The sequence below is a fragment of the Burkholderia sp. Ax-1724 genome (assembly GCF_011752995.1).
Classification (GTDB): Bacteria; Pseudomonadota; Gammaproteobacteria; order Burkholderiales; family Burkholderiaceae; genus Paraburkholderia.
In genome coordinates this window covers 115344-173014 of sequence record NZ_VWWL01000014.1, presented here as the reverse complement: position 1 = coordinate 173014, position 57671 = coordinate 115344, and the positions used below count along the sequence as shown (strand labels likewise).

Below are 57671 nucleotides of genomic sequence, written 5' to 3'. Positions count from 1 at the left end.
GCGCGCTCAGCGCGGCGAGCGCGCCGCCGCGTGCCCGCTTGCGCGCAGGTTCCCACGCCCGCTCCCGGCATGAGGCCGCGAACATCACGACGCCTCCTTGCCGTTTTTCCCGGTCGGCTCGATCTGCACGTGATCGCCGTCGGCAATCGAATCGCTCGGGTTGATGATGATGTGATCGGTCAGCGCGACGCCGCTGTCGATTTCGAGCGTCTGCCCGAGGTCCTGCGCGATCACGACTTTGCGCAGGCTCACGTTGCCCTTCGCATCGACGACCGCGACGCGCGGACCTTCGGCGCGAAACAGCAGCGCATTGCTCGGCACCGTGAGCCGCGCCTGGGTGGCCGCGGGCACCGCGACCTGCACGTAGGCGCCGGGCCGCAGCTTGTCGTCGGGATTCGGCAGCGTCACTTCGATTTGCAGCGAGCGCGTCGGCACGTCGATCGCGCCCGACATGTGCGTGATCTTGCCGTCGAACTGCTGCCCCGGCAATTCGGCCTGCGTGACCACCACCTTCTGCCCGACCGCGACGTTCTGCGCGTAGGCCTGCGGCAACTGCACGTAGACGCGCAGCGGGTCCGACTGCGCGAGCGCGAACAGTGCGCGGCTCGTGCCGCTGCCCGCGTCGATCAGATCGCCGACGTCGACGTTGCGCTGCGTGACCACGCCCGTGAACGGCGCGACGATCCGCTTGAACGATTCGAGCTGCTGCAGACGCTTGACGTTGGCATCCGCGGCGGCGAGATTGGCGACGTCCTGCGTATACGTGCTTTGCCGTTCGTCGAGTTCCTGCTGCGAGACCGCATCGCGTTGCCGCAATTGCTGCCAGCGTTCGAGCGAGCTTTTCGCGAGGCCGAGGCTCGAACTGGTCTGCTGACGCTGCGCCAGCGCCTGCGCGAGTTCCTGGTCGATTTCCGGCGTGTCGAGTTCGGCGAGCAGTTGGCCCTGCTTCACGTGCGCGCCGATATCGGCGTACCAGTGCAGCAGATAACCGGTCGAGCGCGCGTAGATCGGCGATTCAACGTAGCCGCGCAACGTGCCCGGCAGCAGCGTGCTGCCGCCGCTGTCGGTCTCTTTCGGCATGACGACGTTCACGTACTGCACGGCGTTCTGCTGCGTGGTCGCCTCGACCTCGCGGCTTTGCAGCACGTTGGCGATCACAGTGCGCAGCGCGCCGAGCGCGAGCAGCACGAGCACGATGCAGACCGCGATCTTCGCGCGTTTCCATTCGCGGTGACGCGGTGGCAGCATGTGCTCCCCTTCTTCGGTTTCCCGCGGGGGAATCGCTAGCGATGCATGGTTTTTTTCGGTCATCTCAGTCAACCATCGTTTAACTTTTACGCGGGCGTCGCCGCGCCGCTATGCTCGGGCGCCGGGCTGCCGCCGCCGTTGCCATTGCTGTCGTCATTGCCGTCATTGCCGCCGTCGTGGTCGCCGCCCTCTTTCTTGCGGCGCGCGAGACGGCCATGAATGCCCGCGAACACGAGCGGCACGAAGAACAGCGTGGATACCGTCGCGAACAGCAGGCCGCCGATCACCGCACGGCCGAGCGGCGCGTTCTGCTCGGCGCCTTCGCCGAGACCGAGCGCCATCGGGATCATGCCGATAATCATCGCGAACGCGGTCATCAGCACCGGGCGGATCCGGCTCGCGCCGGCCTCGAGCGCGGCCGTGAGCGGCGGCGCGCCGGCCGCGAGCCGCTGGCGCGCGAACGCGACCATCAGAATACTGTTGGCGGTCGCAACGCCCATCGTCATGATCGCGCCGGTCAGCGCGGGCACGCTCAGATGCGTGCCCGTGAGGAACAGCATCCATACGATGCCCGCGAGCGCCGCCGGCAACGCGCTGACGATGATGAGCGGATCGACCCACGACTGGAAGTTCACGACGATCAGCAGATACACGAGCACGATCGCCATCGCCACGCCGAGCCCGAGCCCGAGGAACGAGCTGCGCATCGTCTGCACCTGGCCGCGCACCGTGATGGTACTGCCGCGCGGCAGCGACGCGCGCACCTGGTCGACGAGCTTGTCGACCTGATTCGCGACGCTGCCGAGATCGCGCTTCTCGACGCTCACGTACAGGTCGATCACCGGGCGGATGTTGTAGTGCGTGATTTCCGCGAACTGCTGCTGCGGCGACACCTTCACGAGGTTGCCGAGCAGCTGCGTCGGGCCGAAGGCCGAGGTCGACACCGGCGTGCGGAGCAGTTCGTCGATCGACGATACCTGGTACTGCGGCGTTTGCACCGCGACCTTGTATTCGACGCCGTTCCGGTTGTTGATCCAGAAGCCCGGCGAAGTCTGCGAGCTGCCCGAGAGCGAAATGAGCACGTTCTGCGCCACGTCGTTCGCGCTCAGGTTCAACTGTTGCAGACGCGTGCGGTCCATGTGCAGATCGATCACCGGCTCGTCGAGCTTCTGCTGGATATGCGTGTCGACCGTGCCGGGAATCAGCCGCACCTGCTTGAGCAGCTTGCTCGCGATGTCGAAGTTGCCCTTCTGGTTCGCCCCGGAAATCTGCACGTCCACCGCGGCGGGCAGCCCGAAGTTCAGGATCTGCGTGACGATGTCGGCCGGCTGGAAGAAGAACTCGACACCCGGGAAACGCTGCGGCAGGATCGTGCGCAGCTTGTCCATATACATCTGCGACGGCTTGTGGCCTTCGTTGAGCGCGATCTGGATTTCGCCGTCGAGCGTGCCGATCGTGCCCGAGTTGCTGTACGACATGTTGATGCCGCTATACGGCAGGCCGAGGTTGTCGAGAATCGTGCCGAGCTCCTTCGGCGGCACGACTTCGCGAATCACTTTCTCCACCTCGTCGGCGAGCCGCGCGGTTTCCTCGATGCGCGTGCCGGTCGGCGCGCGCAGGTGCAGACGGATGTCGCCCGCGTCGACGCTCGGGAAGAAGTCTTCGCCGAGCACGAAGAAGAGCCCCATCGACAGCACGCAGAACCCGAGGAACAGCGTGCCGAACATCTTGCGGCGCACGAGCAGGCTGCTCAGGATCACGATGTAGGCCGCGCGCATGCGCTCGAAGCCCGCGTCGAAACGATGATAGACGCGCATGAACAGGTTCGGCTTCGCGCCGGCCTTCGGCTTGTGCGCGTGCCCCATCAGCAGCATCGCGAGCGTCGGCACGAGCGTGCGCGAGAGGATGTACGAGGCGAGCATCGCGAACACGACCGCTTCCGCGAGCGGCACGAACAGATAGCGCGCGACGCCGGCGAGGAAGAACATCGGCACGAACACGATACAGATACACAGCGTCGAGACGAGCGCCGGAATCGCGATTTCGCCCGCGCCGTCGAGAATCGCATCGTGCAAATTGGAGCCCATGTGCAGATGCCGCTCGATGTTCTCGATCGTCACGGTCGCGTCGTCGACCAGAATCCCGACCGCCAGCGCGAGCCCGCCGAGCGTCATGATGTTGATGGTCTGCCCGAGCGCGTGCAGCACGATCAGCGACGAGAGGATCGACAGCGGAATCGAGATCGCGATGATGCAGGTGCTGCGCCAGTTGCCGAGAAACAGCAGGATCATCGCGGCGGTCAGCGCGGCGGCCACCAGCGCCTCGCGCACCACGCCCTGCACGGCCGCCTTCACGAACACCGACTGATCGAACAGCGCGGTGATCTGCAGATCGGACGGCAGCACCGCACGCGCCCCCGGCAACAGCGCTTTCAGCCGGTTGACGATCGTCAGCGTCGAGGCGTCGCCGTTCTTCAGCACCGACATCAGCACGCCGCGACTGCCGTTCTGCCGCACGATGTTGGTCTGCGGCGAATAACCGTCGCGCACGTGCGCGACTTCACGCAGATAGGTGGTCGCGCCGTTGACCGTGCGCACCGGAATGTCGTTGAGCCCTTCCAGCGTCGGCGGCGAGCCGTTCATGTTGACCGTGTATTCCTTCGGCCCGATCTTGGCCGTGCCGGTCGGCAGGATCAGGTTCTGCGCGTTGAACGCGTTGACCACGTCGATCGGCGTCAGCCCCTTGGCGAGCAGCGCCCGCGTGTTGAGGTCGACCGAGATCAACCGCGACTTGCCGCCGTACGGATACGGCACGGCCGCGCCCGGAATCGTCACGAGCTGCGGGCGCAGGAAGTTCAGCGCGGTGTCGTTGAGCGCCTGCTCGGAGAGCTTCGGGCTCGACAGGCCGAGCTGGATCACCGGAATGGCCGACGCCGAGTAACTGATGACGACCGGCGGCGTCGCGCCGGGCGGCATCTGCTTCAACTGCGACTGCTCGACGGCCACGGTCTGCGCGATCGCGGTCTGGATGTTCGCGTTCGGCTGGAGAAACACCTTGATGATCGAGATGCCTTGCAGCGACTGCGATTCGATGTGCTCGATGTCGTTGACGGTGGTGGTCAGACTGCGCTCGTTGACCGACGTCATCCGGTTGGCCATGTCTTCGGCCGACAGACCGGTGTACGTCCAGATGATGCTGACCACCGGAATGTTGATTTCCGGCAGCACGTCGACGGGCGTGGTGAACAGCACGAAGGGCGTCGCCAGCACGATCAGAATCGCCATCACGATGAACGTGTATGGCCGCTTAAGTGCTACGTTGACGATCCACATTGAAACGGGCCAGAGAGAATGCAGGTGGAAGGGAGAGCGAAATCCCGCTTATGCTAGATCGGTAGGACCAACACCTGCATGACACCAAAATGGCTAAATTGTCAGGAAGGTGGATGTAAGGTGATTGGGTGTTTTGCGGGGGTGCGGCGTGGGTGGAAGGTTGCCGCGGATTTAAGGGCGCGCAAACGTTTTTTAATTAGAATTGGGCGCAGTTAAGGGAGTGCTTGCTGATTTGTGGGTGGCCGTCGTATGAAATATTACGAAATGTGCGTTCGGTTTTCTGTGGGGTGTTTTTGTATTTGTAAGGTCGGTTATTTCGGGTTTTGACTCTTTGCGGTGTGGTGCTGGTCCAGTTCTTCCGGTGTCAGGTAGATGCGGGTGATCGTCACCGAACGCAGATTGTCGGCTGTTTTCAGGCTGGCGTAGTCAGGCGGGTCGTTCCGGCCTTCACAATAGAAGTCCGCGTAGACGTCGAATGGTGAGTCGGCTGGCAAAGGCAAACGATATGAAAGTCCGACATGGTTGCGGTCGCCGAGAAAGTCGCCCATTCCGGGATTAAAGAAACGGCCCTGTTCTTTTCGTACGCCGTCAATCAGCTCGCCGTATACAAGCCGATGGAGTCCGAGGTAGGTTTCGTAATTTTCCTTTGCGAGGTGGGGTCTGAGATGATCGCTCACCTGCAGCTGAAAATATTTGACAGTGGGCTTGCGGTCAGTCTGCCTCGTCTTATCGAATGCAAATTCAATCGACATCCTATTTCCTGGGTAGTAAATGTAGGAGAGTTCTGAGGCGCTTTCATAGGGACCGTCCTGATATTTTCCAAGAATCCACTGTACATCGTCGAAAGTGATTTCTCCGGCAACCCATCGCAGACCTGTTTTCATGGCCTGAAGCATTTGTGCCTGCTGTTCATTCGTCATGTCTTGTTCGGGCGGCATCATTGGCATCTCACTTTTTCTCATCGTGAGGGGTTGACTGCTGCCCAGCGATTGAGGCGAGGCGGCTTGCGTTATAGGCGAGTGCATACTTGCGGCTGCACTGATTATCAGCAATGTTTTGAGGTTCATTTCCCGTCCAATAAATTCCAGCCAGTTCCCCGCATAAAGAAGTATCGTCTTGACGAAATAAGGGGCATCGCGGGTAATTGCTTTCAGATACCAATTGCCGGAAGCAAGCGATACGCCTTTCCTTCGCTTGCCTCGTGACACGACATATCCTTTACATAGGTCATTACTCCGACTTCTGACTCTTCGCCATGCGACGCTGCTCCAACTCTTCCTGGGTCAGATATCTGCGGATGAACATCACGGAGCGCAGGTTATCGGCGCCGACATTGGCGCGCCCGATCTCGCCTTGCTCGCCCATGAAAGACGTACCGATGCCGGCAAGCTGAATCGCGACGGTGCCGTGGAGTCCGATGATCGGCTCCAGATCGATCTGCGCGGCGTCGGCCGGATTTTGCAGAAAGCCAGGCTGGCTCTCGGCGACGACGACGTATTCGAACAGTTCGCCCACCGCCTCGCGTCCCCTGATACTGCGCGCGATCAGCATCGGCTCGCTGAACGCCTTGCCGCCTGGCCCGCGTCCGACCATTTCGGGAAGCGCGGGACAGGTGAACTCGATGCCGCGCGTCTGGACATCCCATTTCATGCGGGCCTCAGGCATCGATATGCATGGCGGCGTGCGTGCTCGCGTCGCCCACGTGCGCAACGGCCACGTCGCAGTGGATAGATAGGCTCTTCGCGATGAACGATCCAATGCCGCGTGCGTGCAAGAACGGTTGCCGCTCCGGCGATATAGCCACCGTGTTTGGCTCCGTGTTTGGCTATCTCGCCGGAGCGGATCATGTCCTTTCCGCTTGTGTCTTTCACCATTGCGTTCCTGAGAGTGATGAGGAAACACGCAACCACACGGGTAGGGAAATCGAGCGATCCCTGCGCGGGGCCGGCCGCGTGGATCTGTTCCCCAGACGCCCGAACGGTTTGCAAAGCTCACTAGCAAACCATTCAGGAACCCTCAGGTCAACGCAATCAATTCGAGATAGAGACGCTTTAACGAAGGCAATCGCATGAAACGTTGCGAAGAGTGATGGGCACGTTGTTGTCCCGGGCGAAAGGATAGGTGCTCTGGTGCCGGCGCGTTCTGGCCGAGGCGTGGTGCGGGTGCGTGCGCGGTGCCGCGTGGCGGGTCGATTCGCGAATCAATGTTATCGACTGTGTCTGTTCTATAGCGCCATTCTTTGCCGCGTGTTACGTATACGGGCTTCGGATTTCGAATCGACCAGGAGACGCATGTTGTTGGGATTACAGACCGATGGCGATTGACTTCAAGGTCGGGGGGCATCGGAATTGCACACTCTTCACGCGGCGGGAATACTACGGCGATGCCTTTAGCGATGAGGCACGCGCCGGCCGCTAGCTCATTACTTCGGCAAACGCATGGGATATCACACATGACACGCTCCAGTTGGCGCGACTTGTCGAGTTCATGCGCCATGCGCCGGGCTGTGCATACGTGAGCAGCGCCGCGCCGAATCAACTCGCCCGGAAACTACGAACCGCCGTCGAGGGCGGCGATGTGATTGCGGTTGCAATGGAACCGCGGATTGCAAGTGGACGTAGTGTGCGTATCGAACAGCCGCCCCGGTCGTACCATGAGACCTTCTCGCCGTCGCAACTATTCCGGCCCAAGCAACGCGTGGCGCGCACTGCTCGCTCGCTTGAGCGCCCCAGATTGCCACGGCTATCATCCGATGATGACCTCGCGATCTGGTTCTCCCGACCTGGAGACGTGCTGCCGGATGGAACGATCGCCATGCCGGTATCGACGCCGCGTGGTGATGCGCAGGCGTTTAAGTTCAGAGAGAATGCGCCACTTGGTGACGTGCGTGATCTAGCCGCGCGTGGCGTAAGCGAAGCAGACGAGGCCGAATGCTACGCTGACTACGAGCTGGATATGGAGCAGTGTCAGGTTGCGATCGCGATGTACAGAGACCCCCGTACTTACTCGCTTTGCGCGCAGCGGGCATTCGGAAAATACCAGCAATGCAGAGGACACTGATATGACGAAACCTCCACGAGCAAGCATCGTTTTTTATGATGAGGACACACAACAACTCAAGATGTGTACGGTATTGCGCTCACGCGTTCAAGCGGCCATTGACCGGTCGACGGCGCTTACCATCCCGCCCGATGTACCGGAGCACTCGGAAAAGCCATTGACAGACGAAGATGCCCGAAAACTCGGCGGCATGCTCATGTTAATGCAAGGATTTTCCAATCCGGAACTACGTGAACGACTTCAAATTACAACGGACGAGCCTATGGACTGGAACGCGCCCTTACCTTCGAGCGAGTAACACCTGACATTGTGGCCACGTCGGTATCGACGCCGCTCGGCAATGCTCAGGCGTTCGCGTATGTGCATAGCGGCCGAAACCGCACGCCCACAATCGGAGTCCTCAACGGAATTGTTCTATGGACACGAAAGAGGAAATCACGCGACGCCTGACGGCGTTGGTTGGCCTTAACGTTAGCTGGGTCAGCCACGCTGCGGATATGTTGACGATGCAGTTTGGGCCGCAGCGGCAGTACACAACGTCGAGAGGGACTGTCCTGGAAGGTGGTGCATTTGCGCTGCACGTCCAATGCTCATGGCGACTGGAAGAAGGTGGCCGGGTTGTCGCGACGGAAGATGATCTGCGTGGGCCGGACGAAAAGGCGCACGCCAGCGCTGATTGCCTTCGAGGAAGTCTGGTTGATCGCGGCCCGGTGCTCGTCGAGGCGGTGTCCGTGGACGAGGCGGCTAGCATCGTACTTTTCCTGTCTCGGGACTTTCGGCTCATCGTTACACCAGATGGTGCCGAAGACGATGAGGACTGGCGTTTTTTCGCGCCGGGCGTGAGCGGGCCGCACCTTGTCATTGAAGGCGGCAGGATTACGCCAGAATCATTTACCTAAGATGCGATCGACAGCAAAGAACGAGTACTCGCTTCAGACCGATCTGGAGATGTGCCGCATCGGAATTAATTGATCTATGGACACACTCAAGCAATACGAATTCTTCCACGACTGGTATTTGATCGGTATCTCGGCAGACATGGACGCCAGGATCATGGAACTGCTATTGATTCTCGACGACATAGCACAGCAAGCGCGCGTGATCTTTCAAGGTGCATCGCGTTGCCTCGTCAATGACTTTCTGATTCAGAACATCGTCTACGATGCGAAGATTCTCCGTGACCATGATTCCACCGAATACAAGCAAGCACTCGAATCGCTAGAGAAATCCTATTTTGGAAAAGCATACTATCAACCCAAGCCGATAGCCGTTTTTTCGGCCACACTGGGTGCCGATCTACTGGTTGAATTCGACTCGTTCGAAATCAAGCCGGTTTCGCCTATGGCAGTTACGGCTGCATGATCGGAAAACGACCAATATGACGAAGCCTCCCAATGGCAAATGGTTGGACAACATTCACACCTACACGCCGTGAACGGGACACCAAATGAAACCACAGCACCAACTCGCCCACGCTTCGTTCAATATCTATCAGGACGTTGAGCCGCGTGAATTCTGGACAAGCTATTTCGCTGTCGTGCCGAATACCGCGGGCATAAAGGGCGAACGTTTCATCACGCCATCAGGGCGCATGAGTGCCGGTGCGCTGCGCGTCGGCCTCTGGAGTATCAGCAGTAAGAAAACCGTACAGAGTGACGCGCTGACACCTCATCTTCGTTATCTGGTCGAACGCCTGGCATTGCCTCGGGTTGACCTCTTTGGGTTGCTCAAGCGCACGAGCGCGCAGATGCGCTTTTTGCTATTGAGACAATGCGAGTGGAAACCGAGTGCCCGATGTGCCTGACGACATTCGGGCGACGATGCAAGTGCTGGGCGGCACGGTGGAGATTGACGAGTATCGCTAAGCAACCTGTCGATGTGTCTATCCAGCTTCTTCGAGTGCCTCATCCGTCATCGCGCACGGAGCGCCCCGGGATTTAACGATGACGACGAAGGCGTGCCCATCTCCATGCCCCATTGGTAAATCAATATGACAGATGAAATATTGAAGACGCGGAACTATTTTCACGATTGGTATCTGGACAGCGTAGTCATTGGCCCGAATACCGAGCCCCGCACGCTGACGCTTGGTCTGTACCTCGCCAACAGGCGCGCGGCGGTCACGTTCAATGGCGTAACGTGTGTTTCAGTTGAGCACCTTGGCTTACTGAATATCGTCTACGGCATTCACATCGTTGCCCCCGACGACGAGAAGCACGCGCGGGCCAGTGCAGTGCTCGAAGCAGGTGAGCGGCTTACGGACAGGAAAGCCGCCTTGCTTGCTTTCGTCTACGCCACTCTGGGCGCCGAACTCGCGATTGAGTGTGACTCGATCGAGGTCCACGAGACCGACGGCGGAACATTGGACCCTCTGTTCCGGTGACCGAGATCTCGGAGCGTTCGCGTCAACTCATTGCCAGGATGACCCTATCTTGACGATTCTGACAGGCTTGCCTGACATCAGGTTGGTATACCTCAGCCTGTCACAATGGCTCGATCAAGTTGAGACGGTGGCCACACCCGCAGAACTTCGCATCCTCGGTCTTGAATTCGCCTTCAGCCACAAACGGGAAAACGCGGCGTGTTAGTATTAATAACTCAACTTGAATGCTGCTCCGGCGTTACACGCAAAATCGATGGCCCACTGCCGGTAAAGTGGCTGATTCGTTGTTTTGAGGGTAACGCCGGTTTGAACCGCTAATTGAGACCAGCCTCAATGACCTCATCGATTACCCGGACACTCACCAGCATCCCATCTGCTGTCGGTCATGACAGCAATGCAGAGGCAACGCCGTCCAGACCGGCGCCAATAAAAACATCTAGCGCGTCGCCCGACGCTCGTTTTCTGGACCTGCCTTCCTTTCAACGAAGGACTGACAGCCAGGCGAATCGGCCAACGCTCGCGACGCTTCCCGACGACATATATCGGGAGATAAGCGATCACCTGCCGCTGCAAGATGTCGCCGCGCTAGCGCAAAGCCGCCTCCGCCCATTCAAAGCGTTAAAGCCTTTGAACGACGCTCACTTGTGGGCCAATAAGGCTGGCTCGTTGGATCTGGACAATCTACTGCAACTGATGGGCACGCGCGGGCTCAGCCAGTCGAACATGCAGCAGACGAGCATCGCCCAGCTAGCCCCGGTACGCCACGAAGAAGTTTTCAATCGGACCGCCACACCCCTGCTGAAGCTGCTGAATGCGGATCCCGGCAAGCTTCAGGCGCAAGATCTGCACGACAGCATCGTCACGGTAGGCAACATGCGGCCGGAAGAGATGCGCGGCGTTGCGACAGGGGCAGTTGCAAGTTTGCTGTCGCGCGTGCAGCCGAGCAAATTGCAGCAAACCGCGTTCGACCAACTTGAGAAGTTAGTCGGAACATATCCGCCGGAGAACCGGTCGCCGACGCTGATGAGCCTTAGCGCCAATATTTTCAAGTTGCCGCAACCGGCAAGCCCCGACTCGCTGCAGTACGCCGCTGGCAATCTGAACAAGGTACTGGCACATCTCGAAGCAATCGACGACACGCAACGCGGCCCCATCCTGCAAACGCTGATCGCTCAGTTTCCCACCTTTGTCTTAAACCACGGCGACTGGAAAGCACGCTTCGATGCAACAATTGCAGCAACTCGTGAGACGTCGCCACAAACCCAAGCGCTGGTGCGGTCGGCATTCGAGGGGTTTCTGCGCACATGTGAGCCGCTTCTTGCACAGAGAGAAGCCTTGCCTGGACACCCGAGGGTGTTCGTTACAGGTGACGAGTATCAGGATGCGCAGAGGCTGGTCGGCGAGTTGAATGCGAATGCGGCATAAGTGGCGCACAGGGAGCGGAAATTGAAAGCGACTTGTCATGACTGATCCGCTGAGCGAGTGTGTTTTCTATGCCATCGAACAACAGCTTCGCCAGAGGTTTCCGATATTGTTTGGGTGCTGCGCTTGAGGAACACGGTAGGTTTGGGGATACGTCAGTATTAGCGTACGAAAAGTCCGTTTCTTGAGGGCCCCCATAAGACGCCCGCAAACTCGGCGGCATGCTCATGTTAATGCAAGGATTTTCCAATCCGAAGCTACGTGAACGACTTCAAATTACGACGGACGGGCCCATGGACTGGAACCCGCCTTTGCCTTCGAGCGAGTAACCTCTTTCGTCGGCCACACCGGTATCGACGTCGTTCGGCGGTACGCAGGCGTTGTCTATCAGACCGATATACCTGGTGGCAATGCCGAGCAACCGGCGAAATCAACGGTCAACGAACGATATGCAGCCAAGATGTTCTGATAGCGGCATGTCAAGCGCTGCCCCCTCAACTCTTCCTCCTCACCGCCCGAACATACCCTCCCCTCTCAACCTGCATCTTCCTGTCGAGCACAAGCACCCCCTCAGCCACATCCTTCCGCACCGTCGTCCCCGCCGCAATAGTCGCGCCTCGTCCCACCCGCACCGGCGCGACGAACTGCGTATCCGAACCCACGAACACGTTGTCCTCGATAATCGTGCGATGCTTGTTCACACCGTCGTAGTTGCAGGTGATGGTGCCCGCGCCGATGTTGACGCCCGCGCCCACGTCGGCGTCGCCGAGGTAGCTCAGGTGGTTCGCCTTCGAGCCGGCACCGACGCGCGCATTCTTCACCTCGACGAAATTGCCCACGTGAACCTCGTCGGCAAGCTGCGCGCCGGGGCGCAAACGCGCATACGGTCCAAGCACAGCATGCGCGCCGACCTCTGCATTGTCGATGTGCGTATAAGCGTCGATACGCGTTCCCGCGCCAATCGACGCGCTACGGATCACGCAGTTCGGCCCCACGGTGACGTTGTCCGCCAGCGTCACCTCGCCCTCGAACACGCAGTTGACGTCGATAAACACATCGCGCCCGCACGTCAGCGAACCGCGTACGTCGATCCGCGCCGGATCGGCCAGCGTAACGCCCGCGACCAGCAGTGCCTCCGCCACGTTGCGTTGATGCACGCGCTCCAGTTCGGCGAGCTGCTGCTTGCTGTTCACGCCGAGCGTTTCCCATGCGTGGTCGGGCTGCGCGGTCACGGCCGGATAGCCGGCGGCAATCGCCGCTTCCACGACGTCGGTCAGGTAATACTCGCGCTGGGCGTTGTCGTTCTTCAGCGTGGCGAGCCAGCCCGCAAGCGGCGCGGTCGGCGTCACGATAATGCCCGTGTTGATCTCGGCGATCTTGCGTTCCGCTTCGCTCGCATCCTTCTGTTCGACGATGCGCGCGACCTTGCCCGCCGCGTCGCGCACGATGCGCCCGTAGCCGCTCGGGTCGTCGAGCGTAACGGTCAGGATGCCGTAGCGGTTTCGGCCCGCAGCCTCAACGAGGCGTTCGAGCGTCAACGCGCGCGTCAGCGGCACATCGCCGTACAGCACGAGCGTGGGCACGTCCGCATCGAGCAGCGGCAGGGCCTGTGCGAGCGCGTGGCCCGTGCCGAGTTGCTGGGCCTGCAGCGCGAACCGCACGTCGGGCGCGCCGACCGCTTCGCGCACGGCCTCGCCGCCATGACCTGTCACGACGACGAGGCGGGTCGGCGAGAGCGCGCGGGCCGTATCGATAACGTGCGAGAGAAGCGGCTTGCCGGCGAGCGGATGAAGCACTTTCGGCAGCGCGGAGTGCATGCGTTTGCCCATGCCGGCCGCGAGAATCACGATATTCACGAGGATGACCGTTTGCGAGTGTGGTGAGTGAAAGGAGACGGGGGAGAGCGCCGCATCGTCAGTGACAAGGCACGCGCAGCGTCTGTCCATCGGTATTGCCGGCGAACTGGCGGATTTCGTCCGCGAGTCCCAGCGTCGGTTTGTCGTACTTGTAGCAGTAAGGCACGGCTGGCACCTTCTCCGGCTGATAGCTCTGCAAAACCGCCCTGGCATCGCGCAGATAGAGATTGTCCCTGACCAGCAGAGACGCGCGATAGTCGCTCCCGCTCGCGTAAAGCTGGGCCGTCTGCTCGAAATGCTTCTGGTCCGATCCGCCGTTCGGCAATGCGCTTCTCGCCGGCGCCCCGGCGATGTAGTCGCAATAACGCGCCTTTACGCCCTCCACTGTCGGGAAGAACTCCGGCTCCACGCAACGGCGATCCGACGTGTTGCTGAAGATGTTCCCCTCCACCAGCGCCCGTGCCTGCAGGCTAAAGCTCATGCCGTAAAAATCCCAGTTCTCGAGCAGGTTGTTGAAGAGATGAAACGTGCCGAACTGCGCACGCGGATTGCGCTGCACGGTATTCAGGAAGTAGCAGTGATGGACCGTCACGCGCGCCACCTTGTCGCGCCCGTAATTGGCGAACAGGTTCTTCGACGTGATGTTGTTCAGCAGCATGACCTTGTCGTCGTCATGAAACTTGACCCACGACACCGTCACGTCCGTCGAGCCGTTTTTTACGTTGAGCAGGCGATCGGCGAAGCGCGAAAGATCGAGATGGTCGATCCAGACATCGTGCGAATAATTGGCTACGTTGATGGCCTGCGAGAACGTCCGCAACCGCCCGTCGATGGTCAGATGCGTGACGATCACGTTGCTGCTGCCGTAAATGCCGAGCCCGTAGTCGAGCAGCGTCACGCGATGGCCGCGGCCGTCGATCGTGACGTTGCCCGGCACACGCAGTTGCGAGCGCAACGCGATGGTCATGTCCGACGCGAAGCGGATCCAGCGCCGCCCGCCGGCGTGAGCGAGCGCGTCGCGCAGCGTGCCCGGTCCCGCGTCCGCCCCCGACGTTACGGTCACGACCTCGCCGCCCTCGCCGCCCGTCGCCGCGCGCCCGTAACCCTCGCGCTGCGCGAGCAGATCGGCGACGAACGGGCACGCCGCGTTTGCGCTCGCGCAACTGCCGCCGGAATCCGCGAACGCCGCACGCGGCGTCGCGACCAGTGCAAGGCAAACGAGCAGCCACGGCCGCCACCTTCTTATGATGCTTGAGTCGATCCTCATGAACCTTGCCTTGATGGGGAGTCCAACTTACTCGACCGTGACCGACTTCGCGAGGTTCCGCGGCTTGTCGACATCGGCGCCACGCGCGCACGCGGTGTGATAGGCGAGCAACTGCAACGGCACCGTGTACAGAACCGGCGACAGCACCCCGTAATGCGCCGGCAGGCGAACGACATGAAGCCCCTTTTCATCGGCGATGCGCGTGTCCTTGTCGGCAAGCACGTAGACCTCGCCGCCGCGCGCCCGCACCTCCTGAATGTTCGACTTCATCTTCTCCTGCATCTCGTCGTCCGGCACGATTGCGATCACGGGCATGGCCGCCGTCACGAGCGCGAGCGGGCCATGCTTGAGTTCGCCGGCCGGATAGGCCTCGGCGTGAATATAGGAAATCTCCTTGAGCTTGAGCGCGCCTTCGAGCGCGATCGGATATTGCAGCCCGCGCCCGAGGAACAGCGCATGCTCGCTGGTGGTCAGCTGCTTCGCCCATGCGGCGATCTGCGGTTCGAGCGCGAGCGCCGCCGTCAGCATCTGCGGCAACCCATGCAACTGTTGCAGATACTGCGACTCGCGCAGCGCCGTGACGTGACCGCGCTGGCGTCCGAGCGTCACGGCCAGCATGAAAAGCGCCACCAGTTGCGCGGTAAACGCCTTCGTCGAGGCGACGCCGACCTCCTGCCCCGCCTGGGTCAGAAAGCGCGTGCCGCACAGCTGCACCATCGCGCTCGACGGCACGTTGCAGATCGTGAGCGTGCGGGTCTGGTCGAGCGACTGCGCGTACTTGAGCGCGGCCAGCGTATCGGCGGTCTCGCCCGACTGCGAGATCGTCACGACGAGCGCGCGCGGGCTCGCCACCGGTTCGCGATAGCGGTACTCGCTCGCGATCTCGACATCGGTCCTGATCTTGGCGATCGATTCGAGCCAGTACTTCGCGACGAGACCCGCGTAGTAGCTCGTGCCGCAGGCGAGTATCTGGATGCTGTCGATGCCGTCGAACGTCGCGGGCGCGGCCTCGCCGAACAGCTCGGCCTTGAACGCTTCGACACCGCGCGTGGTCGCGGCCACCACGGCGGGCTGCTCGAAGATTTCCTTCTGCATGTAGTGCCGGTAGCTTCCGAGCTCCACCGCCGCGTTCGCGACGCTCACCTGCTGGGACTCGCGCACGACCGGCTTGCCGTCGCGCGCCACGATGCGGATCGATTCGCGCGTCAGTTCGCAGACGTCGCCGTCGTCGAGAAACATGAAGCGCTCGGCCTGGCCCGTCAGCGCGAGCGCGTCGGAGGCGAGAAAATTGCCCGCCTCGCCGGCGCCGATCAGCAGCGGCGAGCCCTCGCGCGCGCCGACGATAAGGTCCGGCCGGTCCTCGTGCACCACCGCGATCGCGTAGGCACCGTGCAACCGTTGCACGGCCTCGCGCACCGCCGCGAACAGGTCGCCGTCATAGACGCTGTGGATCAGATGGGCGATGACTTCCGTATCGGTCTGCGACACGAACTCGTAGCCGCGGCCGGCGAGTTCGTCGCGCAGCGATTCGTAGTTTTCGATGATGCCGTTGTGGACCACCGCCAACGCATCGCGGGACAGCATCGGATGCGCATTGCGGATTTCCGGTGCCCCGTGCGTCGCCCAACGCGTATGAGCAATGCCGCTCGCGCTTTCGAGCCCCGCGCGGCGCAGCCGCGAATCGAGGTGCGATACGCGCTCGATACTGCGCATCCGTTCAAGACCCCGCTTCGAATTCACGGCGACGCCGCACGAATCGTAGCCGCGATATTCGAGGCGCCGGAGACCTTCGACCAGCACCGGAACAATATTCTCTCGCGCAACCGCACCAACAATGCCGCACATGACTGTTTCCTTTTCTCGTGTTGGGGCGTGCTTTCACGCCCATGCCTGAGTGTGTGTTATCGATTGACGCGACCTGCCGCATCGGGCCGGTTCAAGCCGGCTTGAGCCGACTCAAGCCGGCGACCGCTCGCCCGCGATGAATGCGAGGTACCAGGAGAGCGCTTCCGTCATGCCGCGCCTCAGATCGAACAGCCCTGAGAAGCCCAGCTCCCGTACCGCCTTCGCGATGTCGGCCTGCGAATGGCGCACGTCGCCCGCGCGGAACGACTGGTAGACCGGCTGCTTCGCGTAGTGCACGCCGTGCGTGGCGAGCCCGGCCTGGATGATCGAGAACAGGTCGTTGAGCGTGGTGCGGCCGCCCACCGCGACGTTGTACACGTCGCTCGCGGCGAGGTCTTCCTTCAGCGCGGCGCGCAGGTTGGCCTGCACGACGTTGCCCACGTAGCAGAAGTCGCGGCTCGTTTCGCCGTCTCCGTTGATCTGCACGTCGTCGCCCGCCAGCATCGCCGCGATCCATTTGGGGATCACTGCGGCATACGCGCCGTCCGGGTCCTGACGCGGGCCGAACGCGTTGAAGTAGCGCAGGCCGATCGAATGAAAACCGTAGGTGCGCGAATAGACGCTCGCATAGAGTTCGTTGACGAGCTTCGTCACCGCATACGGCGAGAGCGGATTGCCGATGCGCTCCTCGCGCTTCGGCAGATTGGGTTCGTCGCCGTAGGTCGAGCTCGACGCGGCATAGACGAAGCGCCGCACGCAGGCCTGGCGCGCGGCGTCGAGCATTGACAGAAAGCCGGACACGTTGACGTCGTTGGTCGTTTTGGGGTCCTTCACGGAGCGCGGCACCGAGCCCAGCGCCGCCTGATGCAGCACGTAGTCCACGCCGGCGACCGCCTTCGCGCACGAGTCCGCGTCGCGAATGTCGGCCTCGTGGAACGCGAACCGGCTCCAGGCCGCCTCGCCGACCCGCTTCTTCACTTCGTGCAGGTTGTGCCAGTGGCCGGTGGCGAAATTATCGAGGCCGCGCACGTCCTGCCCGAGCAGCAGCAAGGTCTCGACGAGATTGGAGCCGATAAACCCCGCGGCGCCGGTGACGAGCCAGCAATAGCGCTTTTCCTGCAACAAGGTTCGCAGCCCATCCTGCGTCCCGTCCTGTAGCCATGACGGCAAGCCGGCTTGCGCCGCGGTTTCGTTCTGTTTCATGTTTGCTTCTCCACGTTCTGCGTAATCTTCCGCGTAATCGTTAGTGAACCCAATCAACCCTTGTCCGTCGCCGCATTCGAGCGGTCGGCCGCCACCACGTGCCGCCAGAGTCCGCCGCTCAGGCGCAGGTTTTCCGGCTGCCCGGCGAGATGGCCGCGCAGATGCGCGAGCCATTCGTGCTGCCATCGCGCCACGTAGTCTTCGAGCGTTTCGCCGTCATGCGGCTCGGAGAGCCGTTTGAGCGTATGCACGATGCGGCCCCGCTCCCATCTGGGCGCATAGAAAACCGAGGGCAGTCCGAGGCGGTAGCTGGCGCGCGCGGCGAAGCTCGACCACGTGATCTCCTGGCTCTCGAACGGCACGCGCGCCGCGGCCGGATTGAGCGCGCCATCCACGGCGAGACACACGGCATGTCCTTCCTGCAGCGCCTTGAGGCTGGCCTTCACGACCTGCACTTCGGTCCTGTCGCTCGTCGAGATCAGCGAGCGGGCGTAGTGGCTGCGGCTGATACTCGGCGTCGATGCGACCCAGCGCGACGGGATATCGAGCAGATCGAGCGCCATCAGGCCGCCGTACAGCGGCCCCACGTGGGCCGTGGCGAGCACGAAGCCGCGTCCGCCCTCGCACAGCGGCTCGAAGAACTGCTCGGCCTCGTCGAGGTTCGCGAGCAGCTCCATCGCTTCTTCCGCGCGATCCTCGCGGCATTCGAGCCAGTCGAGCAGCAGGTGGTCGGCGAGATAGCCCCATTGCGCCGCACGTTCCCAGTCCTCGCGCGACAGCGCTTGTGTCGCCGTTTGTGCTGCCGTTTGTGCTGCCGCTTGTGCTGCCGTTTGTGTCACCGCCTGTGTCGCCGCTTGTGCTGCCGTTTGTGTCACCGCCTGTGTCGCCGCTTGTGCTGCCGTTTGTGTCACCGCCTGTGTCGCCGCTTGCGCCGCAGGCTGTGCCGCCGCCGGCTCCGCGCCGGCTTCGCCGCTCGCGCCGCGCAGCGCCCAAGCCCAGTCGAGCCGCGCGCGCGGCACCGTGATCGTGTTCGCGTCGGCGTCGATCCGCGCGAACGCCTGCTCGAAGGTGGCCGGCAAGCCGGCCCCACGGCGATGGATAAACGCGTCGAACAGGGTGGCCGCCTCGTCCATGCGGCCCGCCTGGGTCAGCGCGCCGGCCGCCGCGCGCTGCCAGCGCGCGTGCTCCTGATTCGAGCGGGCCAGTTGCAGATACTGCTCGGCCGACGCCGCGTGATCGCCGGAATGACGCAAGGCGCGCGCGTACATCGCCCGCACGTGCTCCAGCCCCGGCGCGAGCGCGGCGCTTTTCTCGAGGAACGGCACCGACTCCGCAAAGCGCCCGGCACGCAGGAGCGTTTCGCCATAGAGCGAATTGAGCCGCAGATCGTCCGGCGCCATCCGGACGCCCGCGGCGAGATGTTCGAGCGCGGCGACGAGGCGGTCGTCGTGCGTGCCGCGCGCGAGGTGCGCCTGGGCGAGTTGCGAACGCAGCGCCGCGCTGTCGTGTCCGGCGCGCAGCGCGTTGCGGCCGACCGAAATCGCCGCGCCGGTCCGGCCGCTGCCGAGCAGCGCCTGCACCGCGACGCTCGCCACCCGGGGATTCGGCGCGTCGATCTTGGCGGCGATGCTGGCCGCGCCGGCCGGATCGCCGCCGCGCAGCAGCGCGGTCATCCAGATATGCGCGTCGCCGGGCGCCAGCGTCGCGGCGACGCTCGACTCGCGCGCCAGTTGCGCCGCCGCTTCCGCCTCGCCGGCCTGGGTGCGCAACTGGATGCGCGTGGCCAGCAGCGCGACGTCGTCGGGCGCGAGACGGGCCGCCTCGTCGACATGCGCGATCGCCTCGCTCCAGCGCTTGAGCCGCGCGAGCACGCTCGCGTAGCTGCGCCGGTCGTCGCCGCTCTCGGGATAGGCACGCACCAGCAGGTCGAACACCTGGGCCGCCTCGGCCAGCGCCCCGGACTTGACGAACGGCGCGACCACGAGGCGGCGCACGTCGGCGCGGCCCTGGGCTTCGCGAATCCGCTGCGCGTCGAGGCCGCCGATTCCGGCCGCGAAGCCGCGCGAGCGGATCAGCGCGATCGCCTTCAGCAGGCCGGCATGAGCGTCGAGCTGGCCGCCGCCGCGCTCGATCTCGTCGAGCTGCGCCAGCCCCGGCTCCCACGCTTCCGTGCGGATCGCCCGCTTCGCGGCTTCGAGCGGCGCCAGCGTGCCGGCGCGTGCGGAACGCTCGCCGCGTTCATCGCGTTCGCCATGCCCGGCGCGTGTGGTCACCGGCTCAGCCATGCCTGAACTCCCGGTACAGCGCCTCGGCGGCACGCACGGCAAACGCGAAGACGAACCCCACGGCCAGCGCCTCGATCAGCAGCACGCCGGTATTCGGGCTGCCGGGCCGCCCCTCGGGCAACGGGCGCGCGATCACGCTGAGGTAGCGTTGCAGCCGCAGCGTGTCGGTAAAGGCCTGCTGATAGTTCTGCCGTGCCGAGGCGAGATTCTGGTCCGCGAAAGTCTGCGCGTTCAGCAGCGCCTGATAGGACTTCAGCCGGCTCGCGTCGGTGTTGCCCTTGCCGCTCATGCGCGCATGCACCTCGTCGAGCTGCTTGCGCAGCGCGCTCACCTGCATCTGCGCGGGCTTCAGCATCGGATGCTCGGGGTTGTTCAGCGCGCGGATCTTGTCGAGATTGATCTTCGCAGTGTTGAGTTCGGCCTCCAGCTGCGCGGAGAGATTCAGCAACATGCCGGCTTCCGCCTCGGGGTCGATATTGCCGTTGCGCACGCGCCAGTCGGTCAGCGTGCCGCGCGCCCCGATCGCCTCCTTCTCCGCGCGCGTCACGGCCTCCTTGCTGACCTTGAGCGTATCGGTCACGCCCTTTTCGTCCATGTTGTTGACGAACTGCTGAGCCAGCCCGATCAGCGCGTCCGACAGCGTGCGCGCATCCTCGGGCGAGAAGGCGCTCACGCGCAGCACGTCGATCTGCTCGATCATGTTGTACGAGACGTCGACCGCGCCGAGATAGGCGCGGTACAGCGCGTCCTCGCCGGCCTCGGGCGACAGCCGGTTCAGCGGGTCGAGGCCGGTGTACACGAGATACCGGCGCAGCCCGATCCGGTTGTCGAGCTGGCGCATGGCGTCGCGCGAGCGGATGAAGTCGGCCACGGCCCAGCCGTCGACGAAGCCGCCCACCACGCTGCCGCCGCTGCCGCTCGACAGCAGGCCCGCGGTGCCCTGCGCGGCCGGCTGGGACGCGCTCGAACGCACCGAGAAGCGCGCTTCGGCGCGATAGCGCGGCGCGGCGAAGACGAGCGCGTAAAGCGCCGTCAGCACGACCGGCACGAGCACGAGGCCGAGTGTCACGAGCCGCTGGCGGCGGCGCTGCCGCAACGCCTGCTCGCGCACCCTGGCGCGCTGCGCGAGCGGCAGTTCCTCGCTAGACGCCGAACTGGTCTCCGACGCCGACGCCGATGTCGACCACATTGTCTCCGCCTGACTCGCTGCGGGATCTCCGGGGCGGGAACCGGCGGATGCATTCTCCGAGGTCGTCGTTGATCCGAAGGCCGTATTGCTCATAGACCAAACCTTTGGTGCAGTAATCCATCATTTGCTGATGACGGTAGGTTGATAGAAGCAGCGTGCGCCCGACCAGCCGTTCTTCGAACAGCGCGAGCCACAGGTTCGTGAAGCGGCAGTCCTCGAACGGAATTGCACCTTCGACGACATACACGTCGAAGTCCGGCGCGAGCGCGAGCGCAAAGGAAAATTCCTGACGCACATAGAGCGGCCAATGCTCCATCGGCCGCGCCAGATACTCGGGGCTCGTCAGCAGGTCCGACACCAGCTCGACGCAGGGCGTGGGCGCAAGCCCATAGAGCGCGCAGACGAACTCGATCATGCGCAGGCCGGTCGCCTTGCCGCGCACGAAGCCCTGCCGCCCGAGCGGCCACGACACGAGCCCCTGGTGAGCGACGAAGCCCTCGCGCGGCGGCCGCAGCCCCGCGATCACGTCGACGATCGCGCGATGGAATTCCGGCCGCCGCGAGAGCAGCGCATAGCGCCCCTGCGGAATCAGCAGGTCAACCTGCTGCAGCAGCGGCTGCCGCGCACCGAAAATTCGCGGCACGTCCGTCACACCGTTCATCAGGATCATGGCGCGCTCACATCGGTTGAACATGGGTTCGCGCGAGCCGCTCCATGCCCGCGCCGAGCACGCCGAGAAAAACCAGCGCGGTGACGAAATACGCGAAGCTCGCGTCATGCGACGAATAGCTGTCGAAGTACGCCGATCTGAGCAGTTGCATCCCATGCGCGAACGGCGACCATAAGAAATACTTGCGGTATTGCTCCGGCAACTGCTCGGAGACGAAAAAGACCGACGAGAATACTTCCAGGCCGCGCTCGATCACGGGCGCAAAGCGCAAGAAGAAGTGCCAGCGGATAGCAATGCTGCCGAAGATCAGCCCCATCGAGACGCCCGCGCCGCCCATCATCACGACATAGGCGATCGCACCCGACCAGCGCACGGGCAGCGTGATGAGGCCCAGGCTGTGGCCGACGCCGATCAGCACGGCATACACGCCGAGATAGATGCCGATGAAGAGCCCGCCCTGCACCAGCGCCACCGCGAGCGGCGTGACCGACTCCAGGTTGATGAGCCCGCGCGCCGCGACATAGCTCGTGCTCGTGCGAAACACCGCCTGCCGGAACATGATCCACGTCGTCGCGCCCAGCAGAGAGAACGTCGGCACGTCCATGCCGAGCACGTAGTGCGTGCCCATCAGGAAGTACAGCGACGAGATCAGGCTCAGCAGCACGGCGGGACCGACCACGGACCACAGCAGCGCGATGCGGCTTTCGCTCTGCAGGATATGCAGCTGGAGCCGCAGCAGCGGCCCGATGCTCGCCAGCCGCGATTGCAGCGTGCCCGGCTGCGCGCCGTGCTGCCGCGCATGAATGCCGGCGATCCTCTCGCGCAGCAGCGCGACTTCGTGCGCCTCGTGCGGCTTCAGCGCGATCTCGAAGGCCACGTCCTCGCGCGATGCGAGACGGCGTGCGTCGCGCGTCTCCTGCTGTTTGCGCTGCTGTCCGCGCCGGTTGAATCCGTCGACCAGACGCGCGTCGTCGGCGTCGAGCGTGGCCGGTGCATAGCCTGCCGTCAGCACGTCGATGCCCGCGCGGATATCGGCTTCCAGCAGACGCACGACCATGCGCAACTGGCGCCGGCGCAATTCCGCGCGCTCGGACGGCATGCCGTCGCGCGCGAGTTCCGCCTCGAGTTCGCTGTCGAGCGCCGCGTAGATGCGCCGCCGCCCGGCCACGCTCTCGTGCGGAGCGCTGGCGAGCGCATCGAGTACGCCGCTCAGCACGCCGCCCGCGGAGTCCGCCGCGCGCAAGCCGTGCGCCGCGTGGGTCGCTGCGGTGCCCGCTGCGCTGTCTGCTGCGTTGTGCGCCGTGCTGGTCACCGCATCGGTGACGGTACTCGCCGCCGCCTCCGCATTGCCGGCCTCGTCGCCGGCATGCCGCGCCGTCCGGCGCTCGCGCCAGTTCTTGATGCGATCCTGGTTGCTCATGTCCGGCCTTCACTGCGACAGGCTGGACACGGAACGCGCGGTGCCGAGCGTCGCGCTGAAGGCGGACAGAACCTTCTGAACCTGGGTGAACGGTGCGTCCGAGATATAGATCGCGTCGCCGTCGTGCACCGCGAACTTGCCGGCGAGCACCATCTGCTCGGGCTTCGTGAAATCGAACTGATAGACCACCGGCCGCGTGTCGGCGGTGCCGGCATCGTCCGGACGGATGCGCAGCAGGAAGACCGCCTTCGGATTGGCGAGCGAATCGTTCAGGCCGCGCGAATCGCCGAGCGCGTCGAGCACCGTGTAATTGCGCTTGCTGAGCTTGAGCCGCGATTGCGCACCCGCCGCGCCGAGCACCGTCAGATTCTCGACCACGTCGTGCACGACCACGGAGTCGCCGGCACGCAAGGCAATATCTTCCGCGCTGTTGCGATAGACGTCGGACAGCCGCACGGACACGCTCTCGCCATTGCGCCGCAGCGTCACCGCGAGCTGCTCGGGGTTCAGCTGGTCGGGCGCGGCCTTGCTCAGCAGCCCGCTCAGGCGCTGCATGCCCGGCCCGATCGGATAGATGCCGGGCTTCTTGAGGTCGCCCTCGATCGCCACGGTTTGCCCGCGCCGCTCCGTGCGCCGCACGTTGACATCGAGCCCGACCGTCACGCGGCTCAGGCGCCGCTCGATCGCGTCGCGCAGCCCGGCCGGCGTCAGGCCTTGCGCATGCACGCGGCCCACTTGCGGAACGTAGATCGTGCCGGCTTCGTCGATCACCATCTCGCCGAGGTCCGTCATGCCACCCGTGCCGCTCAGGCCGCTCGCGCCACCCGAGCCGTTGCCGAACACGCCGACGCCGTCCTGCCCCCACAGCGAAATGTCGACGCCATCGCCCGGCGCGAGTTTTTCGTAATCGACCGGCTGCGCCTGCTGGAATGCGTCCGGAAAGCTCGCGCTGCCCGCCGCGCGCGAGGCGAGCGCGAGCGCCGACGTCACGCCGACCAGTTCGATGTCGTTGTGATCGCGCGAAGCCTGCACTTCGCTGAGCAGCGGCCCGCTGCGCGGGATCACGCATCCCTGCAAAACGCCGCAGAGACAGAAAGCCAGAGCCATAACCAGACGGTCAGGAAAACCAACAAGCCCGTACCGCATCAATTCATCACCAGATTGTCGAGTTGTTCCACCTGCGAGGGGCTTTCCTCCACCGGCGCGGCGCGCCGGCACAGGCTCATGAACGTGGCGAGCATCGCCTCCACCGAAAAGAGTTCGGCGGCCCGCTGCCGCGCCCGCTCCCGCACGGTGGCATCCGCCTGCGCGCTGAGCACGAGGTGTTCGATCTTCTCGCACGCATCGTTCAGGTCAGGGTTCTCCGCGCAGCCGAGCAGATGCCCGGTCACGCCGTCGATAAAGCACTCGCCCGCGCCGCCGGCCGGCGTCGACACCACGCAGATGCCGAGCAGTTGCGCTTCGATCAGCACGTTCGGCAGGCCTTCGTGACGCGACAGCATCACCTTGACGTCCATCTTCGAATACCAGAACCCTACGTGCGACGAGAGTCCGACGAGCAGCAGGCGGTCCGCGATGCCAAGCTCGGTCGCGAGCGCATGGGCCTCGTCGCTGAAACGGCCGTCGCCGACGATAACGAAGCGCGCCAGCGGACGCCGCTTCAGATAGCGGTGCGCGAGCTTGATCCACAGCAACGGCCGCTTGTCCGGTTCGAGGCGGAACACGCCGCCGATCGTTTCGCTCGCGTCCGCCGTGCGCTCGACGAACGCCGTCCACTTCTGCTCGTCCTGCTCCGAGGCGAGCGCGTTCATTTCGGGCACGCCGTTATAGAGGATGCGAAACCGTTCGAGTGGTAGCCCGAGCCACTGGGCATACTCGCGCGCGCCGGTCATGCTGTTGCTGACGAAGTGAATGCCCGGCACCTCGGCGATGGCGCGATAGAACGCTGCGTACTCCGGACGATTGCGTTCCTGGCGGATATTCGGCGGCAGTCCGCGAAACACGAGGTGGATCGTCGGCACGCCGGCCAGTAGCGCGGCCAGCGCGCCGAACAGACAGGTGCCGTCCTGCCAGAGGCTCACGACGTCGAACCTGCGTTCGCGCAGATACGGCGCGAGACGCGTGACGCCGTAGTGCACCTGGGGCGGCAGATTGCCGAGCAGGCGCAGCAGGTCCGCGTCGTGAATGTCCTGATGTGCAGCCGACACGGCCGGCATCGCGTTGATTTCGGAAACCTTGACATCGGCCTCGCGCAGCATGCCCAGAAAGAAGTCGAGACGCTGCGGCCGGTCGACGCGCGCCGGGTCCGAGTGCTGCTTGACCAGCACTTCGATCGCGCTGACGTCGTGGCCTGTGGCGTGGTCCGCAGCGCTGTCGCGTGCGCCGGCGGCTTCGGCCACGAGACGCCGCAAATGCACGGCGAGCCGCGTCAGTTGCCGTTCCGCGCCGCCGGGCCCGAGGCTGCCCGTGACGAGCGCGACCGAGGCGGGCTTTCCGCGCGGCGGCGGCGCTACGTCGCGATGGCGAAAACGCAGGATGGCCTGACGCATCGCGACGATCTTGATGTCCTGTCCGGCCAGATCGGCGGCGGATTCGAAGCGGCGGTAGAACGTGTAGTCGTCGACGATCTTCGCGACGAGCTGGCCGCCCTTGCTGTCGGGCGAGAGTTCGTGCGCGACCGGCTCGATGACCTCGATCGCATCGGCCACCATGCTGCGCTTGACGAGGCGCTTCGCGAACGCCACCCGCAGATGGCGCCGGTCGTGTTCCGCGATGAGGCGCCGGAAGATCGCATCCGACGCATCGTGCGCCTTGATGTCGGCGAGAAATTCGGCGCGGGCCAGCGCCTTGCGCGTGTCCTGCGCCTGCTCGGGAAAATGGCGATCCGCGACCGCCATGGCCTCGTCGAAGCGGCGCTCCTTCAGAAGACGCGTCGCGTAGTGCCGCGCCACCATCAGATCGTCGGGGCAGTTGCGCAGCAGATCGGCCCATTGTTCGAGCAGGCCGGTGCTGAGCCCGGTCCGCTCCCGCATCTGCAGCAGCACGATACGCACGGTCCGGTCGTCGGGGTCTTGCGCGGCCAGCCGCTCCGCCTCGCCCAGGTGCTTGCGCGCGTTCTGCAACGTCGTGCAGGCCGCGAGCAGGCGCGTGAGTTCTTCGTGCAGTGAAGGCAGGTCCTGCGGTTGTGCATTTGCTTCTGCGTTTGCTTCGGACTGCGGTTGTTGCTGTTGCGGCGGTGGTACGGCGGCGTCGGGCGTGGCCGGGGTGTTCGGCGTGGCCGCCTTGGGCCGCGCTACCGCTTTGGGCTTCGCTGCCTTGGGTTGTGCTGCGACCTCGGGCTTTGCCGCTGCCTCGTCGTGTGCTGTAGCCTGAGGCTCTGCTGCTGCCTCGGGTTGTGCCGCAGCCGTGTGCTCCCCTACTACCTCCAGTTGTGCCGAGGCCTTCTTGATCTCTGCTGCCGCGCTCGGTTCCACCACGGCCTTCGGCTTCGCCACCGCCCTGGATTTCGCCACAGCCTTCGGCTTCGCCGCCGTGCCGGATTTCGCCTCGGCCGCGGGCCTTGCGGCCGCACGCGGCTTTGCCGGCGAAGCGGCCTGCCTGCCGGCCTCGTGCGCCGTGCCCGCGTCGCCTGCCAGCCGGCCTCGTTTGGGCCGAGCCTGCACGGCGAGCGTGCTCTCGTTCGCTGCTGTTTTTCCTGCTTTAGCCATTACCGGAACCCAGCCATTTATTCCTGGAAATACCTCAACCCCATTCGCGGCCGCTCACCATGCGCCGGAACCCGCGTCCCGGCGCATGGCGCATCAGCGGCCCGTCAGGCGGCCTTCTTGCGCTTGGCGCGATCGATGAATATCCGGCACTTCTGGATATTTCCGTCGATCAGTTCCGGCGATGCGGAGCGCGAGCGCAACGCCTGCCAGTACTTGAGCGCCTGCTCGAAACGATGCGTGCGCATGGCGCCCGTCGCCGCCGCCTTCAAGCCGACCGGGTCTTCGGGCGCGAGGCGCAGGATCGTCTCGCCCAGCGTGAGCCGGTCGGCGTCGTGCGCGGCATCGAGCGACTTCACCTTCACGTGCAGCCCCGCGAGCACGCGCTTCTTCTCCTGCGAGACTTCCTTGTTGTCCGGATCGAGCTGCTGCAGACGTTCGAGGAGTGCCCAGGCGCGTTCGTAATCGCCCGCGCGATGCGCTTCCCGTGCAAGCCGGATAACGCGGCTGCGCAGGCCGAGAATCTGGCGCTTCGCCTCGATGCGCGCGGCAGGATCGCTCGACGCCGAGTTCAGCACCCGCGCATAGGCATCGATCGCCTCGCCGTAGTAGCCGCTGCGCACCGCCATGCGAGCCAGCTTGATCCACGTGCTCTCGGTGATGTCGTCGAGCCCGGACGCATCGCGCAGATAGACCAGCGCGGTGTCGATGTCGTCGAGCGCTTCGGCCACGCGAATGCGGAAGCTCGCCAGCTCGGGGAATGTCGTGAGTGTCTGACTCGCGATCGCGAGCACGCCGGCCGCGCGTTCGTAATCGCGAGCGATCAGCGCCGCGCGCACGTCCTGACGCATCTGGCGTTCGAGCTGCCGTCTCGCGCGAATCAGCGCGTTGCTGTTCGCATTGAGCTGCGCGTGCGCCTGAAGCCGGTCCGCCGCCTTCAGCATGTCGCCCGAGGCGAGCGCCGCGTTGCCCTCGTCGAGCCAGGCCGCCGCAGCGCGCGCGATCCATTCGGCCGTCTCCTTGCGGTTGCTGCGCGTGAGCCCCTGGGTCGCGGCGAGCAGCGCGGCCGGCGTCGCGCAGCCGCGCTCGACCGTGCGTTGCGCGAGGGCCAGGATCTCGGCCTCGTCCATCTCCACGGGCTCGCGCGCCAGTTCCAGCAGCGCCGCGCGATCCGGCGCCGTCAGCGCACGCTCCCAGAGCGCCACGAAGCTCGGCGCGTGAGCCGGCAGCGCGTCGCGCACTTCGCCTGCCCACTGCACGACGCCCTCGGCATCGCCCGAGGTTTCGAGCAGACGCAGCACGGCCGTCGCGGCGGCGGCTGCGTCGGCGCTATCGGTCGACAGACGGAACAGGCGCTTCCAGTTAGCCAGCGCCGTGGCCGTATCGCCGAGCTTGCCGGCCGATTCCGCGCAGATGCGCAGGATCGCGGGCGCCTCGTGCTCGTCCGCGAGCAGCGCCGCGGCGAGCCGGGCAGCCTGCTCGTAGCGCCCGGTCTCGAAGTAGCACTGGGTGAGCAGCAGGTTGGTCTTTTCGTCGAATTCCGGCTCCGCGCCGAACGATTCGAACTGCGCGGCCGCGCCCTCGAAGTCGCCCAGGTCGTATTGCACGCGGCCCAACAACAGCCGGTGCTGACGGCTGCTTTCGCCATGGCGCAGAATCCCGCGCAGCCGCTGCGACACTTCGAGCACGCGCCCGGCGTTCCAGGCGGCTTCGAGACTTTCCGCGGTGTCCTCGTGCTGGACCGCATCGGTCTTCGGCGGCGCCTGCACGTCGGACGTATCGACGCGCGGCACGACGAACTCCGTGTACCAGGCCTCGCACAGCTGGTCCGAGAACAGATCGGTGTAGTGCGTCAGATCGAGCCCGCCGTTTTCCATTGCGTTGGCCTGGCCCAGCTTGCGCATCAGCGGAGTCGGGTCGTAGGACGGCACGTTCATGCGTTTCGCGATCGCGCGCACGGTGTTAATCAGCTCGCGCCGCTGCTCGACGGGCATGTTGTCGGGCGTATCGGCGTTGACGTGCGTGACGAAGGCCAGATGGTCCTTGCCGACCATCGTCGCGATCTGCTCCATTTCCGCCGAAATTTCGGCATCCTTCAGGTCGTGCCGCTGAATGCGCGCGAGCAGATCGCGATCCTGTGCCGACAGACGCTGGAACGCGAAATCCTGGTCGAGCCATGCGCGCCGCTCGGCCATCCGGCTCGGCACGGCCATCGACCAGAACTGGCGGGTGCGTTTCTTGTCGGCGAAGAAATCGCCGAAATGCCGCACCATGTAGTTCATCTGGATCGGATGGCCGTCGACGCTCAGCAGCTTGCGCGAAGAAATCTCGACCAGATAAAGATCGGCGCCGGGCGACGGCTTCCCTTCGAAGCTCCCGGACGAACCGGGCCGAAACGTCAGCGTGCGCACGTCGGCCGGAATGTCCTTCTGGCCGAACATGAACTGCAATTGCTGAAGCGCTTCGGAACTCGTATGGACGAACCCGTAGTTGCGGGCCAGCACCGGACGGATCGGATAACGGCCCGCGCCCCGGCGCAGCGGCGTGTGAATACGGCAGGTACCAACAGGCGCTATGTTGAAAAGAGTCATGATGATCGTTCAGATATCGTCTGTACTGCCGCTCAAAGCGCCCAGTAGGTCAGCTTGTTTTTCATGATCCGCTCGCCGTCGAGAGACGACTTCAGATCGCAGACGATCCCGCCGTCGGCAATCATCCCGGGCAGATCGCTCTCGATCGTATCGACAATCTCGCGGTGCGGCACGGCGAACACGAGCACGTCCAGCGCGTTGAGTTCCTCGCGCGACGAGAGCTTGATGCCGTACTCTTCGTGCACCTGCTCCGCATCGGCCATCGGGTCGTAGACGATCGGCGACATGCCGTAGCGCGTGAGCGCTTCGTAAAGATCGACGACCTTCGAGTTGCGGATGTCGGGCACGTTCTCCTTGAACGTGATGCCGAGAATGCCGACACGGGTCGACGCCTTGAGACGATGGCGGCTCGCGATCACCTGAACGAGACGGCCGGCGACGTAGTCGGCCATGCCGTCGTTGATGCGGCGCCCCGCCAGGATCACTTCGGGGTGGTAGCCGAGTTCCTGCGCCTTCGAGGTCAGATAGTACGGATCGACGCCGATGCAATGACCGCCGACGAGGCCCGGCGTAAAGCGCAGGAAGTTCCACTTGGTGCCCGCGGCTTCCAGCACCTCGGACGAACGGATGCCGACCAGATCGCAGATCTTCGAGACTTCGTTCATGAGCGCGATATTGATGTCGCGCTGCGTGTTCTCGATGACCTTGGCCGCTTCGGCCACCTTGATCGACGACGCGCGGAACACGCCCGCATCGATGATTTTTTCGTAGACGGCGGCGATCTCGTCGAGCGCCTGCTGGTCCTGGCCCGAGACGATCTTGACGATCTTTTCGAGCGGATGCTCGCGGTCGCCCGGGTTGATCCGCTCGGGGCTGTAGCCGAGCTTGAAGTCGATGCCGCAGCGCAGGCCCGAACTCTTTTCGAGTGCCGGCCCGCAGATGTCCTCGGTCGCGCCCGGATGGACGGTCGATTCGAACACCACGATGCTGCCCGGTTGCAGAACCGGACCGATCAGCCGGCACGCGCTTTCCAGCAGCGAAAAGTCGGGGCTGCATTTTTCGTCGACGGGCGTCGGCACCGCGACCACGAAGAAGTTGGTCCCCGCCAGGTCCTCGACCTTGTCGGTAAAGCGCATCGTCGAGTCGCGCAGCACGTGCGGCTCGATTTCGCCGGTCCAGTCCTCGCCGTCGCGCAGGTTTTCGACCCGCCGCGCGTCGACATCGAATCCGGTCACTTCAAAGTGGCGTGCGAGCGCCACTGCCACGGGCAGACCGACATAGCCCAAGCCACACACCGCAATCTTCGTCGTCACACAATTCCCCTTATTAAACGTCGCGTATCGCCGGCCCGCGAACCCCTATACGGTTCGCGGACACGAACGCTTCGACCCAGACAAAATGAGCCCGGGGACCAGCCGCAAGGCCGGACCCGGGATGAACGATTCCCGGCCAAACCGGAACCTCGGTTTAGTTAGGACAATTGATATTCAAAATTTCAGGAACCTGATCCTTGAAACACGGCCCCTGGATATGCGTCGCCCCGACGAACTCCGCAATCTCCACGTCCGCTGCATCCTCGGCGCCGGTAATCACGACGTCGGCGCCGGTGCCGCGCGTCAAGGCAACGAGGTTGCGCAGAAAGTCGGCGGCCCGGTCGCTCACCCGCGCCTCGCGCAGGCAGCCCGCGCCGATCTTGACGATGTCGGCGCCGAGCGACGCCAGCGCCTCGACACTGCTGCTGCCGCCGCCCACGTTATCGAGCGCGACCTGGCAGCCCAGCGCCTGAAGCCTGCGCACGAATGCGCCGACGGTCGCCAGATCGGTCGCCGGCGGCACATCCGACAGCTCGATGACGAGCCGCTGCGCGACGGCTCGCTGCTCGCTTAGCTGCGCAATGATGAGCGTCCACCAGGCATCGAGCGAAGCGCTGTGCGACGTCACGTTGCAGCCAAACGAGAGACCCGGGTTCGCGTGCAGCGCACACAGGGTCGCCTCGACGGCCCAGCGATCCAGCCTGCGCACGAGGCCGAGCCGCGCGAGCGGCGCCACCATCCCGGCAACCTGCTGGCGAACGCCGTGGCACGTCCAGAAAGGCACCACCTTGTAGTACCGCACGATCCCCGCGCTGCCCAGATGGCGGACCGATTCCGCATCGAAGACCAGACGGTCGAGATGCTTCGCCGAAAACAGGTTCTCGGCCGCCTTCATGTCGACGAGAAAACGCTCGCGCCAGTGCTCTTCCTCGCGGCCCGGCCGCGCGACATGCGCATCGGCGCCGGGAGCCGCGGCATCGAATGCGCCTTCCGCCTGCTCGACGACCGACAGGGATAGCGTGACGAACACCGCGTCGCCGGCGATCTTGACCGGTTGGTCGGCGAGATCGCAAAGAATGCGGTCGAGCAGCAAGCCGATCTGCGCCAGGTCCGACGCAGCCGGCGGCAGACCGCCGAGCGGCGAATCGAAGACGAACAGGATCACGTCGCCGCTCAGCACCGCAATGCCCGATACCGAACGGCACAGCTCGCGTGCCCGTTCGAGAACGACATGCCGTACCGCAAGTGCGGGCCGCGAACCCCATGCGCGCTCGATCTCGCGCAGGTTCGTCAGCGACGCGGCAATGCACAGCGTTCCCGCCCGGCCGGACTGCTCAGGCAAATCGGCCAGTGGCCGAACCGGCTGCGGGAACAAAGGCTGCCCGGACATCATGCCGCCGCGCCTTTATTACAGGCGACGCCATAACGGGGAGAAAAGGACAAAAGGGGTCCTTTGTGTCACGATCCAGCATAGTCGATCGCCGCTAAAAAACCATCGGGTTAATCATGAACTTGCTGCGTGAATTTACGAGGAATTTGCCAGGACGAAAGGGACCCGTTATGTCCAGCCTTTGTCGTCATTAGTCAGCAGAAAATGCTGATCAGGTAATTCGTATTCACAAGTAAAAAACAAACTAAATCTCGGAGTAAAGTGTCATGAAAATCGGGTATGCACGCGTATCGACGGATGAGCAGAATCTGGATCTACAGACTCGTGCTTTGAAGGCGGCGGGTTGCCAAATGCTTTTTGAAGATCAGGGTGTTTCGGGCGCCAGCTTTTTGCGCCCCGGACTCAGTTCGATGCTGGAACAATTGCGTGCGGGAGATATTCTCGTCGTATGGAGACTGGACAGGCTCGGCCGGTCGCTGCGGCGGCTCCTGGAACTGATCGAAAGCCTCAGTGCCAGGGGAATACAGTTTCAGTCACTCACGGAAGCCATCGACACGACGTCGTGCAGCGGCATGCTGATCTTTCACATGCTCGCCGCGCTCGCCCAGTTCGAGCGCTCGCTGATCGGCGAGCGCACGCGCGCCGGCATGCGCGCGGCGCGCGACCGGGGCTCCCGGCTGGGCCGGCGTCCGGTTCTGACGCCGGAGCAGAAGACCGAGGCGATTGAGCTGCTCGAGAGTTGCTCCATCAGCGACGTCGCGGCGAAATTCAACGTTCATCCGCGCACGATCCGCCGCGCGCGGCAGCAGTCGGAGCAAACCACGCGCCTCCTGAAGTAGAACCTGGCAGGCTAGAACTGCCCGGTATCGGAACGAGATATGCGCAAACGAGGCCCGCGCGGGGGGGCGCGCCTCGCCACGGACCCGGCGCCGGGCTGCCCGGGTCAGCAAACGGTCTTCTCGACACTGAGTCCGTGGCGGCGCAGGCTGCGCAGCAACGTCTTGGGATGAATCTCGAACTTCTGGGCAACGAACAGGGTTGAGTGCTCGGACAGCAGTTGATGCGCCTGGACACACTCGGCCTCGGTCATCGCGTGACGCCTGCCGACATGCTGGCCGCGCGCCTTGGCCGCGCGCATGCCGGCGCGCGTGCGCTCGCCGATCAGCGAGCGCTCGAACTGGGCGAGCGCCGCCATGATATGAAACAGCAAGGTGCCGCCGGCGGACGTCGTATCGATGCACTCCGTGATCGACACGAACTGGATCTTCCTCTTCCCCAAGGTTTCGACAAGCTCGATCAGCTTCTTGATCGAACGGCCGAGCCGGTCCAGCCTCCAGACCACGAGGGTATCGCCCGCCTTGAGCACATCCAGCACCTCGTCGAGCCCGGGCCGGGAAAAGGTGCTGCCGGACACGCCATGATCGGTGAATACTTTTACGCATCCCACCGCCCGCAGCGCCTCGAGTTGCAAATCGAGATTTTGGTCATCAGTAGAAACCCTCGCGTAGCCGATTTTCATTCTCTCTACTTATCTACTTATCCAGCAAATCCGACGTCTCCACGGACGGCTTATTCAGATCTATTCATCACCATTCAAAGGACATGCGCGCCGGTTCATCCCACATATCGAGACGATCGGTCATTTTTTCGAACGAACCTTGGACACAGCCGGACCTCGCCCGGAATCAGGCACAAGGAAACCCGGAGCTTCGCCTGGGGACGCGAGGTGCGGCCACGCTGCGCGTGGCGTACGGTGCCGGCGAAAAGGATGGCCGGCACGTCTGTTTTACCCGAAATGCCAGCTCGTCGGCTTGAGCCGCAAAAATCGAAATAGAGGAAAGCGATTTACTCGATTACTTCCCTGCACGCAATAATGGCGATATTTTTTGCGATTCGACTCAAATACGCAAATCATCGCCTGGAACGAATACATCCATTAGCGCCATTTCACGTCATCCACGCAATCGGACAGATCATTCATTTCCGGAATTCAGAATGAAGATTAGGTCCGTTTTATCTCAAAATTTAAATATATACTTAACATACCATTAATTAATATTTTCAATTCTTTAAAATAGCTTTATTAGTGTAACGAAATATTACTTTCTCATTATTTCCTCTACGTAGCAATTCCCCCTATCTGGTTAATCTGGCGGAAAAATAACGTCTTGTGGCGTTTCCGCACAGGCAATAGGGAAGTTACGCTTGGATACAATTACGCCTCAGGCTTATCGAGTGCGTAATTCCAAAATCCATTCGGATTGCGCACATTCCGCCGCAAACCGACGCCGCCGCACGATATGCGGCAGCACCGCCGCGTGAGGCTCTTCCCGTTCGTTCTCGCCTGCACGAAGCGTCGCGAAACAGTACGAAACGTCGCGCGAAAAGCCCTCCGCCACAAACGAAAACGCCGGCCCGAAGGCCGGCGTTCCTGCGTCAACGCAACCGGTTACCCAGCGCCTACCGCGCGAACAGCGACGACATGTCGGCGAACGCCTTGAATTCGAGTGCATTGCCCGACGGGTCGAGGAAGAACATCGTGGCCTGCTCGCCGACCTCGCCCTTGAAGCGCACGTGCGGCTCGATGATGAATTCGATGCCGGCCTTCTGCAGCTTGTCCGCGGCAGCCTGCCACTGCTCCATCGACAGCACCGCGCCGAAATGCCGCACCGGCACCGCGTCGCCGTCGACCGCGCTCGTGTGGCGATGGCCGATTTCGTCCGGCGCGAGGTGGGCGACGATCTGGTGGCCGTAGAAATTGAAATCGACCCATGCGTCCGAACTGCGTCCTTCCGGACAACCGAGCAGTTCGCCGTAAAACTCGCGCGCGGCGGCGAGGCTATGCACAGGAAACGCCAGATGGAACGGCGGCAAGACGGTTTCGGCAACGCTCATGATGGAAAACTCGCTGGCTTGAAGTGAAGTGGGGTTGAGGTACGGCTCGCGTCCCGCGCGAGCCCGTCACGCGAGGCCAAGTTTAACCATGAATAAAAATGCTGAGAAACGATATATATTTGACCTGACCAACACGAAAATCGATCAATCGACATGCTGAGCGAACTGAAGACCTTCATCGCCGTGAGCCAGTACGGCACGTTTTCCGGCGCGGGCGCGCGCATCGGCCTCACGCAATCGGCCGTGAGCGCGCAGATGCAGCGGCTCGAACAGGAACTGGGCTTCCCGCTGTTCGACCGCACCGGCCGCTCCGCGACGCTCAACGAGGCCGGCCGCGAAACGCTCGCGCTCGCCGGAGACATCATGACGCTCTACGCGCGGCTCGCCGAACGCGGCGCGGGCGCGGCGGAAAGCGGCATGCTGCGGGTCGGCGCGATCGCGTCCGCGCAGGTGTCGCTGCTCGCCGACGCGCTCGCGCGCTTTCGCGACGACCGCCCCGGCTGGCGCATTCGCGTGGTGCCCGGCGTATCGCTCGGCCTGCTCGGCCAGGTGGATTCCGGCGAACTCGATCTGGCCGTCATCATCAAGCCGCCGTTCGCGCTGCCCTCGGAACTCGAATGGCGCACGCTCGTCGCCGAGCGGTTCGTGCTGCTCGTGCCGAAAAAGCTCGCGCGCGGCGCACGCTCGTGGCGCGAGCTGCTACGCAGCGAGCCGTTTATCCGCTACGACCGCGCCTCGTTCGGCGGGCGGCTCGTCGACCGTTTTCTGCGTCGCGCGCGTCTGACCGTGCGCGATGCGATCGAACTCGACGAATTGCAGGCGATCGTGCAACTGGTCGCGCGCGGCATGGGCGTCGCGCTGATTCCCGATACGGCCGGGCTCGGCAAATGGCCCGCGAGCGTCGTCGCGCTCGAACTCGGCGATCAGACGTTCCAGCGCGAGATCGGTCTCGTGCAGCGTCCGCGGCATAGCCGGCAAGCGGTGGCGGATGCGCTGGCGGAGTGTATTGCCGAAGCGGCGGGGGCGGCGGGAGCGGCCGGGACGCGTGGCTGAGCGGCCGCACGATAGGCACAATACGCACCAATACGCACGGCCAGCACGGCCGCCGTGCATCGCGCACGCGGCACGCCGATTGTCCTGCCATGCGAGCGGGCAACTGTATCTGTGAGTTTCGTGCAGCGGCGCGCAGAATCGTTGCCGACACCGAATCAGGTGAAGTACCCCATCCGCCCTCGTCTCCCGCCGCCATGATCGCCAGCCCCCTGCTCACCGCCGATGTCCTGATCGCCTACAGCGCCTATTTCGTCGGCACCGCGAGCCCCGGGCCGAGCAATCTCGCGATCATGTCGCTCGCCATGAGCACGGGCCGCCGCGCCGCGCTGACGTTCGCGCTCGGTGTGATATCGGGCTCGTTCTCGTGGGCGTTGCTCGCGTCGCTCGGCTTGTCGGCGGTGCTGGCCGCTTACTCGCAATGCCTCGTCGCGATCCGGATCGCGGGCGGACTGTATCTGCTGTGGCTCGGCTTCAAATCGGCGCGCTCGGCGCTCGGCGCGGGCAAACCGCTCGCGGGCGGCGCGCGGGCCGACGAGCCGCTCGGGCGACTCTATCTGCGCGGTCTGCTGCTGCATCTCACGAATCCGAAAGCGGTGCTCGTGTGGCTCTCGATCGTCTCGCTCGCGATGTCGCCGGTACACGGCGCGGCGCACGTGCTGCCGGTCGTGCTCGGCTGCATGGCAATCGGCACGACGGTGTTCGCGAGCTACGCGGTGCTGTTTTCCACGGCGTCGGCACGGCGCATCTACCTGGCGATCCGGCGCTGGCTCGACGGCTCGCTCGCGATCATGTTCGGCATCGCGGGGCTTAAGCTGCTGACGTCGAAAAACTAGCCCGCGCTTCGGCGTGCGCCGCCGCTCTGCGATACTGGCGCCATTGCGATACGAAGGGCACGCAGCATGGCCCACGACAAGGCACGCGGACAGGCACGATGAACGGCAACCACAAAGACAGTGGTAAAGGCAAAGGCAGCGGCGGCGGCAACGAAACCAGCCCCGCGACCGCACGCTCGCCGCTGCAAAAGCGGCTCTATGCGAGCGGCGCGGCGATCCTGCTCGCCGGCCTGATCGCGGCAGCGTTCATTCATGCGAGCGCGCCGCCGCCCGATAGCGCGGTCGCGATGTACAGCGCCGTCGATCCGCGTTACCAGATCGAACTACAGCAGATCGGCGGCAATGCGGCGGTGCTGATGGCGCAGTTGCATCAATGGTTCGGCAGCCTGTGGCACGGCGCGAGGCTGGCCTATACGGTCGCGGGGCTCGGCATCGCGCTCGCGGGCCTATGCTTTTTCATCGGCTATTTTTTCGCGGACGACGCCGGCGCACCACCGCGGTAGATGCCGCGCCGCGCCCGGCATCCAAGGATCAGCGCTCAGCCCAACGCCAGCCGGCTCAGGAACGCATCGACCTGACGCTCTTCGGTAGCCCACGACGTGACGATCCGCACCACCGAATGACCGTCATGCGCCGCGCCCCACACGTAGAACGCGAAGTCGCGCTTCAAGGCGGCAATGACCGGATCGGGCAGGATCGCGAATATCTGGTTCGTCACCGTTTCCGCCTGGAGCGCGTGACCGTTCGCCACGATCCCCGAGGCGAGTTTCTTCGCCATCGCATTCGCGTGCCGCGCGTTGGCGAAGAACAGATCGTGGTTGCCGAACAGTTCCTGAAACTGGATGCCCAAGACCCGGCCCTTCGCGAGCATGGCGCCCCGCTGCTTGACGTGGAACGCGAAGTCTTCTTTCAAGGCCGGATTGCATACGACGATCGCTTCGCCAAGCAGCGTGCCGACCTTGGTCCCGCCGATCCAGAAGATGTCGGCGAGCGCGGCGATCTCGGCCAGCGTCGCATCGTTGCGGTCCGAGGCCAGCGCCGCCGCGAGGCGCGCGCCATCGAGAAACAGCAGGAGGCCGCGCTGTTTCGCGAGGGCCGAGATTGCCCGCAATTCCGCCAGCGTGTAGAGCGTGCCCGTTTCGGTCGCGTTCGACAGATAGATCATGCGTGGCTTCGCCATGTGCGGGAAATGCGCATTGCCGGCGAGCGCGGCCTCGATATGCTCCGGCGTGAGCTTCCCGTCGACGCCAGGAACCGTGATGAGCTTGTGGCCCGTCGCCTCGATCGCGCCGGCCTCCCGCCCGACGATATGCCCCGAGTTCGCCGCGATGACGGCTTCGTGCGGACGCAGGCAGGCGGCAATCGACACGAGGTTCGCCAGCGTGCCGCTCGCGACGTAGTGGATCGCGCCGTCGAAGCCGTCGCCGAGGCGAGCCTTGATGCGTGCGGTGGCTTCGGCACAGTACGCATCCTCGCCGTATGCGGCCTGCTGGACGTAGTTCGATTCGCTCAGCGCGCGCAGTATGTCGGGATGCGCGCCTTCGCTGTAGTCGTCGAGAAAACTGAAAGTAGTCATTCGGTGCGTCTGCATTGAGTAGAGGCCGCCCGGAATGGGTACGCGGCCGGAATGAGCTTACGCGAATGCGCCGCCGGCGGTATGAAGGCTTGCCCGCCGGTGGCACGGTGAGGCGGCCATTATCGCAGCTTCGTCTTCAGGCACGGCTTCGCGCCCATGCGCCCGGCGAGGTCCGTGGCACGACATCCGCTTCATTGCGCTTCATGAACGAGCCCCAGGCATCCGTCAAGGCGCGCCCTTTATCTGCTCATGCGGATTTACCACGCCGGCCATCAGCAGCGCCTCGTGCAAGGTGCCGAAAATGCAGCGCTCCTCGACAATCGGCGTGATCCCATGCCGGTCCATGTCGGCACGCAGATAGCGGTTCACGCGCGCGAAGATCACGTCGATGCCGCTGCGCTTGAGCGACGCACACAACTCGCCCACCGAACGCGCTGCCGAATAGTCGAGATCGGTGATCGCGCTCGCATCGACGACGAACCAGCGCACCGCGCTCGGCGCATGCCCGATCAGGCCGCTGACGTCCTCGACGAAAAAGTGGTCGTTCGCGTAGAACAGGTCGGCGCCGAAGCGATAGACGATCAGGCCCGGCGCGGTCTCGCTGCCGGGCACGGCCGGCACCGGCACCCATAGCCCGTCGCCGTTGGGCGCGAGCATCATCGTGTGCGGACGGTAGCTATGGCGCACATGGCGCAGCAGCGACAAGGCGACCGCGACCAGAATGCCGTGCTCGACGCCGATCAGCACGACGGCCGCCGCCGTGAACACCGCGAGCGCGAATTCGCCGGGACTCTCGCGGCGAATCGCGGACAGCGCCGACAGATTGACGAGCCCGACCGCGATCGTAAACACGATGCTCGCGAGAATGCAGTGCGGCAGATATTGCAGATAGCGGCTGAAAAACAGCAGCACCACCACGACCACGGCCGCGAACACGAGCTGCGCGAACTGGCTGCGCGTGCCGGCGCGATCGGCCATCGCGGTCTGCGTCGGACTGCCGTTGACGACGAACGCGCCCGAGAACGCCGCCACCGCATTGGCGGCCGCGATGCCGAGCAGGTCGGCGTTGGTGTCGACGGTTTCGTGATAACGCTCGGCGAACACGCGGCTCGCGGCGGCGCTCTGCGCGACGATCATCACGAAGCAGGACGCCGCCACCGGCAGCAGATCGAGCATCTGCTGCCACGTCACCGACGGCACGCGCAGCGGCGGCAAGCCGCCCGCCACGGGTCCGAGAATCGAGATGCCGTGCGCCGCGAAACCGAATACGTCGCTCGCGGCAATGCCCGCCACGACCGCGATCAGCGGCACCGGCAGACGCGGCCAGAAGCGTTTGCAGAACAGGATCGTGGCGGCCACCAGCAGCGAAATCGCCAGCGTCGCGGGATGAATCTGCGCGGCTTCGCGCACGACCAGCAGCAACTGGTCGACGCTGCTCGCGGCATGTCCCGGCACGCCGAGCATGTCGCCGAGCATCGCAATGCCGACCTGCACGCCGACCCCGGCGAGAAAGCCGACCAGCACGGTACGCGAGAGGAAATCGGCGAGAAAACCGAGCTTGAAGATGCGCGCGATGAGCAGCAGCGCCGCGGTCAGCAAGGCGACCATCGCCGCGAGTGCCGCGTATTCGGCGCTCGAAGCGGGCGCCATGGTCGAGAGGCGGCTCGCGAAAATGGTCGCGGTGGCGGAGTCGGCGGCAACGACGAGATGCCGCGAGGCGCCGAAAAACGCAAACGCGAGGAGCGGCAGGAAAGCGGTGTAAAGCCCGGCGACGGCCGGCATGCCGGCGATGCGCGCATAGCCGAGCACCTGCGGAATATCCATCGACGCAAGCTGCACGCCGGCCAGCGCATCGCGCGCCGCCGCGGCGCGGCTCAACGGAAGAACGCCCTTCAGTACGCTCACGCGCACCGTCATTATTTTTTGCAGAAATTCTTGCATACGCGATACTGCCCCTAAACAAAGCTTATCGCGCATCGTGCCCTGAACCGGCACGCAAAGACAAGACCTGACGAATGATCGGGCAGGTGGCCGGGAAGCCGGAAACAGGAAAGCAGAACGAAAGAAAGCCAGCTTCCGCCGCTAGCGAAGCTGACGACAACCTAACCAGGAACGAAGCGCTTCACGGTTCTTCACGGCTCGCGCGCGAACCGAACCGGCCCGAAGATTTAACGTTTGAATTGCCCTGTCTGCGGGTCCACATGGCGTGCAAAACCGAACAACGCAGCGATGCAGAAAGGACAGGCGATCAGAAAGACGGCCAACATCACGGTCACCCCGTAACAACTTGTTACCGGAGAGTTTAAGGGTTTTGTCCGCGAATTAAATGAGGGAAAACCGCAAAGCACTGTTGCGCGGTATTACAACTGTCTTAAAGAGGCCGGTCGTGAGACCCGCTGAAAACACGGAGTCTCGTCACGAGGTCTTCCTCGAATCCGGCGCGGGCCCCACCGACGCACGCATCGTCACGCTGACCGGAAACTCGCGGAAAATCTCCCAGGTGGTGCGATAGCACGCGTTGATGAGCCAGCGCACCGCGTTGCGCGTCAACTCGGCGGTCGGAATATGCACCGACGTGAGCCCCGGCGCTGCATAGGGGGCCGAGTAATCGTCGTCGTAGCCGATCACGGAGATATCGTTCGGCACCGAAATGCCCGCCTCGTAAAAACGCGCGAGCACGCTCACCGCCATCGTGTCGTTTGCGCAGAACAGGCCCGTCACGCGCCGCTTCGTATCGAGCAGCTTCTGCGCGGCCGCATAACCGCCTTCGGGCGAGAAGTCCGATTCGATCAGCGTGACGTCCTCGCGCGCAATGCCGGCGCGCGCGAGTTCGGCGAAAAAGCCGTCGATCCGCATCACGTTGTCCGACGCGCTAGCCGGCCCGGCAATCACGCCGATCTCGCGATGGCCGAAATCGAGCAGCGTGCGCGCCGCGAGTTCGCCGCCGCGCCGGTGGTCCGCGCAGAACGACGCATCCGGCAACTGCTCGAACGCGCGATTGAGGAACACCATCTTCGGGTGCATCCGATGCAGCATGATGAGGTCTTCGTCATGCAGGTCGTGGCTGATCACGACCACGCCGTCGCAATCGCGGCCGATCAGAAAGCGCACCGCCTCGATCGCCTGCTCGCGCGGCGATCCCTCGCCGCAACCAGTCGCGACCACTACGTGGCGATGCACCGCGCGCAGTTCGGTATCGGTCTGCTTCAGGATCGTGCCGTAGTAGGAACCGAAAAACGTCGGCACGAAAATACCGATGATGCCGAGCTGCCGCGTCGCCATCGCCCGGCCGATCGACGACGGGCGGAAGTTCAGCGTCTCGATGGCCGCTTTCACGCGCGCGGCGGCTTCGGCTGAAACCGGTCCTTTGCCGGAAATGGCTCGTGAGGCGGTCGACATGCCCACGCCGGCCAGTTCCGCGACGTCCTTGAGTGTAGCCACGCGGTTCTCCATCAAGCCTTGTTTCGACGAGCCGCCATGCGCGTTCGCGATGCGGCGTGAGAGAGGCGCGCCGCCCGCTTCGTCGAACAGCGGGACAGGCGCGGCGTCGAACGAAAACGCCACGGTATCGACTACCGCTAGCGGCGTTCTGGTCTGATCGATCGACGCGATCTGCTCGCCATGATAGGCGGGCAGAATGACGCGATGATTGCTCCGCGGCTCCATTGGTGAAATTTTTGTGCGCTCGGTGCTCATGGCCGGATATAGCGCATAGGGATCGCCGAGCGGCACAGGCGCGCTCGAGACCATCGTACGCACGAACACGATGGCCAGCGGCATCGGCCGCAATCGGGGTTTGTCGGGAGTTTGACTGGCGCGCGTCGGGAAGACACGCGAGACATGGGTAGCAAAAAGATGAGCGATGCGCGAAGACACCGCCTGTGTGCCAGGTAACGGCGCATTCCGCGCCGTTGGCAGTGAGCGTATTTCGTATTGCCGTGGCCGGACGCCGCTGCCCGAAAGAACAGTACGCGTCGTGTTGCGGCAGAACGCACTACCGCAACACGACATCCACAACCCGCGACGAACCTATCCAGCCAATGACGCGTGACCTTGCCCGATGGCCGCCATATTCTTCTTGCGCTCCGTCAACCGGTTCGACACGCCGGTGACTCCGCGCACCGAGCGTGCCGCGTTGCCCACGCGCGAGATCTGCCAGCTTTCGGGCACGGTCCCCGTGAGCGTGACGACACCGCGACGCGCCCTGATGCGAATCCCCGAATCGTCGAGATCCGGTACGCGCCTGAGGGCGCGGCGCACGTCGAGAATGATCGCGTCGTCCGACCTGCGCCCGGGCGGCGAGGCCGAGACCGTCATCATGTGCGCGGCCTCGCCGGCCGGCGCGCTCATGACCTCACCGGCATTCGCATAGCTCGCGCAACTTGCGATGAGCGCGACCAGCGCCGCGCCGATCATACTGCTCGTCCCGTTCGTGTTCATGCGGCTCCTCTCAGGTGCTTTCAGGTTGGCGGCGCAAAAACACACGCATCGCGCCGGCATGTTGTTTCAAAGTGCTTCGCACATCTTACGCAACTTCGTCGATGTGCAAATACACGTTTTGGTGAACAACCGTGACCGGCGGCAGCGCTGAAGCAAGCGGAAAAAACCGCGTGGAATGGCCGGGTTCGGCCGACGCTACTTCGAGATCTTCTCCAGTTCGAGCCCATTCGTACGCGGTCCCATCAAACCGATCGCGAGCATCACGATCAGCATCGCCCCGGCGATGAACACGAACACGCCCGTCGTGCCGAAGTAGCGCAACACCGCCGCGATCAGAAAGGCCGTGAAAATCGCGGAAAAACGGCTCCACGAATATACGAAGCCCACCGCGCGCGCCCGGATGCTGGTCGGAAACAGCTCCGACTGATACGCATGATAGCTGTACGAAATGATGTTGCCCGCGAGCGTCAGGCACACGCCGAGGCTCACGAGCAGCACCGCGCCCGATGCCTGGCTGAACCACAAGCCGCACACGATGTTCACGCCGGCCATCACGACGATCACGGTCTTGCGCTCGAAACGGTCGCCGATAAAGAGGCCGATCACGGGCCCGAGCGGCGCCGCCAGCGCGATCACGCTCAAATACATGAGACTCGTCGTGATCGTGATGCCCTGCTTGATCAGCAAGGTCGGCACCCAGTTTGCGAAGCCGTAGAAGCCGACCGTCTGGAAGATGTTGAAGATCGTCATCATCAGCGTGCGGCTGCGATACGGCGGCACCCACATATCGCGGAAGCTGCCGCGAGGCGCGACCGGCACCGGCGGCGCGGGCGGCGGCAACTCGCGGCCGTATTCGCGGCGCACGGCCGCTTCGAGCGCGCTCATCACGCGCTCCGCCTCGGCGAGGCGTCCCTGCTGCGCGAGCCAGCGCGGACTTTCCGGCAAGGCGCGGCGAATCCACCAGACGAACAGCGCGCCGTGCGCACCGATCAGCGCGACCCAGCGCCAGCCGTCGAGACCGAACAGCGTGCGCGGCACCAGCAGGAACGAGAGAAACGCGACCACCGGCACGGCCGTGAAGCCGACCGCCTGCTCGCAGGCGAATGCGCGGCCGCGAATCTGCTTGGGTACGAGTTCGGAGATGTATGTGCCGATCGTCACGAGTTCGACGCCGATGCCCACACCGGCCACGAAGCGCCAGAAATTGAGGCCCGTCGCGGTGTCCTGGAACGCCATCACGACATTGGCCACCGTGTACCACAGCAGCGAATACGTGAACACGGCGCGGCGCCCGAAGCGATCCGCGAGAAAACCGCATGCGATCGTGCCGATAAACAGCCCGCTGAACAGCGCCGCGATAAAGCTCGCGACGCCGGTCGAGCCGAACAGGCCATGCGTGGTCGCGCTCAGGATTCCACTTTTGACGAGACCCGGCGCGACATAGCCGGAATACAGCAGATCGTAAAGCTCGAAGAAGAAGCCGAGGCTCAGCAGCACCACGAGCTTCCAGATCGAGCGCGTGGCGGGCAGCCGGTCGAGGCGCGCGGAAATGCTGCCGGCGTCGAGCGGCGCGGCATGGTTTGCGTCGTCCGCCTGAGGCGCGATGCGCTCGGCGGCGCTGCCGGCATGCGCCGCGTTGCCGTCGCTGCGCGCGACGGACCCCGCTTGATCGGGGGATGTCATGTTGTATGTCTCCAGGTGTTGCGACTGTCATGACGGCCGCCTGTCCGGCAAGACAACGGGGCTTGCCTAGACCGCGTTGGGACCGCTTCGCTGCCGGCCCTGCGTTCTGTCGCGCGTCGCACGCACCTCGATACGGCCTGGCCGGAGCCCGGCCTGCATTCTAGCCGTGCGCGCGCTTCAATTGTTCGAAGCTCGTGATTTTTCCGGCCAACGCGCTGGCCGCAACCGTGTAGGGGCTCGCCAGCCACACCTCGCCCGGCCCCGAACGGCCCGGGAAATTGCGGTTGATCGCGCTGATCGTCACGTCGCCCGCATGCGCCGATTGTCCCGGCCCGCAGTTCGCGCACGAGCCGCAACCGGGCATCACGAGCGTCACGCCCGCGCGTTCGAACACCGGCAGATAGCCCTGTTCCTCGCAATACGCGCGTACCGCCATCGTGCCGAATTGCAGATAGAGCCGCGTGCCCTCAGGCACGCGCATGCCGTGCTGCACACCCCAACGTAGCACGTCGTGATAGAAATCGAAGTCCTCGCGCTTGCCCGCGGTACACGAACCGCCGTACGCGATATCGATTGCGACGTCTTCGCCCAGTTGCCGCGCGGGCACGCCATTGCCGGGGTCGCCGGGACGCGCGAGCATCGGCTCGATGCGGCTCGCGTCGATGCGGATCGTGTCGCGATAGGTCGCGCCCGCGTCGCTTTTCATCCAGCTTTCCAGTACGAAATCGATGCCGCGGCGTTCCTTCAGGAACGCGACCGTGCGCTCGTCCGGCTCGACGATGCCGGTAAAGCCGCCCAGTTCCGCGACCATATTGGTCAGCGTCGCGCGTTCGTCGATCGACATCGCGCGCACGGCCGCGCCGCCGTATTCGAACACGAGGCCGATCGCGCCGCCCGAGCGGATCGCATCCCTATGCAGCAGATGCAGCACGACGTCCTTGGCGGTCACGCCATCGTGCAAATGGCCGTCGATCTCGATGCGCAGCGTTTCCGGCACCTTGCAGCGCACGTAGCCCGTCACCCAGCTATTGGCGATTTCCGTCGCCCCCGCGCCGAACGCGAGGCAACCGAGCGCGCCCGAATGCGGCGTGTGCGAATCGGTACCGCACGCGACCTGCCCCGGCAACGCGTATTGCTCGGCCATCAGCGCATGACAGATGCCCTCGGAGCCGGGCGCGCCATCGAACCTGTCATCAAGCGAGCCGTGCGAGCGCACCGGATAGTCTCGCGAGAACGAGGTGTGCCCTGCCATCAGATTCGCGACGCCAGGCAACAGGCCATCGCGCACGTGCGGAATGCTTTGCGGCGCGAGCACGAGGTGATCCTGGAACGCGATGATGTGATCGGGCGCGTGGAGCGGCGCGGGCTTACCGAACGCACGATGCATCAGATGCGCGCACATGCCGGTGAAGTAGTCGTGGCTGAAGCGCCAGTCGGCCGCGATGAATACGCCGTCGCCGCGCCGGGCACTGGCCGTGCCCGGATGCAGATGACGGTCGATGATTTTCTCGGCCAGCGTCTTCGGTTCGGCGCTTGTCTCTTCGCTTTCCTCATCGTTTGCCGCCCCGCTCGCGGCGCTGCTGCCGCGCTGGCCCGGCGCGGGCCAGTCCGCGAATCTGCTGTATGCGAGCAGACCACCGCTGCGAATGATCTGCTGCGTGAGCGCGTCGCGTCCCTTGAGAAATTCGTCGATCGCAATCGACTCGCCCGCGAGCAGCCGGTCGAGCACCGAGAAATCGGTCGTGGTCAGAATGCCGATGTTGTCGCAATTCTGCTGATAGATGCGCTCGAAGCTCTCCGCGACGATAAGCCGGATACCCGCCGACAACTCCGCGAGCGGACTCGACTCGCGCGACGAACCCTTGCCGTAGCGCTTGCCCGCCACGGTAACCTGGAAGCCGCCGTCCTTCACCGCGTTGCGGCCGATCGGCAGACGCTCGCCCGCCTTGAAGCCGACGTAGGGGTATTGGCCGAGGCGCTCGTCGTACGTGAGCATGACGGTGACGGGCGTGATCTCGTCGGTGGAGACGTTGTCGCGCAACGGGCCGGCGCTCGCGCGCGTGAAATTCCGGCCGGCAAGCTGCGCATCGATCACCGACGGATCTTGCGACAGGTACAACACGCGGCCGTCCAGACGAATCGTATCGTTCATGAATGCATTCTCCTTGCGCTCACTATACGGCGCGCAAGGTCGATGCCGAAGTGCCGGTGTAGCAACGCTGCCGTCTCGTTTCGCGAGGGCTCGGCGGCGTGCCGCCTCAGCGGGACGTATCCTGCTCGCGCCATGCCCTTTTCTGATCGAATAGCTTGCCGACCGCGATCCGGGTAGCCTTCCACCACGCAAACGGACGCGGGTCGGCGAGCATGCTCAGCGCCCGGGCGTAATCGAGCGTCAGACCTGGCGTCCAGGCCATCGTGACCGCACGTTTGCGGATCTGCGCCGCCACCCAGAGTTCCGGCGTGACGAGTACGCGAAGGAACGCGCCCCAGCCCGTGCGATCGCCGCGCAACCGGCCCACTGCCCCGTCCAGTGCCGCTTCGAGCGCGTACGAAACGCTGCTCGAACAATTCCGGTGAGTGAGGTTGTAATTGGTATCGCGCCGGTAGCTTTCCCAAAACGTTTGAAGTTTAGCCGCATCGTAATTTCGAATCCGCACGCGAACGGTCGAAGGACACCATGCCTTCGATTCGGTCGCATAGTCGGGCTGAAACAGGCCGGGGACGTCGTTCTCAGCGCTGGCCCGCAGGATACGGCCGAACTCGTCAGGTGAACGATCGATTTCGACACCGGGGTAGAGACTGATGTAGATACCTTCGGGCGATTCGAGTGCCGCGTGGCCGGTCGAGATCACGCCATTGGCGTCGACCGCGGCGATATAGCGGTCAATCACCGGATGACGCTGCGCCGGCGCCCGCGATGATCCTGAGGGGGTCCAGACATGAACCGTCAGGGCGCGCTCCTCATCCTCGGGCGGCCCATCCCACTCGGTGCGATCGAAAACGCGGCTGTCCGCGTTCGCATCGACATCGGGCAGTAGCGCGGAGCGCTGCGAACGACGCAGTGCGGGATTGCTGGCAAGGCGCCGCACACGGAATGCCAGCGAGATCATGTTCAATCCGCCGAAGAACAGGAACAGGCTCAAGGCATACGGCAAAGTGCCAACATAATGAGTCGGATAGGGCTGGTAGAAGAAAACGGCAATGAGAATTTCAACCACGCCCCACGAAAATGCGATCTTCCAGCGGCGATAGCGGACAACCCAGCCCGCTATGCATTGCAGAAGTCCATCGACGAGAAAGAGCGTGCCGAAGATCATCGACAGAATGAAATTTCCGTGATGATGCCCGGCAAAGATCAGTCCGGCCGCTCCTACGACGGCAAAGCCCTTGACGTACCGTAGCGCTCGCTGTCCGCCCACGCCGGTCCAGGCGACCGCGAGCGTTGCGAGCCCTTCCGCCAGAAACAGCCACGCGAAAAAGATAATCGGAAACTGGTGCACACCGAGAATCACGTCGATAAAGATGGCCAGGCCCGCAATGATCCAGATCAACCCGATCAGGAAAATCATGCGGGCACGTCTGCGCAGATACGCCACACCAAGAAGGAGTAGTACCAGCCTCACCATAGCTATTCCGTGCTCCTTTTCGATACAAGGTTCAACGCAAGCGTATAGCGCAGTCACGTTGGCCGACACTATTGTAGTGAACATAAAGGAATACGACTTTCGAAATATTCACTCAATATTCCAAAATGAATAGACATGGCTATCGGTCTGTCAGTGGATCGCCATATGCTAATCGCACGTCAAAACCCATCATTTTCATAGCGACGATTCCGACGAGATCTCCCCCGTGCCACCACTGCGCCGACGACCGCCTGACCAGGCCTGATCGCCGAGAAACGCGACCAATGCCGCCGCGCTCGCACTCAATTGCTCGCGTGCCCTGAAGATCATGATGAGATGGCGCTCGGCCCACGCATTGCTTAATGCCAGCAGCCGCACGTCGAGCGTATTCACGTAGAGCAGGCCGACCGGCTCCGGCACGACCGCAATGCCGAGACCCGCGTGGACCATCCGGCACAGCGCGTCGAGACTGCTCACGCGAATCCGCACGTCGAGTTGCCGGCTCGCATTCGCCGCCTGCTGCGTCAGCAGACGTGTCAACGCGCTTTCGCTGCGCAGGCCGACGAAGCTGTCGTGCAGCAGATCGTCGAACGCCACGCGCGACGCGCTCGCAAGCCGATGAGCGCCGGGCACCAGCACCGCGAGCCGATCCTGCCGATACGGTGCCTGCTCGAACGCTTCGCTGCCCGCGACCGGATTACAGATGCCGAAGTCCGCGCCGTGTTCGTCGACAATACGCAGGACGTCCGCGCTGTTTTCCTCTTCGAGTTCGATCGACACGTCGGGAAACGCGCGGCCGAATGCGGCAACGTCTTCGGGCAAAAACTGCACGATCGACGAAAGATTCGCCACCACGCGCACGCGCCCTTTCGCACCCGATGAAAAGCGCGACAACTCGGCGCTCATCTGTTCGATATTGCCGATGATCGCCAGCGCGTAGCGCAGCACGGTCTCGCCGACCGGCGTCACGGTAATGCCGCGCGATTGCCGTTGAATGACCGGCAGACCGATCACGGCCTCGATCTCCGCAATGCGCCTGCTCACCGCCGACGACGCGATGAATTCGCGCTCTGCCGCGCGCGCGATGTTGCGCTCCTGGCAGACGGCGACGAACAGGCGCAGCGAAGTGAGATCGAGTTTCTTGAGCAGGTTTTCCATGGGACGTGGCGCGGCTTTCGAGTGCCGCGAAGAAACGCTGGAATCGTGGCCCTTATCGTCTCATGGAGTGCGTCGTCGCGCCATGGCTGTCATAGCGCGTCGTGAAAGATGATGCCTATGGTATGCCGGTGTCCCGAACGCAGACGGCTCACACCATGACGCAAATTCACGCGATACAGGCCGCGCGCGCCTTGCACGGGCCGGCTGTTGACGGTGAACACCACTGCATCGCCCTGAGCGAGCGGCACGACTTCGGCACGCGACTGCATGCGCGGCCGCTGCTCCGTCATCACGAACTCCCCGCCGGTAAAGTCGCGCCCCGGTTCCGACAAGAGGATCGCAACCTGCAGCGGAAACACGTGTTCGCCGTATAGGTCCTGATGCAGGCAGTTGTAATCGCCCTCGCCGTATTGCAGGATCAGCGGCGTCGGACGCACCTGGCCCGCGTAATGGCAACGTCGAATGAAATCGGCGTGCTGCGGCGGATAACGCACGTCGATACCCATCGCCTGGTTCCAGCGGTTCGCGACCGGCACGAGATGCGGATAGATCGCGCCGCGCAATTCGCCGATGATGTGCGGCAGCGGATAGGCGAAGTACTTGTATTCGCCGCGGCCAAAACCATGACGGCCCATCACGATACGGCTACGATAAAGACCGTCGCGCGAATAAAGCGCCGCGAGCGCATCGCACTCGTGCGCCGTGACGAGTTGCGGCACGGCCGCGCAGCCGTATTGATCGAGGTCCAGCTCGATCCGGCGCCAGTCGAGTGTGTCGACGCGCCGGTCGATGGTGGGCGCGGATGCGGTGGCGAGAAGCGCCGTGGAGTGTGAAGTCGTCATCGAGGTGGCGTGAAGGGAATCGATAACGTCAGTGTACGAGTACGACGGTGCGAAAACACTCCGGGTCTTGCGCTCATATTCGGCGGCCCTGCACGCGCCGACGATTCACGCTACGCTGTCGGAATTCGCCGCGCCCGCATTCCGCGAACTTCACGGCACTTCTTCCCTTCAAGGACCGCAATGAAACAGCAGCTCACCATCGATTTCGTCTCCGATATCGCCTGCCCGTGGTGCGCGATCGGCCTGTCGTCGCTGCAGCTTGCGCTCGCGCGTCTGCACGATCGCGTCGACGCGCGAATCGCCGTGCATCCGTTCGAACTGAATCCGCAGATGGGACCTGACGGCGAAGACATCGTCGAATATCTCGGCAAAAAATATGGGCGCACGCCCGCGCAGATCGCCGAAACGCAGGCGATGATCCGCGAACGCGGCGCGAGCGTCGGCTTCGATTTCGGTCCGCGCACACGCACTTACAACACGTTCGATGCGCACCGTCTGCTGCATTGGGCCGGCATCCGGGGCGAGCAGTTGCCGCTCAAGCTCGCGCTGCTGCGCGCCTATCATGCCGACGGCAAGAACCCCGGCAATCATGACGTGCTGATCGAAGCGGCGCGGTCGGTGGGACTCGATGCCGAAGAAGCGCGCGAAGTTCTGACGAGCGGCGCGTATGCCGACGAGGTGCGCGAAGAAGAGAAGAATAATCAGCAGATGGGCATTCAATCGGTACCATCGATCATCTTCAACGGTCGCTATCTGGTGACGGGCGGGCAGCCGGTGGAGCAGTTCGTGCAGGTGATCGAGGAGATCGTCGCGAAGGGCGAGGCGTCATTGAGCTGACGGCATACGCTGAAAACCAGACGATCCCGGCTGCCATCGACAACGCAGCCGACAGCAACAGGCCGCCGCGCATGCCGTCGGCAATCGAATGCTGTAGCGCGAGCATGCTCCCCGAAATGGCGACGCCGAGCACCGCGCCCGTTTGACGCGCGGCATTGAGCACCGCCGCCGCGATACCGGAGCGATCGATCTCGACCGATGCCATGAGGGTCGCCGTGGTGGCGGGGGTAATCAGGCTCGCGGCAAGACCGATCGCGGGCAAGGCGAACGCGAATGGCGCATCGGAAAAGCAGGAGACGATCGCCCACAAACCGGTAAAGCCGAGCGCCGCGAGCATGCACGCACCGGCCACGAGACGCCTCGGTCCCAGCCAGGCCACGGCGCGTTTCGACACGAGGCTGCCGATCGGCACGACGATCGTGAGCGGCAGGAAGGCCAGCCCCGTCCGCATCGGCGAGTAGTCGAGCTGATGCTGGAAGTACAGGCTGAGGTCGAATATCAGGCCATAGAACGTAAAAGCCGAAACCACGGAAACGAAAATCGCGCAGGAAAAGCCCGCATGGCGAAACAGGCCGAAAGGCAAAACCGGCTGCGCACTCTTCATTTCAATTGCGACGAACATGCAGCCCGCGAGCAGTGTTGCCGCGATGCCCACGACAATGGGCGGCGCGGACCATCCCTCTGCGGGCAAACGGATGACCGTGATGTTGAGCAGCGCGAGCGTCGCGATTGCGGCGATCTGCCCGGCGATATCGAAACGATGCGCGGCGCTGCCCGGCTCTCTCGCCGGCATCGACACCCTGAACGCCAACGCGATGCCGGCAAGGCACACGGGAACGTTCAGCAAAAAAATGCTGCGCCAGCCGACCAGTCCGATAACCACACCGCCGATCAGCGGCCCTGCCGCCATCGCGAGGCCCCCGAGTCCGGCCCATACGCCGAATGCGGCCGCGCGCTCGCGAGGATGCGGGCACGCGCGATTGATGAGTGCAAGCGAAGCGGGCACCAGCAGTGCTGCCCCGACACCTTGCACAATGCGCGCGCCGATCAGCATCGCAAGGCCGGACGCCGCGCCGCACAACGCCGAAGCCGCGGTAAAAATCGCGAGACCGGCAATATACACATTGCGCTCGCCGAGCCGGTCGCCGAGCGTGCCGCCCGACAACAGCAGACTCGCGAAGGTCAGCGTATAAGCATTGACGACCCATTGCAGCCCGCTCATGCCGGTCGCAAGACTCGCCGATATCGGCGCCAATGCGACGTTCACGATCGACGTATCGAGGATCACGACGACATAGCTGAGGCTCGTTGCAAGCAGCACGGTCCGTTGCCGTATTCGAGCGTTCATCGGGCGAGTCTCCCTTGAAAACATGGCTGGTATCGCTTCAGTATCGGGGATCGAGGGGCCGCGATGCTTCGATGCGCGTCGAAGTATCCGGGCACGAGTTTGGGCTACGCTATCGGTCAATGCTCAGGAGACGAAGATGGACGTTCAACCGAAAATCGCGGCGACGGCCTTCCTGATCGCCGATGCGGCCCGCGCGGCCATGCTGATGACACTGGCCGATGGCCGCGCGCTGCCGGCCGGCGAGCTGGCCTACGCGGCCGGCGTCACGGCGCAAACCGCGAGCAGCCACCTCGCCAGGCTGCTGGACGGTGGCCTCATCACGGTCGAAAAAGAGGGACGCCACCGCTACTATCGACTCGCGGATACGCAGGTGGCGTCGCTACTCGAAAACCTCGCGGCAATCGGCGCCACAGCAACGGCGCGCCGCAAACCGCGTGGCCGCGATGCGCGGCAATTGCGTTTCGCGCGATGCTGTTACGACCATCTTGCCGGTCAGGTCGGCGTGGCGATCACGCAGCAGTTGATGCAGCGCGATCTTCTCGCGCCCGGCGAAGACAAGCGTTTGGAAGTTACGCAAGCCGGCGCGCGGTGGTTCGGTGAACTCGGTATCGACGTCGCAGCACTGCGACCGGGCAAGCACGGCATCGCACGCCAATGCCTCGACTGGACCGAGCGGCAACACCATCTCGCCGGCCCGCTCGGCGTCAGGTTCATGTCGATGCTGTGCGAGAACGGCTGGTTGCGGCGCGCGTCTTCATCGCGGGCGGTGCAGGTTACACCGCTGGGCCGGACGGCGCTGTATGAGAAATTGGGCGTAACAGTGGATGACCTGGGCGAAGATACGGACGATCAGAGGAAGTAAGTTTGCGTGGCATGCGGCTGCGGGCTACCGGCGCGAGGTGCATGCGGCATCCCCCACCGCATGCGCCCTACCCGCTCTTACAGATAGCTGCAAACGTAGTCGAGCGTTTCGATCACCTCGATATCGAAACGGCTCTTGCCCGGCACCGAAAACGATTCGCCCTCGCCATAGGCCTTCCATTCGTCGCTGCCGTCGAGGCGAATACGGCATTTGCCTGCTTGCACTTCCATGAGTTCCGGCGCGTCGGTGCCGAAGTTCAGCATGCAGGGCAGGATCACGCCGAGCGTCTTGCGCGTGCCGTCGGCAAACAGAACCGTGTGCGAAACGCACTTGCCGTCGAAATAGACGTTGGCTCGTTTGACAACGGAAACCTGATCGAATTGTGTTGCAGCCGTCATGGCGGTCTTCCTCTGGATCATCGTGAATGGATGCGCGGCCCCCGGGCGGCCAGCGCGCGCGGCATCCGTGCAGGCCGCTCGCGCGGCGTTCGAATGCGGGCGCGAGTCCGCCATCATACATGGCTATTCACGGCGATTGGCAGCGTTCGGCGGCGGTAATCGCCGGTGTACCTGGCAACCGGACAAGTGTCGTCAAACGACATTGCCGCAAGAAAGGCTGCGATCTTCGAGGTCGAATGTCCGGCGCGCTATTCGGAAGTCGAGATTGCCGGACTGCGCGGCCATGGCGGAGTAAGGGTGTCCGCATAGGTCATCAGCGAAATGCGCGCACCGCTCGCGACTATATCGCACGTCCTGTCTTGTCTCATTGCGTGCCCCGGCAGGCAGAAAGAACATTGATCCCCTGCTGGCGTTATACCGTAGCAGGACGTGAAAAGCATGCCCGGGGTTTCTCCCGATCCGCTCTTTCCCACGGCGACACAGCTTATTGCGCACGCATGAGAATTTAACAATTCACTCGGTATTGATTGAAGAAAATCCTGTCTGCGTATCCAATCCTTAATTAAAATTTCTCAAATCTGTATTACACTCGACCGGACTTTTTTTCCATAGTGCGGCTTGTATCGGGGTATAGCCGGAAAGAAGCGTGGAAAGAACATAACCGCACAGGCCAATGCGGTTTGCAGGGTCGGATTTTTCATGGGTGAAAAATCCCAGCGAGGTTGCCAATAATCGCTATACGCGCTATCACAAAAGCCATCGACTTATGCAAAGCACCTACAACCTGTGGCTCGTCGCCATTTCCTTACTCATTGCGACGCTCGCCTCTTACACCGCACTCGATCTCGCCGATCGCATTTCGCTGCTCGCCTATGCGAGAAGACGCCAGATATGGCTCGCCGGCGGCGCGTTGGCAATGGGTGCCGGAATCTGGTCGATGCATTTCATCGGCATGCTTTCTTTCTCGCTCAGCATTCCGATTGGCTACGATTTCAGAATAACGATCTACTCGTTCGCCATCGCGGTACTGGTGTCGTGGTTCGCATTGCAGACCGTCACGCGCAAACGCCTCGGCATATTCCGCCTGTTCGCGGGCGGTGTGCTCATGGGTTTAGGCATCGCCAGCATGCATTACGTCGGCATGGCCGCGATGTTGATGTCTCCCGCGATTCACTACGACCCCGTTCTTTTCATCGCGTCGATCGCGATTGCGATTGCCGCGTCCACAGTGGCGCTCTGGAGCGCCTATACGCTACGCACCGCGGAGCGGCGGCACGTAACGGCCAAACGCATCGGCACGGCACTGGTCATGGGCATGGCGATTGCCGGCATGCACTACACCGGCATGGCCGCGGCGGATTTCGCCGTCGGCTCGATCTGCGGCGCGGCGGGCGGCGTCAGGCCCGAATGGCTCGTAACCGCGGTCACACTGGCGGCAATCGTGATCCTCGCCGTCACGCTGATAGTTTTTCATCTCGACGCGCGCGCCAAGTTTCTCGACGATTCGGTTGCGCAACTCGACGATCACGTCGAACGCATTCGAGGCACGACGCGCTAATGAGCGGTTGCCGCCATGCAGCGTTTAAACCGCTTCCGGCACCCGGCGCGTTTTCAGGAATGCTTCGAGTGTTTCGCCGCGCATGCTCGCGTACATGCCGAGGTTCGTGATCTTCACGACACGCGCGAACTTCTCCAGCACGAAGAAGCACACGCCATAGCGAATCAGGCCGATCCAGTCCGTGTTGTCGACGAGCGCGCGCTCTTGCGGCGTCAGAGCCGCCGCATCGTAAGCGGCCGCACGGTTTTCGAGCCACAGCGCACGCGCGGGCGCCTCGCGCATCTGCCAGAAGAAACGGTTCAGACGCATCGCCTTCATGCTCTGGCGAATGTCGAACGGATACGTGCCGGTCAATGCTTCGACACCGATCAGTTGCGGATTCATTGCCCCACCTCTTCTTCATAAATCGTCACGGCCATTGCGGTACTGGTGGCAAGATAGTAGTTGCGATGCAGTTCGCGGACCTTCGAACCGAGCGCGCCGCGCATCGCGAGCCACATGATCGTCTCGACGCTTTCCGCGCCGCCAAGACGCACGTAGTCGACGTGCTTCATCGCGGCAAGACGCTCGGGATCGCTGACGATCAGGTCGAGAAATTCCATGTCCCATTCGGTGTTGTTAAAGCCGCTGCGCTCGCCGTGTACCTGGTGAGACAGGCCGCCCGTGCCGACCACCACGACCTTGAGGTCCTGCTCGAACGATTCGATCGCGCGACGCAGCGCCTGGCCGAGCCGGTAGCAACGATTCGCGGTCGGCAACGGATATTGCAGCACGTTCACTTCGAACGGCACCAGCGAGAGCGGCCAGCCGCCTTGATGCGGCAACATCAGCGAGAGCGGCGAATTGCAGCCATGATCGAGCGGGCGGTCCTGGAAGATCGTCAGATCGAATTCGTCGTTGACCATCTGCTCGGCGATATGAATCGCGAGATCGGGATGGCCCGCGATATCCGGCAAGGGACGCTTGCCCGCGCCTTCATCCGCGAATTCGTGATTGGCCGACACGCCCAGTGCGAAAGTCGGATAGCAGTCGAAGAAGAAGCTGTTGGCGTGATCGTTGTAGAACATCACCATCACGTCGGGCTTGCGCTCGTCGAGCCATTGCGCCACCGGCTCATAGCCTTTGAAAAGCGGCGCCCACGCCGGGTCGTTCTGCTTGCCCTTGTCGTACGCCAGGCCGATTGTCGGCACATGCGACGTGCCGATGCCACCAATGATCCTTGCCATATTCGTTCTCTTCCGTCACTTCGTGCCGCGTGTCGATCGGATAGGTCGCCGTCTGTATCGCCCGTCTGCACCGCAATACCCAACGCGACCGTCTTGGGATACAAAGATAGGAATTGTGCCGCGAGACAGGAAGTACGGGTAAACCTCATTCTGCGCCGGAATCATGGCCCGAAACCGTGCAAATGCGTGCCGGGCAAACCGGCGGACATCGCCGCAAGCCGCGCCGCGCATGGCTTCGCCGGTATTCCAAGGCCACGCTGAGAACTTCGTATTTCTCCCTCATGGCGCCGCATGCGATAAATAAAACAGATGCTCGGGAAAAGAACTCGCAAAGCACTTTTTAAAGCTTGGTGCGGAGTGATACGCGTGGCTATACTTCGGAGCTTCCGACGAGTCAGACACCCATGAACGAGACGACCCAGCCAGCGATTGTCCAGACGTTACGCGGGAAGATATTCCCGGGCGAAGCATCGCCGGGTCGGCGTCTCGCGGAAGCACGGCTCGCGCAGTGGCTCGGCATGCCGCACACGCCGCTGCGTCATGCGCGAACGATCTGATGACGGGCGCGGCATGACGAACGACAACACATCGACGGAACACGGCCCCGCTTCGGCCAAAGCGCCGTTGCCGGCGGGCGGCAAAGACCTGCTCAATCTCGCGCAGTTGCGCGCCTTCAGACTCGTCGCCGAAATGGGCAGCGCAACGCGCGCGGCGGCCGCGTTGTTTCGCGCTCAGTCCGCGGTCACGCGTTCCGTGCAGGAACTCGAATCGGCACTCGGCGAACCGCTCTTCGATCGTGGCCCATCGGGCATGCTGCCGACGCCGGTCGGCCGCGCGGTGCTGCATCGCTGCGAGCGCATCTTCGCCGAACTGGAAGAACTCGCGCAATGGTGTGCCGCGCGTCAGACGCGCCGCCGGCCCGTTGCGGAAGGCGCGCTGCCCGCTTATCTGCTCAACACGCGGCGCCTGCAACTGCTGGTGGCGCTCGCGCGGCACCGGCATATGCCGAGTGCCGCGAAAACGTTCGGCATCAGTCAACCCGCGGTAAGCACTGCGATTCGCGTGCTCGAAAGCGGTTCGGGTCTGAGTCTTTTTCATCGCAGCCCGCGCGGCATTCTGCTCACGACCGAAGGCGAAACGTTTCTGCTGCACGTGCGG

General features: G+C 63.6%; 49 protein-coding genes (2 of these 49 cut by a window edge). 16 read left to right on the top strand and 33 right to left on the bottom strand.

The window, feature by feature from the left end; translation table 11 throughout:
* The 5 genes from F3J19_RS18320 to F3J19_RS18300 all read right to left on the bottom strand — a co-directional run.
* Positions 1 to 85, bottom strand: partial view of an efflux transporter outer membrane subunit gene (locus F3J19_RS18320; protein WP_240159048.1) — the start only. 1580 nt of this gene lie to the left of the window's left edge; 85 of the gene's 1665 nt are visible here — the first part of the coding sequence; the start codon lies at positions 83 to 85; its stop codon lies off the left edge, out of view.
* Positions 85 to 1311, bottom strand: a complete 1227-nt coding sequence (locus F3J19_RS18315; RefSeq protein ID WP_167043878.1) for an efflux RND transporter periplasmic adaptor subunit — start codon at positions 1309 to 1311, stop codon at positions 85 to 87. The genes F3J19_RS18320 and F3J19_RS18315 overlap by 1 nt, the downstream gene beginning before the upstream one ends.
* 23 nt (positions 1312 to 1334) lie before the next feature.
* On the bottom strand, positions 1335 to 4580 hold the full coding sequence (locus F3J19_RS18310; protein WP_167043875.1) for an efflux RND transporter permease subunit: 3246 nt from the start codon (positions 4578 to 4580) through the stop codon (positions 1335 to 1337).
* Positions 4581 to 4891: 311 nt separating this feature from the next.
* Positions 4892 to 5788 (bottom strand): hypothetical protein, encoded by an 897-nt coding sequence (locus tag F3J19_RS18305; protein ID WP_167043872.1) that lies wholly within the window; start codon positions 5786 to 5788, stop codon positions 4892 to 4894.
* Between the two features lie 22 nt (positions 5789 to 5810).
* Positions 5811 to 6230: a hypothetical protein gene (locus F3J19_RS18300; protein WP_167043869.1), complete on the bottom strand. Its 420-nt coding sequence runs from the start codon at positions 6228 to 6230 to the stop codon at positions 5811 to 5813.
* Positions 6231 to 7046: 816 nt separating this feature from the next.
* Here F3J19_RS18300 and F3J19_RS18295 point away from each other — a divergent pair.
* The 7 genes from F3J19_RS18295 (at position 7047) to F3J19_RS18265 (ending at position 11448) form a co-directional block, all read left to right on the top strand.
* Positions 7047 to 7640, top strand: coding sequence for a hypothetical protein (locus F3J19_RS18295; RefSeq protein ID WP_167043866.1), 594 nt, complete (start codon positions 7047 to 7049; stop codon positions 7638 to 7640).
* 1 nt (position 7641) lies between these two features.
* Positions 7642 to 7938: a hypothetical protein gene (locus tag F3J19_RS18290; RefSeq protein WP_167043863.1), complete on the top strand. Its 297-nt coding sequence runs from the start codon at positions 7642 to 7644 to the stop codon at positions 7936 to 7938.
* A gap of 118 nt (positions 7939 to 8056) precedes the next feature.
* Entirely contained in the window at positions 8057 to 8539 is a 483-nt protein-coding gene (locus F3J19_RS18285) for a hypothetical protein (RefSeq protein ID WP_167043860.1), read from the top strand.
* Between the two features lie 76 nt (positions 8540 to 8615).
* Positions 8616 to 9002: a hypothetical protein gene (locus F3J19_RS18280; RefSeq protein ID WP_167043857.1), complete on the top strand. Its 387-nt coding sequence runs from the start codon at positions 8616 to 8618 to the stop codon at positions 9000 to 9002.
* A gap of 85 nt (positions 9003 to 9087) precedes the next feature.
* On the top strand, positions 9088 to 9444 hold the full coding sequence (locus F3J19_RS18275) for a hypothetical protein (RefSeq protein ID WP_345891049.1): 357 nt from the start codon (positions 9088 to 9090) through the stop codon (positions 9442 to 9444).
* Positions 9445 to 9630: 186 nt separating this feature from the next.
* Positions 9631 to 10023: a hypothetical protein gene (locus F3J19_RS18270; RefSeq protein ID WP_240159047.1), complete on the top strand. Its 393-nt coding sequence runs from the start codon at positions 9631 to 9633 to the stop codon at positions 10021 to 10023.
* Between the two features lie 333 nt (positions 10024 to 10356).
* Positions 10357 to 11448 carry a hypothetical protein gene (locus F3J19_RS18265; RefSeq protein ID WP_167043854.1) on the top strand — a complete coding sequence of 364 codons (1092 nt, stop codon included), beginning with the start codon at positions 10357 to 10359 and terminating at the stop codon, positions 11446 to 11448.
* Between the two features lie 491 nt (positions 11449 to 11939).
* Here the strand turns inward: F3J19_RS18265 and glmU are convergent, their stop codons facing one another.
* From glmU to F3J19_RS18200, 13 genes are all read right to left on the bottom strand, one after another.
* Positions 11940 to 13301 carry a bifunctional UDP-N-acetylglucosamine diphosphorylase/glucosamine-1-phosphate N-acetyltransferase GlmU gene (gene glmU, locus F3J19_RS18260; RefSeq protein ID WP_167043851.1) on the bottom strand — a complete coding sequence of 454 codons (1362 nt, stop codon included), beginning with the start codon at positions 13299 to 13301 and terminating at the stop codon, positions 11940 to 11942.
* A gap of 58 nt (positions 13302 to 13359) precedes the next feature.
* Complete coding sequence (locus F3J19_RS18255) at positions 13360 to 14568, bottom strand: polysaccharide lyase family 1 protein (protein WP_167043848.1); 1209 nt, start codon at positions 14566 to 14568, stop codon at positions 13360 to 13362.
* A gap of 27 nt (positions 14569 to 14595) precedes the next feature.
* Complete coding sequence (gene glmS, locus F3J19_RS18250; RefSeq protein WP_167043845.1) at positions 14596 to 16413, bottom strand: glutamine--fructose-6-phosphate transaminase (isomerizing); 1818 nt, start codon at positions 16411 to 16413, stop codon at positions 14596 to 14598.
* Between the two features lie 111 nt (positions 16414 to 16524).
* Positions 16525 to 17616, bottom strand: a complete 1092-nt coding sequence (locus F3J19_RS18245) for an SDR family oxidoreductase (protein WP_167043842.1) — start codon at positions 17614 to 17616, stop codon at positions 16525 to 16527.
* A gap of 53 nt (positions 17617 to 17669) precedes the next feature.
* Positions 17670 to 19901 (bottom strand): Vi polysaccharide transport protein VexE, encoded by a 2232-nt coding sequence (locus F3J19_RS18240; protein ID WP_167043839.1) that lies wholly within the window; start codon positions 19899 to 19901, stop codon positions 17670 to 17672.
* Complete coding sequence (locus F3J19_RS18235; RefSeq protein WP_240159045.1) at positions 19894 to 21090, bottom strand: sugar ABC transporter; 1197 nt, start codon at positions 21088 to 21090, stop codon at positions 19894 to 19896. The genes F3J19_RS18240 and F3J19_RS18235 overlap by 8 nt, the downstream gene beginning before the upstream one ends.
* The gene (locus F3J19_RS18230; RefSeq protein ID WP_167043836.1) at positions 21044 to 21760 is read right to left on the bottom strand and encodes an ATPase; all 717 of its coding nucleotides are present in this window, start codon (positions 21758 to 21760) and stop codon (positions 21044 to 21046) included. Before F3J19_RS18230 ends, F3J19_RS18235 begins: the two co-directional genes overlap by 47 nt.
* Before the next feature lie 7 nt (positions 21761 to 21767).
* Positions 21768 to 23180: a sugar ABC transporter permease gene (locus tag F3J19_RS18225; RefSeq protein WP_167043833.1), complete on the bottom strand. Its 1413-nt coding sequence runs from the start codon at positions 23178 to 23180 to the stop codon at positions 21768 to 21770.
* Between the two features lie 9 nt (positions 23181 to 23189).
* A complete protein-coding gene (locus F3J19_RS18220) occupies positions 23190 to 24245 on the bottom strand; it encodes a polysaccharide biosynthesis/export family protein (RefSeq protein WP_167043830.1) in 1056 nt (351 codons plus the stop codon).
* 80 nt (positions 24246 to 24325) lie between these two features.
* Complete coding sequence (locus tag F3J19_RS18215; RefSeq protein WP_205192987.1) at positions 24326 to 26887, bottom strand: glycosyltransferase; 2562 nt, start codon at positions 26885 to 26887, stop codon at positions 24326 to 24328.
* A 104-nt stretch (positions 26888 to 26991) separates the two neighbouring features.
* Positions 26992 to 29475, bottom strand: a complete 2484-nt coding sequence (locus tag F3J19_RS18210; protein ID WP_167043827.1) for a tetratricopeptide repeat protein — start codon at positions 29473 to 29475, stop codon at positions 26992 to 26994.
* Between the two features lie 32 nt (positions 29476 to 29507).
* Entirely contained in the window at positions 29508 to 30770 is a 1263-nt protein-coding gene (locus F3J19_RS18205) for a nucleotide sugar dehydrogenase (RefSeq protein WP_167043983.1), read from the bottom strand.
* Positions 30771 to 30942: 172 nt separating this feature from the next.
* A complete protein-coding gene (locus tag F3J19_RS18200) occupies positions 30943 to 32181 on the bottom strand; it encodes an EAL domain-containing protein (RefSeq protein ID WP_167043824.1) in 1239 nt (412 codons plus the stop codon).
* A 263-nt stretch (positions 32182 to 32444) separates the two neighbouring features.
* Here F3J19_RS18200 and F3J19_RS18195 point away from each other — a divergent pair, with 263 nt between their 5' ends.
* Positions 32445 to 33017, top strand: a complete 573-nt coding sequence (locus F3J19_RS18195) for a recombinase family protein (RefSeq protein ID WP_167043821.1) — start codon at positions 32445 to 32447, stop codon at positions 33015 to 33017.
* 104 nt (positions 33018 to 33121) lie between these two features.
* Here F3J19_RS18195 and F3J19_RS18190 read toward each other — a convergent pair whose 3' ends face one another.
* Positions 33122 to 33697 (bottom strand): recombinase family protein, encoded by a 576-nt coding sequence (locus tag F3J19_RS18190; protein WP_167043818.1) that lies wholly within the window; start codon positions 33695 to 33697, stop codon positions 33122 to 33124.
* Positions 33698 to 34638: 941 nt separating this feature from the next.
* Positions 34639 to 35073, bottom strand: a complete 435-nt coding sequence (locus F3J19_RS18185; protein WP_167043815.1) for a VOC family protein — start codon at positions 35071 to 35073, stop codon at positions 34639 to 34641.
* A 153-nt stretch (positions 35074 to 35226) separates the two neighbouring features.
* On the opposite strand from F3J19_RS18185, the gene F3J19_RS18180 reads away from it, so the two are divergent.
* The 3 genes from F3J19_RS18180 to F3J19_RS18170 all read left to right on the top strand — a co-directional run bounded on the left by F3J19_RS18180 (position 35227) and on the right by F3J19_RS18170 (position 37462).
* Positions 35227 to 36126: a LysR family transcriptional regulator gene (locus tag F3J19_RS18180; RefSeq protein WP_167043812.1), complete on the top strand. Its 900-nt coding sequence runs from the start codon at positions 35227 to 35229 to the stop codon at positions 36124 to 36126.
* A 194-nt stretch (positions 36127 to 36320) separates the two neighbouring features.
* A complete protein-coding gene (locus tag F3J19_RS18175; protein WP_167043807.1) occupies positions 36321 to 36959 on the top strand; it encodes a LysE family translocator in 639 nt (212 codons plus the stop codon).
* Between the two features lie 98 nt (positions 36960 to 37057).
* Positions 37058 to 37462, top strand: a complete 405-nt coding sequence (locus F3J19_RS18170; RefSeq protein ID WP_240159043.1) for a hypothetical protein — start codon at positions 37058 to 37060, stop codon at positions 37460 to 37462.
* A gap of 35 nt (positions 37463 to 37497) precedes the next feature.
* Here the strand turns inward: F3J19_RS18170 and F3J19_RS18165 are convergent, their stop codons facing one another.
* The 9 genes from F3J19_RS18165 to F3J19_RS18125 form a co-directional block, all read right to left on the bottom strand.
* Entirely contained in the window at positions 37498 to 38535 is a 1038-nt protein-coding gene (locus F3J19_RS18165) for an aminotransferase class I/II-fold pyridoxal phosphate-dependent enzyme (RefSeq protein WP_167043805.1), read from the bottom strand.
* A gap of 225 nt (positions 38536 to 38760) precedes the next feature.
* Positions 38761 to 40476 carry a SulP family inorganic anion transporter gene (locus F3J19_RS18160; RefSeq protein ID WP_205192986.1) on the bottom strand — a complete coding sequence of 572 codons (1716 nt, stop codon included), beginning with the start codon at positions 40474 to 40476 and terminating at the stop codon, positions 38761 to 38763.
* 474 nt (positions 40477 to 40950) lie between these two features.
* A complete protein-coding gene (locus F3J19_RS18155) occupies positions 40951 to 41988 on the bottom strand; it encodes a substrate-binding domain-containing protein (RefSeq protein ID WP_167043974.1) in 1038 nt (345 codons plus the stop codon).
* Positions 41989 to 42564: 576 nt separating this feature from the next.
* Positions 42565 to 42975, bottom strand: coding sequence for a BON domain-containing protein (locus tag F3J19_RS18150; protein ID WP_167043802.1), 411 nt, complete (start codon positions 42973 to 42975; stop codon positions 42565 to 42567).
* A 195-nt stretch (positions 42976 to 43170) separates the two neighbouring features.
* A complete protein-coding gene (locus tag F3J19_RS18145) occupies positions 43171 to 44658 on the bottom strand; it encodes an MFS transporter (protein ID WP_167043799.1) in 1488 nt (495 codons plus the stop codon).
* Positions 44659 to 44818: 160 nt separating this feature from the next.
* Positions 44819 to 46810, bottom strand: a complete 1992-nt coding sequence (locus F3J19_RS18140; protein ID WP_167043796.1) for an aconitase family protein — start codon at positions 46808 to 46810, stop codon at positions 44819 to 44821.
* A gap of 106 nt (positions 46811 to 46916) precedes the next feature.
* Entirely contained in the window at positions 46917 to 48284 is a 1368-nt protein-coding gene (locus F3J19_RS18135; RefSeq protein ID WP_167043793.1) for a DUF308 domain-containing protein, read from the bottom strand.
* A gap of 195 nt (positions 48285 to 48479) precedes the next feature.
* The gene (locus tag F3J19_RS18130; RefSeq protein ID WP_240159041.1) at positions 48480 to 49442 is read right to left on the bottom strand and encodes a LysR family transcriptional regulator; all 963 of its coding nucleotides are present in this window, start codon (positions 49440 to 49442) and stop codon (positions 48480 to 48482) included.
* An 89-nt stretch (positions 49443 to 49531) separates the two neighbouring features.
* Positions 49532 to 50284: a 2OG-Fe(II) oxygenase gene (locus F3J19_RS18125; RefSeq protein WP_167043790.1), complete on the bottom strand. Its 753-nt coding sequence runs from the start codon at positions 50282 to 50284 to the stop codon at positions 49532 to 49534.
* Between the two features lie 180 nt (positions 50285 to 50464).
* On the opposite strand from F3J19_RS18125, the gene F3J19_RS18120 reads away from it, so the two are divergent.
* Entirely contained in the window at positions 50465 to 51121 is a 657-nt protein-coding gene (locus F3J19_RS18120) for a DsbA family oxidoreductase (protein ID WP_167043788.1), read from the top strand.
* On the opposite strand, the gene F3J19_RS18115 is transcribed toward F3J19_RS18120, so the two are convergent.
* Entirely contained in the window at positions 51024 to 52469 is a 1446-nt protein-coding gene (locus tag F3J19_RS18115; protein ID WP_167043785.1) for an MFS transporter, read from the bottom strand. The two genes, F3J19_RS18120 and F3J19_RS18115, sit on opposite strands and share 98 nt — an antisense overlap.
* A 136-nt stretch (positions 52470 to 52605) precedes the next feature.
* Here F3J19_RS18115 and F3J19_RS18110 point away from each other — a divergent pair, with 136 nt between their 5' ends.
* Positions 52606 to 53331 carry a helix-turn-helix transcriptional regulator gene (locus F3J19_RS18110; protein ID WP_167043783.1) on the top strand — a complete coding sequence of 242 codons (726 nt, stop codon included), beginning with the start codon at positions 52606 to 52608 and terminating at the stop codon, positions 53329 to 53331.
* 77 nt (positions 53332 to 53408) lie between these two features.
* On the opposite strand, the gene F3J19_RS18105 is transcribed toward F3J19_RS18110, so the two are convergent.
* The gene (locus F3J19_RS18105) at positions 53409 to 53729 is read right to left on the bottom strand and encodes a pyrimidine/purine nucleoside phosphorylase (protein ID WP_167043781.1); all 321 of its coding nucleotides are present in this window, start codon (positions 53727 to 53729) and stop codon (positions 53409 to 53411) included.
* Between the two features lie 703 nt (positions 53730 to 54432).
* Here F3J19_RS18105 and F3J19_RS18100 point away from each other — a divergent pair.
* Entirely contained in the window at positions 54433 to 55287 is an 855-nt protein-coding gene (locus tag F3J19_RS18100) for an MHYT domain-containing protein (RefSeq protein ID WP_345891048.1), read from the top strand.
* A gap of 24 nt (positions 55288 to 55311) precedes the next feature.
* Here the strand turns inward: F3J19_RS18100 and F3J19_RS18095 are convergent, their stop codons facing one another.
* Together F3J19_RS18095 and F3J19_RS18090 are read right to left on the bottom strand one after the other, a co-directional pair.
* Entirely contained in the window at positions 55312 to 55671 is a 360-nt protein-coding gene (locus F3J19_RS18095; RefSeq protein WP_167043779.1) for a protocatechuate 3,4-dioxygenase, read from the bottom strand.
* The gene (locus tag F3J19_RS18090) at positions 55668 to 56513 is read right to left on the bottom strand and encodes a gallate dioxygenase (RefSeq protein ID WP_167043777.1); all 846 of its coding nucleotides are present in this window, start codon (positions 56511 to 56513) and stop codon (positions 55668 to 55670) included. The genes F3J19_RS18095 and F3J19_RS18090 overlap by 4 nt, the downstream gene beginning before the upstream one ends.
* Before the next feature lie 404 nt (positions 56514 to 56917).
* Between F3J19_RS18090 and F3J19_RS18085 the strand changes: the two genes are divergently transcribed.
* Both F3J19_RS18085 and F3J19_RS18080 read left to right on the top strand, forming a co-directional pair.
* Positions 56918 to 57070 (top strand): GntR family transcriptional regulator, encoded by a 153-nt coding sequence (locus tag F3J19_RS18085; protein WP_167043775.1) that lies wholly within the window; start codon positions 56918 to 56920, stop codon positions 57068 to 57070.
* 13 nt (positions 57071 to 57083) lie between these two features.
* Positions 57084 to 57671: the start of a LysR family transcriptional regulator gene (locus F3J19_RS18080; RefSeq protein ID WP_167043773.1), read on the top strand. The gene runs 720 nt beyond the window's last position; 588 of the gene's 1308 nt are visible here — the first part of the coding sequence; its start codon is at positions 57084 to 57086; the stop codon falls past the right edge of the window.

Coding starts and splice junctions, on each gene's coding strand:
- F3J19_RS18195 (WP_167043821.1), top strand. CDS start 32,445: ATGAAAATCGGGTATGCACGCGTATCGACGGATGAGCAGAATCTGGAT.
- F3J19_RS18240 (WP_167043839.1), bottom strand. CDS start 19,901: ATGGCTGAGCCGGTGACCACACGCGCCGGGCATGGCGAACGCGATGAA.
- F3J19_RS18095 (WP_167043779.1), bottom strand. CDS start 55,671: ATGAATCCGCAACTGATCGGTGTCGAAGCATTGACCGGCACGTATCCG.
- F3J19_RS18215 (WP_205192987.1), bottom strand. CDS start 26,887: ATGGCTAAAGCAGGAAAAACAGCAGCGAACGAGAGCACGCTCGCCGTG.
- F3J19_RS18090 (WP_167043777.1), bottom strand. CDS start 56,513: ATGGCAAGGATCATTGGTGGCATCGGCACGTCGCATGTGCCGACAATC.
- F3J19_RS18275 (WP_345891049.1), top strand. CDS start 9,088: ATGAAACCACAGCACCAACTCGCCCACGCTTCGTTCAATATCTATCAG.
- F3J19_RS18310 (WP_167043875.1), bottom strand. CDS start 4,580: ATGTGGATCGTCAACGTAGCACTTAAGCGGCCATACACGTTCATCGTG.
- F3J19_RS18105 (WP_167043781.1), bottom strand. CDS start 53,729: ATGACGGCTGCAACACAATTCGATCAGGTTTCCGTTGTCAAACGAGCC.
- F3J19_RS18175 (WP_167043807.1), top strand. CDS start 36,321: ATGATCGCCAGCCCCCTGCTCACCGCCGATGTCCTGATCGCCTACAGC.
- F3J19_RS18225 (WP_167043833.1), bottom strand. CDS start 23,180: ATGAGCAACCAGGATCGCATCAAGAACTGGCGCGAGCGCCGGACGGCG.
- F3J19_RS18265 (WP_167043854.1), top strand. CDS start 10,357: ATGACCTCATCGATTACCCGGACACTCACCAGCATCCCATCTGCTGTC.
- F3J19_RS18230 (WP_167043836.1), bottom strand. CDS start 21,760: ATGATCCTGATGAACGGTGTGACGGACGTGCCGCGAATTTTCGGTGCG.
- F3J19_RS18165 (WP_167043805.1), bottom strand. CDS start 38,535: ATGACTACTTTCAGTTTTCTCGACGACTACAGCGAAGGCGCGCATCCC.
- F3J19_RS18160 (WP_205192986.1), bottom strand. CDS start 40,476: ATGCAAGAATTTCTGCAAAAAATAATGACGGTGCGCGTGAGCGTACTG.
- F3J19_RS18125 (WP_167043790.1), bottom strand. CDS start 50,284: ATGACGACTTCACACTCCACGGCGCTTCTCGCCACCGCATCCGCGCCC.
- F3J19_RS18235 (WP_240159045.1), bottom strand. CDS start 21,090: ATGTGGTCGACATCGGCGTCGGCGTCGGAGACCAGTTCGGCGTCTAGC.
- F3J19_RS18170 (WP_240159043.1), top strand. CDS start 37,058: ATGAACGGCAACCACAAAGACAGTGGTAAAGGCAAAGGCAGCGGCGGC.
- F3J19_RS18155 (WP_167043974.1), bottom strand. CDS start 41,988: ATGGAGAACCGCGTGGCTACACTCAAGGACGTCGCGGAACTGGCCGGC.
- F3J19_RS18135 (WP_167043793.1), bottom strand. CDS start 48,284: ATGGTGAGGCTGGTACTACTCCTTCTTGGTGTGGCGTATCTGCGCAGA.
- F3J19_RS18150 (WP_167043802.1), bottom strand. CDS start 42,975: ATGAACACGAACGGGACGAGCAGTATGATCGGCGCGGCGCTGGTCGCG.
- F3J19_RS18140 (WP_167043796.1), bottom strand. CDS start 46,810: ATGAACGATACGATTCGTCTGGACGGCCGCGTGTTGTACCTGTCGCAA.
- F3J19_RS18115 (WP_167043785.1), bottom strand. CDS start 52,469: ATGAACGCTCGAATACGGCAACGGACCGTGCTGCTTGCAACGAGCCTC.
- F3J19_RS18290 (WP_167043863.1), top strand. CDS start 7,642: ATGACGAAACCTCCACGAGCAAGCATCGTTTTTTATGATGAGGACACA.
- F3J19_RS18315 (WP_167043878.1), bottom strand. CDS start 1,311: ATGACCGAAAAAAACCATGCATCGCTAGCGATTCCCCCGCGGGAAACC.
- F3J19_RS18300 (WP_167043869.1), bottom strand. CDS start 6,230: ATGAAATGGGATGTCCAGACGCGCGGCATCGAGTTCACCTGTCCCGCG.
- F3J19_RS18255 (WP_167043848.1), bottom strand. CDS start 14,568: ATGAGGATCGACTCAAGCATCATAAGAAGGTGGCGGCCGTGGCTGCTC.
- F3J19_RS18270 (WP_240159047.1), top strand. CDS start 9,631: ATGACAGATGAAATATTGAAGACGCGGAACTATTTTCACGATTGGTAT.
- F3J19_RS18120 (WP_167043788.1), top strand. CDS start 50,465: ATGAAACAGCAGCTCACCATCGATTTCGTCTCCGATATCGCCTGCCCG.
- F3J19_RS18190 (WP_167043818.1), bottom strand. CDS start 33,697: ATGAAAATCGGCTACGCGAGGGTTTCTACTGATGACCAAAATCTCGAT.
- F3J19_RS18185 (WP_167043815.1), bottom strand. CDS start 35,073: ATGAGCGTTGCCGAAACCGTCTTGCCGCCGTTCCATCTGGCGTTTCCT.
- F3J19_RS18110 (WP_167043783.1), top strand. CDS start 52,606: ATGGACGTTCAACCGAAAATCGCGGCGACGGCCTTCCTGATCGCCGAT.
- F3J19_RS18280 (WP_167043857.1), top strand. CDS start 8,616: ATGGACACACTCAAGCAATACGAATTCTTCCACGACTGGTATTTGATC.
- F3J19_RS18130 (WP_240159041.1), bottom strand. CDS start 49,442: ATGGAAAACCTGCTCAAGAAACTCGATCTCACTTCGCTGCGCCTGTTC.
- F3J19_RS18180 (WP_167043812.1), top strand. CDS start 35,227: ATGCTGAGCGAACTGAAGACCTTCATCGCCGTGAGCCAGTACGGCACG.
- F3J19_RS18200 (WP_167043824.1), bottom strand. CDS start 32,181: ATGATGTCCGGGCAGCCTTTGTTCCCGCAGCCGGTTCGGCCACTGGCC.
- glmS (WP_167043845.1), bottom strand. CDS start 16,413: ATGTGCGGCATTGTTGGTGCGGTTGCGCGAGAGAATATTGTTCCGGTG.
- F3J19_RS18245 (WP_167043842.1), bottom strand. CDS start 17,616: ATGAAACAGAACGAAACCGCGGCGCAAGCCGGCTTGCCGTCATGGCTA.
- F3J19_RS18210 (WP_167043827.1), bottom strand. CDS start 29,475: ATGACTCTTTTCAACATAGCGCCTGTTGGTACCTGCCGTATTCACACG.
- F3J19_RS18285 (WP_167043860.1), top strand. CDS start 8,057: ATGGACACGAAAGAGGAAATCACGCGACGCCTGACGGCGTTGGTTGGC.
- F3J19_RS18085 (WP_167043775.1), top strand. CDS start 56,918: ATGAACGAGACGACCCAGCCAGCGATTGTCCAGACGTTACGCGGGAAG.
- F3J19_RS18145 (WP_167043799.1), bottom strand. CDS start 44,658: ATGACATCCCCCGATCAAGCGGGGTCCGTCGCGCGCAGCGACGGCAAC.